Raw genomic sequence first — 55,462 nt, 5'->3', positions numbered from 1 at the left:
CGACGACGCCGCCCCCGCCCCTCTCCCCGAGCACGCCTGGACCGAGGACCCCGACTATGTCCGGGTCTACGACGTCGAGAACGCCGGCGGCTGGGACCACGACTTCTACGCCGAGCTGATCGGCGAGCTGGTCGGGGTGTCGGTCGACGGCGGCGCGTGGTCCGGCGGACCCGCCGAGACCGTCGCCGCCGGCGCCCCGCACGTCGCCGACATCGGCTGCGGCACCGGGGTGTTGGGGCTGCGGCTGGCCGCCGCCGGGATCCGGGTCACCGGCGTGGACCCCTCGCGGGCGATGATCGACGCCGCCGAGGCGCGCACCGCCGGCTCCGGGCTCGACGAGCAGGTGACCTGGCACCACGGCTTCGCCGACCGGCTGCCGACGGCGAGCGCCGACGTCGTGCTCATGGAGGGCCACGTCGCCCAGTACTTCCTGGAGCGCTCCGCCTGGGATGAGGTCCTCGCCCACGCGCATCGGGCGCTGGTCCCCGGCGGCGCGCTGACCTTCGAGTCGCGCAATCCCGACGGACTGGAGCTCGACGTCTGGGATGAGGAGCACACCCGGGAGACCCAGGAGCACCCTGACGGCGGGACCTTCGACTCGTGGATCGAGCTGGTCCGTGTCGTAGGAGAACAGGATGTCGCCGGAGAGCAGGCCGAGTGCGCGGACGACGACGGCCCGCTGGTCACCCATCGCGGCCACATGGTCCTGCCCGACGGCCGGCACGTCACCACGGAGGAGACGCTGCGCTTTCGCCCGCTGGAGGTGCTGCGCGACTCCCTGGAGCAGGCCGGCTTCGTGATCGAGCAGCTCTGGGGCGACTGGGACCGCGAGGAGCTCGACACCGACTCCCCGGAGATCATCGTCCTGGCCCGGAAGCCCTGACCCCGGGCCCACGACCCGCCGCGACCCCGCTCAGCGCACCAGCTGCCGCGCGTACTGCCCGTGCGGGCCGGTCCGGGCGATCGGCTCGCCGTCGAGCGCGAGGATGAAGCCGGTCGCGTCGCGGTCCTCCTCGGGCAGCTGCTCGGCGATCTCCGGCAGGACGCCGATGCCCTCGTTGCTGATCCAGCGCGCCCCGGCCGCGCGCACCTGCTCGACGAAGCGCCGTCGCTCCTCGGGCGACAGGTAGACCAGCACCGCCGAATGCATCACCACCGGGGTGGCACCCTCGGGCACGCGGGCCAGCAGGTCCGGCAGCTCGGCGTTGAGGTCGCCGCCGACCAGCTCGGGCTGCCGGGCGGAGATCAGCTGCGCGCCGGCGTCGATGCGTTCGAGCCGGTGCTCCATGCCCGGCCAGACCAGCATCTCGAGCCAGGCGAGGTCCTCCTCGCGGGTCAGGTCCAGCGGATTGAGGTCGACGCCGCCGCGCCAGACGATCTCCGGCAGCGCCTTCGGCGGGTCCACGCCTTCCAGGCCGCAGTCGATCTCCAGATCCGTGGTCACCGGTCCGCGCGGGAGCAGCTCGACCGGCCCGTCCGGCGTGCCGTAGCGGAACGTCCAGGCGTCCGGGTAGAGGCACAGGCCAGCGGAGGCGCCGACCTCGATCAGCGCGACCGGCCCCTCGATGCGGGACAGCGCCAGATTGGTCACCGCGTTGCGCCCGGGTTCGTTGGTCTGGGTGCGCCGGAGCCGCATGGTCTCGACGACGTCGTGCCAGCGGGCCAGCACCTGGGCCCGGGCGTCGGCCCAGGGCTTCAGCGGCGTGCCGTGCAGCCGGGCGGCGGCGAAGAGCAGATTCGCCTGCCGCTTGTCCCCCGGCAGGGCGAGCAGCCGCTCGAGGATCTCGTCGTCGGCGGCGACGCCGAGGCCCCAGTCCTCGTAGAGCACCGAGACCGGTGCGGCCTCCACCTCGGCGAAGTGGCGGAAATGCTCGCGCAGGCGGTCCAGACCGCCGTCGGCCGGAATGTCTCTCATACCCACACCCTACGGTCGGCGGACCGCGGACGGAACAGGGGCCAGCGACGACCCGCGATAGACTCGGATCCGTGACCGACGCTCAGGACACCCAGGACCGCCAGGACTCTGCCGCCTCGACCCCGCCGCTCCCCGAGCAGGTCTCCGACCTCTTCGACCCGTGGCAGTGGCGCCGCGTGGAGGGCTTCGAGCTGCAGGACGTCACCTACCACCGCCGCGTGGAGCGCGACGCCGACGGCCGCATCCTCCGCGATCTGCCGGCGGTGCGCATCGCCTTCGACCGCCCGGAGGTGCGCAATGCCTTCCGCCCGGGCACCGTCGACGAGCTGCACCGCACGCTGGACCACGCGCGGATGACGCCCGACGTCGGCGCCGTGCTGCTCACCGGCAACGGGCCCTCGCCGAAGGACGGCGGGCACTCCTTCTGCTCCGGCGGCGACCAGCGCATCCGCGGCCGCGACGGCTACCACTACGCCGACGGCGAGACCGCCGAGACGATCGATCCGGCCCGCGCCGGGCGACTGCACATCCTGGAGGTGCAGCGGCTGATCCGCACCATGCCCAAAGTCGTCGTCGCCGTCGTCAACGGCTGGGCGGCCGGCGGCGGACACTCGCTGCACGTCGTCGCGGACCTGACCATCGCCTCGCGGCAGCACGGGAAGTTCAAGCAGACCGATGCGACGGTGGGCTCCTTCGACGCCGGCTACGGTTCGGCGCTGCTGGCCCGCCAGATCGGCCAGAAGAAGGCCCGCGAGATCTTCTTCCTGGCCCGCGAGCACTCCGCCGAGGACATGGTCGCCGCCGGGGCGGTCAACGAGGCCGTCGACCACGAGCGGCTGGAGGAGGTCGCGCTGGAGTACGCCGACGACGTCGCCCGCCAGTCCCCGCAGGCGGTGCGGATGCTGAAGTTCGCGTTCAACGCCGTCGACGACGGCATGGCGGGCCAGCAGGTCTTCGCCGGCGAGGCCACTCGCATGGGATACATGACCGACGAGGCCGTCGAGGGCCGCGACGCCTTTCTGGCCAAGCGCGAGCCGAACTGGGCCGACTTCCCGCACTACTACTGAGTCCGGCCCGCCGAGAGCCTCAGGCCGACGGCCCGCGCCGGATGGTCGCCTCGAGGAAGGCGGCGCAATCCCCCAGAGTCAGCTGTCCCTGCGCGAGGGCGACGATGTAGTCGAAGACGGCATCATTCTCGGCGATGAGCTGCGCGTCGTTCAGCGAGAGGAACACGGTCAGCAGAAAGAACGTGCTGCGCTTGTTCCCGTCCACCGAGGCATGGTTCCGCGCCAGCGACTCGCTCTGTGCCGCAGCGGCCAGCGTCAGCCCGGGATAGGCGCGACGCTCGAAGACCGTGGTGACGGGGCGGGCAAGACCAGACTCGAGCAGCCCTTCGTCCCGGATGTGGAACCCCAGCCGCTCGACGACGGCGGGGCCCCTTCGAGCGCAACACGCTCCATCAGGCGTCGGCGAGGCGCTCGACCACGTCGCCGTAGCGCTCGAAGGTGTCGTCCACAGCTCGGTCGATCTTGCGCTGCGCCTCCCGGCGGCGGAGCAGCTCTTCCGTGGTCTGGATGACCAGAGCCTGCTTGGAGACATGGCTGGACTTCGCCAGCTCGTCGAGCTGACGATCGATGTCCTCCGGAAGCCGCAGCGTCATGGCCACACCACGATGGTATTACCGGCGGTGCCGGTGAGGACGGTCGAGGCCAGCATCCGCATATCGACGCGGAAGAACGATTCAGTTCAGCGCGACGAGGGTATAGATTCGCTCGTGGACACGCTCCGCCGATCAGCAGGAGGCACCCTCGTGAGCACCCCGACTCCCTACGCACCGTCCGGATCCGAGCCGTTCCACCGCCAACTCTCCCCCACCTGCGGACTGCGGGTCTCCCCCATCACCCTGGGCACGCTGACCTTCGGCCGCGGCGAGGAGCTCACCCACATGGGAGACGTCGACGCCGACGGCGCCGCCCGGATGCTGGCCCGCGCCCATGAGGCCGGGGTCAACCTGATCGACACGGCCAATCTCTACGGGAACGGCGTGGCCGAGGAGGTCGTCGGCGACGCCCTGACGAAGCTCGACTGCGCCGAGGACTTCCTGATCACCACCAAGGCCCGCATGGTGATCGGCGACGGCCCCAACGACGGCGGCGCCTCCCGCTGGCACCTGCTGCGCGAAGTCGACCGCTCGCTGTCCCGGCTGGGCCGCGACCACATCGACCTCTTCTACCTGCACCAGTGGGACGGCCAGACCCCGCTGGAGGAGACGCTGGAGACGATGGACACCCTGGTGCGCTCCGGGAAGATCCGCTACTACGGCGTCTCCAACTACATGGGCTGGCAGCTGCAGAAGGCCCTGCGGGTCTGCGAGGCCAACGGCTTCATCAAGCCGGTCTCCCAGCAGATCCTCTATTCCGCCTACACCCGCACCGCCGAGTACGAGCAGATCCCCGCCGCGCTCGACGCCGGCATCTCCACCCAGCCGTGGAGCCCGCTGAACATGGGCCTGCTCACCGGAAAGTGGCGCCGAGGCGGGCAGCCCGAAGGGCCCTCCCGACTGAATGACGGCACCGGCGCGGAGATGCGGGTGCCGGACTGGGGTCGCCTCCACGACGTCGTCGACGCGCTGGAGGAGGTGGCCCGCCGGCACGACGGCGCCACCATCCCGCAGGTGGCCCTGGCCTGGACGCTGACCCGCCCCGGCGTGCACAACGCCGCCGTCGCCGCCCGCAGCCTCGAGCAGCTCGAGGACCTGCTGGGCTATGCCGCGCTGCAGCTGACTGCGGAGGACCTGTCGACCATCGACCGGGTCAGCCGCCCGGAGGTCATCTACCCGCACTGGCATCAGGCGGACATGGCCGCCGAGCGGCTCAGCCCGGCCGACGAGGACATCATCGGCACCATCGGCGAGCAAGTGGCCGAACAGTTCGGCGCCCGCTCCTGAGCAGGGCGACCGTGCGGCGTGAGGCGTCGCCGAGCTCACGCCGCACGGCCTCGCCGGAAGGCCGATGCTAGTCTGAGGGCCATGCCTGAGATCTCCTCGGGGGCAGCACGCACCCGCCGCCCAGTCCGCGAGTCGGGCACCGGACGGGACGTCTGCCGACGGCTCGGCACCGAGCGGTCCGAGACTGCCGCCGCCGACTCCTCCCGCGGCCGATGAGTCTGACCGGCCCCGCAGAGCGCCGGACGGCGCAGGCGCTCGACGCCCTGGACGCCGCCCTGCGCGGCGACGCCGCACCTCTGGAGTTCCGCCCGGCCGACGACGACGGCGCCGCGGACTGGACTCCGCGGCCCGATGTGCTCGACCTGCCGCATCCGGCCGCCCGCGCCGATCCCGGCACAGCCGACGCCGGTGCCTCGACCGAGCCCCCGGCCGTCGTCGTGCGCACATCCGGCTCCACCGGCACGCCGAAGCAGACGCTGCTCTCCGCCGCCGCGCTGCGCGCCTCCGCCGAGGCCACCGCCGAGGCGCTCGGCGGCCACGGCCAGTGGCTGCTCACCCTGCAGCCCAGCTACGTCGCCGGCCTGGCGGTGCTCTCCCGCAGCCTCGTGGCCGGCACGACGCCGGTGCCGCTGCTGACCGGCACCACCGATCCCGAGTGCTTCGCCGCCGCCGCCGAGCAGCTCACCGCCGAGCGGCGCTTCGTCTCCCTGGTGCCCACCCAGCTGTCCCGGCTGCTCGACGCCGGCCACGACCGCGCGACGGCCGCGCTGCGCCGCTTCGACAGGATCCTGCTCGGCGGCGGCGCTTCCTCGGACGAGCTGCTCGAGCGTGCGAACGCGGCCGGGGTCGGCGTGGTGCGCACCTACGGGATGAGCGAGACCTGCGGCGGCTGCGTCTACGACGGCCGCCCGCTGCCCGGCGTCGGCGTCTCCGCCGACGCGGACGGGCGGATCAGCCTCTCCGGCCAGATGGTCGCACTGGGCTACGCCGACGCCGCGCTGAGCGCCGAGCGCTTCGACGTCGACCCGGCCACCGGGCATCGCCGCTTCCGCACCGACGACCTGGGCGCACTGAGCACCTTCGCCCCCGACGCCGCGGGCACTCCCGCCGACCCGGCGCCGTCGGGTGCGACCCCCTCGAGCGTGCCGCGGCTGACGATCACCGGCCGCCTCGACGACGTGATCATCACCGGCGGGGTGAAGGTCTCCGCCGAGCAGGTCCGGGCCGTGCTGCTCGAGCATCCCGAGGTGACCGACGCTTTCGTCGGCGGCGTCGCCGACCGCGACTGGGGTCAGACCGTCCGTGCGGCGGTGGTGCTGGGCGCAGCCTCGCGCACTGACGAGGTCCTCGAGACCCTGCGCGCCGCCGTCCGCGAGCGCCTCGGCCCTGCCGCCGCCCCGAAGAGCCTGCAGGTGCTGACGGCGCTGCCGCTGCTGACCACCGGCAAGCCCGACCGGCGCCGGCTGCTCGATCTCCTGGCCGAGGACCGGCCGTGAGCCGCCCTCGTCCTGCCTCCCCGTCCGCCTCGTACCCTCTGGAGGAGCCCCATGGCCGCCCCGCATGACTGGATCGCCGGAGCCCGCCCGCGCACGCTGCCGATGGCCGTCGCCCCGGTCGTCATCGGCGCGGCCGCGGCCGCCGCGCTGGGAGCCTTCGACCTGCTCATCGCCGTGCTCGCCCTGGTGGTGGCGCTGGCGCTGCAGGTCGGGGTGAACTACGCCAACGACTACTCCGACGGCGTCCGCGGCACCGACGACGAGCGCGTCGGCCCGATGCGGCTGACCGCCACCGGTGCGGCGGCCCCGGGCCGGGTGAAGGCCGCGGCCTTCCTCAGCTTCGGCGTCGCGGCCCTGGCGGGGCTCGTCATCGTGGTGCTCTCCGGGCAGTGGTGGATGCTCGGCCTCGGGGTGGTCTGCGTGCTGGCGGCCTGGTGGTACACCGGCGGGTCGAGGCCCTACGGCTACCTCGGCCTGGGCGAAGTGATGGTCTTCCTGTTCTTCGGCCTGGCCGCGACGCTGGGCACCACCTGGGCGATGGCCCAGCAGCTCAGCTCCGGCGCCGTCGTCGGAGCGGTCAGCCACGGGCTGATCGCCGCGGCGCTGCTGATGGCCAACAACGTCCGCGACATCCCCACCGACCGCGAATCCGGCAAGCGCACGCTGGCGGTACGGCTGGGCGAGCGTCCCGCCCGGGCGAGCTACGTGGTGATGACCGGCATGGCGCTGCTGCTGCCGCTGACGCTGCTGGGGCAGAGCCTGTGGTTCCTGCTGGTGCTGCTGGCCGTGCCGTTCGCCCTCGGCCCGGCGCGGATCATGCTCTCCGCCCGGCACACCGGCGGCGCGCTGATCACCGTGCTGCAGCTGACCGGCCAGATCGGGCTGGTCTTCGCCGCGCTGCACTCGGCGGCGCTGCTGCTCGGCTGAGCCTCCGCAGTCCGCAGCGCGGGCGGCTCCGCGGACGACCGCGGGCCCGGTCAAGGCGCCGGGTCAGCGGGCCCGGTCAGCGGGGCTGGTCCGGCGCGTCCGAGCCCGGGGCCTCGGGGGTGTCATCGGCGTCGTCCGCGCCGTCAGTGTTGTCGGCGTTGTCGGTGCCGTCGCTGGAGTCGTCCGTGCTGCCCGTGTCGTCCGAGCCGGCAGAACCGGCCGAGCCGCTCCGACCGTTCGTGCCGGCCGGCGAGCCGCCGTCGGCGTCGTCTCGGTCGGCGTCCGGCTTCTTCCGCCGCTCCCGGGCCTCGAGCTCCTGCTCCTTGCGGCGCAGCTCCTCCTCGCGCTGACGCCGGCGGCGCTGGACCTCCAACGTGCGCAGGAAGTTCGGGTCGTCGTCGGGAGCGCCCTTCGGCGCCGTCGGGCCGGCGCCCGCGTCGCCGCGGCGGCGGCCGAAGCCCAGCCACAGGCCGGCGCCGATGACCGGCACGAGCACGATGACCGCGAGCCACGCGGCCTTGCCCATCACCCGCAGGCGATGGCGCGGGGTCTGGATGCACTCGATCAGGCTGTAGATGACCAGACCGAGGCCCACGATCCCGAGCGGAATGATCAGCCTCATACCTGCCACCTTAGTTCATCGGCGCAGGTCGCATCACTCCACGTCGGACCGCACGGCGGCCGCCCGATGCGCCGGACGGCGGGCCGGCGACCTACAATCGAGGGGTGGCGCTCCTCAAATACTCCCTGATCCGTCTGGCGACCTTCTGCGTGGTCTTCGCCGCGTGCATGTTCCTGCAGCTCGATCGCTTCACGCTGCCCTTCGCGGTCCTGGTGGGACTGCTGGTCTCCTGGGCGGTGGCCTATCTCTTCTTCAACCGCCTGCGACTGGCCGCCGGCGAGCAGTTGGCCGCGATCGTCTCCGGCCGCCGCAGGACCGGGGCCCGGCAGCAGGCAGACGCCGATGCCGAGGACGCGCTGGCCGAGCAGTACCACACGGCCGACGTCCGGCCGCAGAATACGCGGCAGTCCGAACAGGACCGTCGGGCCCCGGAGGACCAGGGCGACCGGAACACGGTCGGACCGGACCGCGGCGCGGAGGACGACCGCCCGCGCGGGTGAGTGACGCGGGGCCGGCACCGGCCCCGCAGCTCACCTGCCCGTCGCCTCGGAGTCAGCTCCAGTGCGCGTATCCGGAGAGGTCCGTGGGCAGGGCGGCCATGAAGTCGGTCCGCTCCCCCTCGCTGACCGTCTCGGCGATCGAGGACAGCACCGCATGCGCGGCGTCGCGGGCCTGATCGGCGGTCTGGTCGAGCCGGCCCCGGAGACGGTCGATGAACTCGTCCTCGCCGAACCGCCCGGCATCCTCCCCGGGATCGGTCAGCAACTCGGCGAATCCGCTCGGCAGCTGGGCCGCCAGGCGGGCGGCCTCTCCGCCCAGATCACGGCTCCCCAGCACGGTCAGCACCTCGGTGGTGACCCGCCGGGCCTCTTCCTCGGAGGGGTACCCGCCACGCCGGCGCACCAGGTCGGTCACGTCGTCGGTGTTCATGGGTGGTGCTCCTTCCCTGCGTCGGGTCGTCGGACGGCTCAGCGCTCCGTGCCGCCCGGCGCGTCCTGGCCCTCGGGCTCCTGGGGCACGGCCTCGACCACGTCGTCCATGCTCTCGAATCGCTGATCGGGCAGCGCGCGCAGGGCCTGCAACGACTTGGCGTCGACGTCGCGCTCCTCGGCATAGCCGACGAGGTCGTCCTTGGACGCCGGGAAGTCGACTCCCTGCAGCGCCTTCTGTGCTCTGAGATCGTCACGCGCAGTCATGCGGGTCTCCTCTCATCCGGGATCCCCGACGCTAGTCGCCCGGCGAGCTCCTGACCAGCCTCCGCGCTCGCAGGCAGCGGCGCCCCTCATTCCGGCGCGCCCGCGCATCTCACTCCGGCAGGCCCGCGTAGGAGTGCAGGCCGGCGAAGAGCGTGTTGACCACGGTGAAGTTGAAGATCACGCAGGCGAAGCCGATGATCGACAGCCAGGCCGAGCGCGAGCCGGTCCATCCGCGCGTCGCGCGGGCGTGCAGGTATCCGGCATAGACGACCCAGACCACGAAGGTCCAGACCTCCTTGGTGTCCCAGCCCCAGTAGCGGCCCCAGGCCTCCTCCGCCCAGATCGCGCCGAAGATCAGCGTCAGCGTCCAGGTCACGAAGCCGATGGTGTTGATCCGGTAGGCCCGGTTCTCCAGCGCCATCGCCGAGGGCACCATGCGCATGAACTGCCAGCCGCCGGTGTCGGACAGCATCCCGGCGGCGCGCTTGGCCTCGCGGCGGTGCTGGATCAGCTGCAGCACGCTCATCGCGAAGGTCAGCGTGAACAGCCCCATGGAGAACACCGCCACGGAGACGTGGATGACGATCCACGGGCTCTGCAGCGAGGGCTGCAGATGGCCCAGCGGCGTCGGGAAGCCGATGGTCGCGGCAGTCATCATCACCACGACCAGGCCGACGGCGAAGGTCCCCAGGAATCGCAGATCCTTGCGCAGCAGCGAGACCAGGTAGACCGCCGCGACGACGAGCGCGCCGGTGGTGAGGAACTCGTACATGTTGCCCCAGGGCACGCGGCCGGCCGCCGTCGCCCGGGCGCCGACGGCGAATCCGTGGGCCAGCGCGGCGAGGATGGTCAGCGCCACCGCCACGTTCGCCAGCGGACGCGCGATGCCGGTGTAGGTCATCTCGTCGTCGACGAGATCCTCGGCGGAGGCTTCGACGGCGCCCGGCGCCTCGCCGGATCCCTCGGCGTCGAAGCCCCCGGCGCCGGCGCTCCCGGCCGCCGAGGACCCCGCGCCGGCGGACGCCGTCGCCCGGACCTGTGCGGAGCGCTCGGCCCGCTCGGCCTCCTGCTCGGCGGCGAGGTCGGCCTCCAGGCGCCGGATCGTCACCGAGCTGCGCGCGATGTCCAGGGCGAACATCAGGAAGGCGCCGGTGTAGATCAGCGCGGCGATGAGCATGAACAGGTCGCTGTACTGCGCCAGCTCCTGATCGATCGAACCGGTGAAGGTGGGCATGGCGAACCTCGTCACTTCTCTCGTCCGGACGCGCCGCGGCCGCGTCGGCCGGGCCCGTCCTGCTCGTCGGTCGGCGTCTCATGGTGCGCCTGCTCGGGCGCGCGCACCGGCCACTGCTTCTCGAACCGGGACCGCAGCGCGATGGTCTCCTCGCGCAGGCGGAAGTCCTCTCCGCGGGCCAGCAGCCCGTAGGTCACCAGCGTGCGGCCGGCCTCGTTCGTCGTCGCCGTCACCCACGCGCGACGCCGGCGCAGGAACAGCGAGAGGATCAGCCCGGCCAGCGCGGCCAGCGCGAAGATCAGCACGCCGGTCTTGCCCGGGTTGTAGTGGATGTCGATGCCGATGTAGTTGGTCACTCCGTCGAAGCTGATCGAGCCCAGTCCATCGGGCAGCTCGGCGGTCTCGCCCACGCCGAGCGAGAGCCCGCCGGACTCGGAGGTCCGGGAGTTCAGCTCGGTCAGCCCCTCGGTGTCGAGCACGTAGACGTTCTGCGGCTCGCCGGAGTCCAGCCCCAGATCGCCGGCGTAGGAGTTCAGCTGCAGCTGCGGGTTCTGCAGCGCCGGATCCACGGAGACCGCCGCGCCGGAGTCACCCTCCTGGGCGGTGGGCAGCAGCAGTCCGACGAAGCTCAGCTGCTCCGGCCGGGCGTCGGGGGCCTTGATCACCACGGTCGAGGTGTAGACCGAGTCCTGCGCCCGGGCGACCACCGGCCCGGAGTAGGCGACGTCGCCGGCGCCGTCACGGACGGTGACCTCCGGGGCGTAGCCGTTGCCGACCAGGAAGACCCGCGCGCCGCCGAAGGTCAGCGGGTGGTTGACCTTCAGCTCGTGCTCCTCCGGCTCGGCCCCGGGCTCCTCGCGGACGGTGACGTCGGCGGTGAAGTCCAGGGGCTGACCGTAGTGGCTGGGGTTCTCCCGGTCGAAGATCCGCTCGAAGCTGTCCAGCGTGACCGAGAACGGCTCCATCTGCGACTCGTCGAAGGCGGTGCCCGGCACGAAGTTGTCGTAGGAGACCAGCGAATTGACGAAGCTCTCGTCCTCGGTGACGATCTTCTGCCCGCTGTAGCTGAACATCGACCCGGCGGCCACGCAGATCAGCACCCCCACCAGCGAGACGTGGAAGAGCAGGTTGCCGATCTCGCGCAGATACCCCTTCTCGGCGCCCACCGAGGCGGGCACCTCGCGGCCGCGGGCGTCGGTGCTCGCCTCGCGGACGTCGACGCGGTAGCGCCGCCCCTTGAGGACCCGCGCCGCCTCCCGGACCGCCTGCTCGGGGGCCGGGCCGTCGTCGTCGAGCTCCACGGCGCCGTGCTGGGGCAGCCGCTCCAGCCGGCGCGGCGTCCGCGGCGGCGGGGAGCTCATCTGCTCCAGGTGCTTCTTCGCCCGCGGGATGATGCAGCCCACCAGCGAGGTGAACAGCAGCAGGTAGATCGCCGAGAACCAGAAGGAGGAGTAGACGTCGAAGACCTGCAGCGAGTCCAGGATCGGCCCGGCGGTCGGGTGGTCGTCGAGCCAGCGCTCGACGGCGGCCTGCCCCTGCACGCGCTGCGGGAACAGCGAGCCGGGCACTGCGGCGACGGCGAGCAGGAGCAGCAGCATCAGCGCGGTGCGCATGCTGGTCAGCTGGGTCCAGGCCCAGCGCAGCATGCCGACCGGGCCCAGCGCGGGCACGGCGACGTCGCCGCGGCGCCGACCGGAGGACGCGCCGGAGCCGCCGTCGGCGGTGGACTCGGCCTCGGTCAGCGCGTCCTCGCGCGCATTGTCACGGTGGGCGGACGGCTGGGTCATCAGATGGGCAACCTCACCTCGTTGGCGAACCAGTCCTGCAGAGCATAGACCCACAGGTTCCACACGCCGGTCAGCATGAGCACGCCGATGAGGATCAGCATGCCGCCGCCGGCGCGGGCGACGACGACGCGGTGCCGTCGGAAGAAGTCCACTGCCCGCATGCCGCGGGTCAGCCCCATGCTGATGAGGATGAACGGGATGCCCAGGCCCAGGCAGTAGACGAAGACGAGCAGCGCCCCGCGGGCGGGGTCGCCGCTGACGGGGGTGGACATCGCCAGCACCGCCGCCAGAGTGGGGCCGATGCACGGCGCCCACCCCAGGCCGAAGGTCGCGCCCAGCAGCGGGGCGCCGAGCAGTCCGTCGGGCGGGCGGCGCGCGATGCGTCGTTCGCGCTGCAGCGGGGTGAAGACTCCCATGAAGACCAGGCCCATGAGCACCACCACGGCGCCGAGGGCCTGGGTCAGCCAGCCGCCCTCGACCCGCAGCCACACCGTGGCCTGCGAGAACAGGAAGCCGACGAGCAGGAAGATCACGGAGAAGCCGAGCACGAAGAGCACGGCGCCGAGCACCAGCCGGGCGCGCCGGCGGTCCTGCAGCTGCACTCCGGAGAGGCCGGTGACGTAGCCGAGCCAGCCGGGCACCAGCGGCAGCACGCAGGGCGAGAGGAAGGAGACCAGGCCGGCGAGCAGAGCCACCGGCAGCGACAGCAGCAGCGAGCCGTCGGTGACGATCTCGGCGAAGGGGTTGCCGCTCATGCCTCCGCGCGCTCCTCGAGCGCAGTGGAGATCAGCTCGTCGAGGATGCTCGGCTCGGCGGCGCCGAGGATGCGGGCGGCCACGCGGCCCTCGACGTCCAGGACCAGCGTGGTCGGCACCGCCGACGGCGGCACGTAGTCGGTCATCGTGAGCATGACCTGGCCGTCGCGGTCCTCGAAGGAGGGGTACTCGATGCCGAAGTTGCGCTCGAAGGCCGCCGCGGTGCTCTCTGAGTCACGGGTGTTGACTCCATAGAACTGCACTCCCTGGTCGGAGTACTTCCCGTGCAGCTCCGCCAGGTCCGGGGCCTCGGCGCGGCAGGGGGCGCAGGCGGCGTACCAGAAGTTCAGCACGACGACATCGCCGCGCCAGTCGGCAGGGCCGGTGGTCTCGCCGGAGAAGGTCTCCGATTCGAAGGTGACCGGCTCGCCGCGGTCGGCTGGGGCGAACTCCTGCACCGAGCCGTCGCCGGCGACGTAATTCTTCCCGTCGTCGCCGGCCTGCTGGGCGAGGTCGTCGTTCTCCGCCCCGCAGGCGCTCAGCGCGAGCAGCCCGGTCAGCAGTCCGGCACCGCCGAGCACGGCACGACGACCCACCGTCCGTCGCTCGACGCCGCCCGGCGGGGCGGGCTCGTTCGGCGAATCCTGGGAAGGTGTCATGGAGCGGTCCTCGGGAGAGCGGGGCTGCCGTGCGTCGGACGCCGGCAGACGGTCGTGCGGGTCGGCGTCGCCGACGTCGAGCGGGCCGCGGGACGGCTCCGCCGGCACAATTCTACAGCGCGTAGTAGGACCCGACGGCCCATGGCGACTCCGTGTGACCGGGCCCGGGTCCGACGCGCCGTCGTCCGACGCCGTCGGGGACCGTACCAGCGGAAGCTCGGTGCGGCCTGACCAGCTGGTCTCCGCCCGCTCACTGCCCGCTCACCGGCCGGCCGCCGGCCGCCGCGCGGCGTCGGCCTCGGAGGTCAGTCTCAGGCGCCGGGCAGCGCCGTCGCGTCCTTGAGCAGCTCGCGATTGGGCTCCTCATAGCTGACCGCCTCGACGCCGTCGGGGCCGACGTGCAGCGAGGTGATCGAGGTCAGCGAGCATTCGCGGCTGCGCGGATCGTGCCACAGCCGACGGTCCTCGGCCCACAGCCGGGTGACCCAGATGGGCAGCTGGTGGGAGACGACGACGACCTCCGCGCCGTCGCCGTGCTCGGCGACCGCCTGATCGGAGAGGTCCTTCACCGCGGCGAGCACGCGGGAGACCTGCTGGGTGTAGGGCTCGCCCCAGGAGGGCCGCAGCGGATTGACCAGCAGCGGCCAGCGCCGCGGACTGCGCAGATGCCGCCGCACGTTCGACAGCCCCTCGAAGGCGTTCTCCGCCTCCAGCACGCGGTCCTCGCCGACGATCTCGAGGTCCAGCCGCTCGGCAATCGGCGCGGCGGTCTGCTGGGCGCGCAGCAGCGGCGAGGCGGCGAGCAGGTGCACCGGCCGCCCGGCGTCGGCGCGGCGGCCGAAGTGCTCGGCGACGCCGTCGGCCATGCGGCGACCCAGCTCGGAGAGCCCGTAGCCGGGCAGCCGCCCGTAGAGGACCTTCTCGGGGTTCTCGACCTCGCCGTGGCGGACCATGTGGACGGTGGCCGACGCCGGCCGCGAGGCGGCGCTCGGGTCGGGGGTGCTCGATGATGCCATGGGGACCAGTCTGGCAGAAGGCGTCTGTCTGCGCGGATCGCCGGGCGATAGGCTGAATGCCGAGATCAGAGACTGTCCCCACCGGCACGAGGAGGACCGGAGCCATGACCAGCTCTCCGGACGAGCACGACCAGCAGACCTACGGGCAGCCGACGTCCGGACCCCCGGCGTATGGGCAGTCGGCGTCCGGGGAGCCGGCCTACGGACAGCGGTACGACCGCCCCTCCGGAGAAGCCCAGCCGCAGCCGGGCCAGCAGCAGCCGGGATCGGCTCAGCAAGGGTGGGCGCAGCCGGGCTGGAACCAGCAGAGTCAGGACCAGCAGGGTCAGTACCAGCAGGCGCAGCCGCCCCATCACACGCAGCACTGGGCGCAGGCTCCGGCTCAGGGACAGCCGACGACCGCCCAGCAGCCGTCCGACCAGCGAGGGCCGGCACGCGGCTCCCGGCCGATCACGCTGGTGCTCAGCATGATCCTGCAGCTGGTGGCCGGCACGCTGCTGCTGATCGGCGGAGTCGTCGTCGCGATGAACCTCTTCTCCGCGGACCCGGCGACCGTCATGGGCGGGATGGGGTATCCCTACACCGGGATGGGCTACCAGGATCGCGCCGACCTGGTGATGACCTTCGGCGTGCTCGCCCTCATCGGCGCCGTCGTCTTCGCCGCCCCGTACTACGCGCTGGCCTTCTTCAGCACGATGGGGTCGCAGGTCGGGCGCATCCTCGCCACGATCTATCTGGCTCTCAGCCTCACCTCGCTGGTCTTCACCCCATGGAACCTGCTGCTGGTGGTCGCGCCCAGCATCGCCGCGCTGGTGCTGCTGTGGGTGCCGCAGAGCACCGAGCACGTGCGCCGTGTCCGGGCCGCGAAGGCACCTGCCGCGGCGACCGGGACCTACCCCGTGCAGGCCTATCCGCAGCAGGCGTGGCAGCAGCCCGCCGCGCCGCAGGCCTGGCAGCAGGGGTACGGCCAGCAGTCCTACGGCCAGCCGGGGTACGGCCAGCAGAGCTATGGGCACCAGGGGTACACATCCCAGGGCTACGGCCAACAGCCCTACGGCCAGCAGATCGCCCAGCCGCAGCACGGATCACCGGACTCCGCTTCGCAGAACCCCGACTCGGCCGGGCGGGCACCGTCGTCCGAGCAGGACCCGCAGGACCCCTCGGACGACGCCCCGCGCTGAGCGCACGAAGGTCACAGCCGGAGCAGCCGACGAGCAGGGGCCGCACCGTGGGTCCACGGTGCGGCCCCTGCTCGTCGCGACGGACTCTCGCTCGGTCGGCCCGGCGCGCCTCAGGAGGTCGTCAGGGAGACATCCCCGGGATCGTGGAGAGCATGTCCTCCTCGTAGTCGCTCACGCACTGGTCGCTGGACCGCTGGGTCAGCGCCTCGGCGCGGCATTCGTCGTAGGTCGCCGTCGCCTCCCAGAAGATCGCCTGTGCGGCGCCGGTGAGCCCGAACAGCCCGCAGCAGAGGATCCCGACGACGGCGCTGACGCGGATCATCGGCGGCAGGCGACGCCGGATCGCCGCCACCAGCAGCACGATCCCGCCGACGACGCCGGCGAGCCCGGCGATCGGCGTGATCAGCCGCCACGGCAGCGGCACCTGGAGCCCGATGTAGGCCAGCACCAGCGCCAGCACCAGCCAGCCGGTGGACCGTGACCAACGACGCAGGATCTCCGGGTCCGTCTCGACGGGACGACTCTCCTGGGACCCCGGCCCGGAGCCGTTCGGCGGTGCAGTGCTCATGGCACACCAGCCTACGCGTCGCGCCGTCGTCGGCTCACCTTGACCAGACCCGACCGTGGGTCGAGGCGCGGGGGTCGGGGCCGGACCAGTAGGCTGGCCTCCATGCGCATCGTGGTCCTGGTCTCCGGCTCGGGGACGAATCTGCAGTCGCTGATCGACGCCGTCGACGCCGGCGAGCTGCCCGTGGAGATCTCCGCCGTCGGCTCCGACGTGCCCGACTGCGGCGGCCTCGCCCGCGCCGAGAAGGCAGGGCTGATGACCTTCTCCGTCCCGCTGGCCCGCGGCGACGACCGCGAGGCCTGGAACGCCGCGCTGCGCGACGCCGTCGTCGCCCATGCCCCGGACCTGGTGGTGACCGTCGGGTTCATGCGCATCCTGGGCCCGACGTTCCTCGACGGAGTCGACGCGCCGATCATCAACACCCATCCGGCGCTGCTGCCATCCTTCCCCGGCGCCCATGCCGTCCGCGACGCTCTGGCCCACGGCGTGCGCGTCACCGGCTGCACCGTGCACCTGGTCGACGCCGGCGTAGACACCGGTCCGATCATCGCCCAGGAGCCGATGCACATCCTCGACGGCGACGACGAGCAGGCCCTGCATGAGCGGATCAAGCGCCTCGAGCGGCGTCTGCTGATCGACACCCTGGCCGCACTGGCCGCCGGCCGGAGGCTGCCGACCAGCTGACCGCCCCTCCGGCGCCCGGTCCGGCCGCCCCCGTCCCCTGATCCCGCACCCGCCCGTCCCGGAGATCGATGACCCCATGACGATCTACATCGACCCTCCTGCCTGGCCCGCCCACGGGACGCTGTTCTCCCATCTGATCTCGGACGTCTCCCTCGACGAGCTGCACGCCGCCGCCGAGCGCGCCGGGATCAGCGCCCGTGCCTTCGACCGCGACCACTACGATGTGCCCGCGCATCGGCACGACGAGCTCGTCGCCGGCGGCGCCGTGCCGGTCCCCGGCTCGCAGCTGGTGCGCATCCTCGCGCACAGCGGGCTGCGCGTGCGCAGCATCGAACGCCCGGAGAAGGTCCGCGGCCGACTCGCTCTGGCCTGGGACCGCCTGCTGCCCGCGGCGCCGGAGCTCGGCGAGGAGCTGCTCGAGCGCTGGGCCGAGCCGCATCGGCACTACCACTCCCCCACCCACCTGGCCTCAGTCCTGGCCGCCGTCGCACGCCTGGAGCGGGCGGGCGAGCTCGCCGGCCCGGTGGATGACGCCGCCCGAACGGTGCGGCTGGCCGCCTGGTTCCACGACGCCGTCTACGCGGGCGCGGGCGTCGCCGGGGACGACGAGGAGGCCTCCGCCGTCCTGGCCGAGGAACGCCTGGCGCCGCTGCTGGACGCCGCCGAGGTCGCCGAAGTCGCCCGGCTGGTGCGGCTGACCGCGTCGCACGACCCGGGAGACGGCGACGTCGCCGGGGCGGTGCTCGTCGACGCCGATCTTGAGGTGCTCGGCCGTGCGCCGACGGCCTACGCCCGCTACGCCGAGCAGGTGCGTCGCGATTTCTCCCGCGTGCCCGACGACGCCTTCCGGCGCGGGCGGGCGGCGGTGCTGCGCCGACTGCTGGACCAGCCCCGGCTCTACCGCACGACGAGCGGGCGCGAGGTCTGGGAGGACGCGGCCCGGCGGAACCTGCGCGAGGAGCTGCGCCGGCTGGGGGGGGGGTGAGCTGCAGGGCTGAACTGCAGGGCTGAGCAGGACGAACGAGCCGGGGCTGAGGGGCCCGCGCCGGGACGCCGTGCGACAGGGCCCGGTTCCTGGCCTCGGCCTCAGCGCAGCCCGTTCCACCCCGTCCAGTGGGGCGGGGCACGACGGCGACCGCGGTGCGTCCGCCCGGCGGACCAGATCGCCCCGTCCAGCTGGACGGGCCCACCGCAAGGCCCCGTCATGTTGCGTTCTCCTCGTCCAGTTCGACGAGGCCCGACGAACTCGACGAGGCGAGCCGGCGCTCACCGCCGGGGCGAGTCCTCAACGAGCGCCGTCGCTGCCGAAGCTCTCCTCGTCACCGCCGCCGTCCGGGCGCTTCTTCGCGCGCCGGGCCTGCGTCGTCGCGCGCTTCGCCTCCCGCCGGGCGACCTGCTTCTCGATCTTCCGCCGGTCGCGCTCCTCGTGCTTCTCCCGCCGCGCTTCGCGCCGTCGGCGGACCCGCTGACGACCGGTCGCCGCGTCGGGGGCGAGCCGGTGCAGCATCGGCGAGATCAGATAGCCCAGCAGCGTGCCGGCCGCGACCCAGGCGGCCACCAGCCCGGCGGCGAGCAGCGACGGCGGTCCGATCTCGGTCATCCGCCCGACGCCCAGCGACAGGCGGGAGAGCCACAGCGGCCCGAGCAGGATCAGTCCGGCGGTCAGTCCGGTCAGCAGCGCCAGCACCAGCGAGGACAGCATCAGCGAGGCCGGACGCCAGTCGATCCGCAGCGCGAACCAGTCGTCCAGATGGTTCTCGCCCTCGCGCATCAGCCACCAGCCGGCGACGATCCCGGCGAGGACCACCAGCGCCGGGGCGAGCATCGACGGCACGGAGGAGCCGGCGGGCAGCGCACCGAGCAGGGGCACCGCCGGCAGGCTGGAGACGTCGACGGCGTGCGGGGCCACCTGGGTGCCGGCGCCGACGGAGAAGCCCGCTCCGGCGACGTAGGACAGCGTCCACAGCACCAGGTTCGGCAGCAGGCCCAGATGCACCAGCGTCAGCCCGACGACGCCCAGAACCCCGGGATCGAGCTCCTGGTAGATATTGGCCACGTCCATCCAGTGCCGGGCGATCTGGACGGCCAGCAGCAGCGCCGAGAGCCCGACGGCCGCGACCACCGCCAGCGTGCCGGCGCGCACCATGGCCCACAGGTAGGAGCCGGCCCAGCGCAGCTTCTGCGAGAACGCCGCCACCCGGGACTCCAGGTCGACGCCGATCAGCCGGGTCCAGGACTGTGACTCGGAGTAGCCGCCGGCCAGCGAGCCGACGCCCATCACCAGGGCGGCGAAGGCCGCCGCGAGGCCGGGCTGCACGCCGAAGGCGGCGTCGTCGGCCAGCACCGCGACACCGGCGCCACCGGCGGCGTAGCCGACGACCAGGGTGATCATCCCCTGCCAGAGCTGGCGGGTCCACGCGCCGCGGGCCACCCGCGCTCCGGCCCGCCAGGCCAGCGCCAGGGGCACTGCGGTCAGGCCCATGGGCAGCAGGTGGAACCATCCGCCGTCGGGAGCGTCCAGGCCGCCGCCGAACGCGCCGGGTTCGAGGCTCAGCACCACCGGGGTGCCGTGGAGCACCAGCCAGATGCGGGCGGAGAGCGTGGCCAGCGATTCGACGTCGACGGCGGAGAGCCCGCCGGCCAGCCCGATGGCCAGCACCGGCACGGCCACCATCAGGGCGCCGGCGAGCAGGACCTGGACAGCCTCGATCAGGCCGAGCAGCCACAGCGGCGGCGGAGGGAGGCGGAGGGTGCGCGTGCGCCGGCCGGCGTCGCCGGCGGAGGTCGGGTCCACGTGGGTGCGGGTCATCGTCCTCCATCGTGCCAGGCCCCGGTTCCGCCTGCGCGCGGACAGACCGGCGTTCACCGAACTCCCAGGATGGTGGAGCGCCGGCTCGGGCCCGACGATCCTCCCGCCCGGCCTCAGGCGAGCATCAGCTGCACGCCGGTGACCAGCGCGAGGACCGAGCCCAGCGAGGCCAGCAGCACCACGAAGCGGCGCACCGACTGCTCGTGCACCCGGCGCTGGATGCGCTCGCCGACCAGGATGCCGACGACGATCGCGACGGCCGCGCCGATCCAGCCCCAGAGCGGCATGTCGGGCAGCTGACCGTCGTCCAGCGAGAGCTTGATCAGGAAGGAGCACAGCGAGAGCAGGATCCACACCGGCTGCAGCGTGGCGACCATCTCGCGCACCTGCCAGCGGGCGAGCACTGCATAGATGGTCACCGCCGGACCGCCCACTCCGCCGAGGACGGTGCCGACGCCGGAGCCGACGCCGGTGACGGCCTGGGCGGTGCGCCCCTCGCCGTCGACGCGGGTGGCCACGCGGCTGAGCACCACCGAGCTGGCCAGCCCGAGCAGCACCAGCGCGGCGACGAGGACGTAGAGCGGGCCGGCCGGGGATTTCACCGAGACCCAGGCCGAGGGAGCCATGACCAGCACGGCGGGCACGCTGATCCAGAGGACCTTGTCCCAGCGGATGGAACGCCAGACGCGCGGGAGCACCAGGACGGGGGCGAGGATGCTGATGAAGTTCACCAGCATCACACCTTCATGGGCGCCGAGCAGGACGACCATGAACGGAGCCATGATCATCCCGAAGCCCATCCCGGCGATCCGCTGCACTGTGGCCGCCAGCAGGACGAACCCCACGATGCCGGCCGTCAGTGCGATGTCCAATGCTCCGCCTCCTGTGCTGGTGATCCGTCGCGCGTCCCATGTGACGCGCGTCATGTGCGTCGTCGCGGTGATCCCCGACGCCGACACACTGGACGACTCTACGCGGAGGGCGCCGAGCTTCGCACTGTTCGGCCGAGGTTCACCGAACTCTCACGCGGAGGTCCGCCGCCGGTGACATGCCCGCGCCATGCTGGGGGTCGTGAAGGTCGTCGTGGTCGCTGAATCATTCCTCCCGCACATGAACGGCGTGACGAATTCCGTGCTTCATGTGCTCGCCCACCTGCGCCGCCGGGGCGATGACGCGGTGGTCATCGCCCCGGGCAGCTCGATGCTGGTGCCGCCGACCTCCGACGCGGTCGAGCGCAGCGAGGAGCAGGTCGAGGGCTTCCCGGTGGTCCGGGTACCCTCGTTGCCCTTCCCCGACTACCCCACTGTGCGCGTGGCGGCGGGCTTCGTGCTGCGGATCCGCCAGCTGCTGGACCGGATCGGGCCCGACGTCGTCCACGTCGCCTCGCCCTTCGTGCTCGGCTGGCGCGCGATCCAGGCCGCCCGCGACCTCGGCCTGCCGACCGTCTCGGTCTACCAGACCGAAGTGCCCACCTACGCGTCGCGCTATCGGCTGCCCTGGGCCGAGGATCTGCTCTGGCAGCACGTCGACCGCATGCACCGGGCCTCGACGCTGACGCTGGTGCCCTCCTCGTTCTGCAAGGCTCAGCTGCGCGACCGCGGGATCCGCCGGCTGAAGACCTGGCGCCGCGGCGTCGACGGCGAGCGCTTCTCCCCGGCCCGCCGCGACGAGTCCCTGCGGGCCGAGATCGCCCCGCACGGCGAGCGGCTGGTCGGCTTCGTCGGCCGCCTCGCCGCGGAGAAGCAGATCGAGGATCTGGAGGCGATCGACGCGCTGGACGGGGCGCGGCTGGTGATCATCGGCTCCGGTCCGCAGGAGGAGGAGCTGCGCCGGCGACTGCCGAACGCGCACTTCGCCGGCTTCCAGAGCGGCGACGACCTCGGCCGCCATGTGGCCAGCCTGGACGTCTTCGTCCACCCGGGCGCCTCGGAGACCTTCTGCCAGACCATCCAGGAGGCCATGGCCGCGGCCGTGCCGGTGGTCGCCGTCGGACGCGGCGGTCCGCTGGACCTGGTCGACGGCGGCCGCACCGGATGGCTGTACCGCCCCGGAGACTTGGACGGGATGCGCTCGGCGGTCGAGCACCTGGTCGGCGACGCCGCCGCTCGGGCCCGCTTCGGCGCCGCGGCCCACGAGACGGTGGTCGAGCGCACCTGGGAGGCGGTCTGCAACCAGCTGATCGGCCACTATGCCCGAGCCGTCGACGCCAACGAGAAGCTGCAGCGGCTGCATGCGAAGTCGTTCCTCCACCAGCAGAGCCGGCTGACCGGGCTGTTCGCCGACTTCGGCGACTGGGAGTCCTTCGGCGACCAGTTCCTGCCCCGCCGCTGAGCGCCGCCGGCAGCTGCGGAGCCGGAGCTAGCCGAGCAGCCCGTGGCGCTCCAGCTTGGCGACGATGTCCTTGCCGTCGGGCCCGTAGATCCACGGGATGCGGCGGCCGCCGACCCGCTGGACGCCGGCGAGCTCGCCCGGCCGCCCGGCGTCGTCGCCGGAGCCGCCGGGCCCTCGCGCTGCGTCCTCGCGCTCGTCGACGCCGCCCAGCAGCGATTCGGCGTCCGGGTCGCTGGCGCGGCCGCCGGCCAGCATCGCCTCGGAGTAGGTCAGCTGCCGGATGATCACCGCGCGGACGTTCTGCGGGTGGCGACGGGCGAAGTCGGCGTAGATGGACGGGTCGTGCTGGCCGTCGTCGCCGATCAGCAGCCAGGACATCTCCGGGAAGTCCACCGCCAGGCGTTCGAGCTCGGCGACCTTGTGCTCGGCCCCGGAGCGGAACCAGCGCTCGTCGGTGGGGCCCCAGTCGGTCAGCAGCAGCGGTCCGCGCGGATACAGGTTGCGGGTCAGGAACCGGGTCAGCGCCTGGGCGACGTTCCACGCGCCGGTGGAGAGGTAGAGCACCGGCGCCTGCGGGAAGCGGCCCATCAGCCGCTCCATCATCACTGCGATGCCCGGCGTCGGGGTGCGGGCGTGCTCGTCGAGGACGAAGGAGTTCCAGGCGGCCAGCAGCGGGCGCGGCAGGCGGGTGACCACCACCGTGTCGTCGACGTCGCAGACCACCCCGGTGCGCGCGGCGTCGGCGATGATGCGAACGTCCGCGGCGGCCGGCTGCGCGCCGTCGGCCTGCAGGGTGACCCGTCGCCAGCCGGGCTCGAGGTCGACGGCGATGACCGTGTCGACGATCCCGCCGCGGTCGGCGACGACGTCGAAGGTCCGCCCGCCGGCGGTGATGGTGACCTCGGCGAAGGGCACCGGCGCGGAGATGAAGTTGCGCCAGCCGCGGAAGCCGTCGGCGATCAGCTTGGTGACGCGGCGGCCGTTGACGAAATGCGAGTCCGGGGCCATGACGACGCGCGAGAAGACCCGGACCCAGTGCTGGGTGCCGTAGCCGACCATGGAGAGCACGGTGACGTTCTGCCGCCGGCGCCGGGCGAGATCCAGCCGGAGCTGATGCCAGCGGTCCTCGGCCTTCATCGCCCGGTTGCGCGCGGCGTCCGCGTAGTGGCGGCCTGCCGCCGCCGCATCCTGTGCCACCTCAGTCACGGGACCATCCTGCCACGGGGACGGCCTCGACGGGCCGCCCGGATTCCACGCCCCGCATCTCGTAGGCTGGTCTCGTGACGTCACGCGCCGACTCCGCCGACCGCCCCTCCCCCGTCGCCCCCTCTCCCGCCGAGCTGCGTCGGATCGCCGTCGACGCCGCCGTCGACGCCGGCGCTCCGCTGGTCGAGGCCTTCCGCCGCGCGATGGACGTGGACACCAAGACCAGCGCCCATGACCTGGTCACCCACCACGACACCGCCACCGAACGCCGGCTCGTCGAGGTGCTGCACGGCGCAGTCCCCGACTCGCAGTTCACCGGCGAGGAGGGCGGATCCCACGGCTCCGGCGCCGTGGAGTGGATCATCGACCCGATCGACGGCACCTCGAACTTCGCCCACGGCTTCGCGATGTTCTCCCTCTCGATCGCCGCGGCCGTCGACGGCGAGGTGGTCGCCGGGGTGGTCCACGACCCGGTCGGCCGGCTGACCTTCTCCGCCGACGACTCCGGCGCCTGGCTGCAGGACGGCGACGGCGAGCGCATGCTGGGCGCCACCGGCGAGGACGATGCCCGACGCGGGCCGCGGGCGGAGGAGACGCTGAACCTGGTCACGAGCTACCCCTCGGCCGAGGCCGTCGAGTCCGCGGGGGCGGCCGCGCTGGAGACCTTCGGGACGCTGGTGACCACGTACTCGGCCGTCCGCCGGCTGATCTCCGGGGCCCTGGAGCTCTGCCACGCCGCGGCGGGCTGGGCCGACGTCGTCCTCGGCGCGGACACCAGCCCCTGGGACGTGGCCGCCGGGATGCTGATCCTGCGGCGGGCCGGCGGCCGATACCTCGTCGACGGCGGCGCACCCGGGACGCCGGACCACCTCGCCCCGCACTATCTGGGGCTGGCCCCGGGCGTGGAGGCGCCGACGGCGCGCGCGGTGCTGGGAGAGATCACCGCCCGGCGGACCGCGGGAACCACACGACGAAGCTAGTGAGCAACGATCGTGCGGACTCCATGGTCATGGAGAGCCGTGGCCATCTTCTCCGGCGGATCCGCATCCGTGACGACGATGTCAATCCGGTCCAGCCCGCAGAGGTACACGAGCTCTGACGACCCCATCTTGTCATGCGTCACCACGAGCACTCGTTGGTCCGCGGCGTCCATGAGAGCCAACTTCGTCGACAGCTCGAGGTTTCGTTCGATGTAGATGCCGTGCTCATTCATGGCCGCCGTTCCGATGATCGCGACCTCTGCACGCAGTCGCCGGAGGTTGGACTCGGCCAGTTCACCGATGAACGCCTGGCTGTCCTGCAAGAGCTCACCACCGAGGCTGATCGTCGTGGCCGCAGGTAGCCGCAGCGCTAGCTGGAAGACGGGGGCTGAGTGCGTGATGATCGTGCCTTCGAATGTCTTCGGGAGGGCATAGGCCACTTCGAAGGCCGTCGTTCCGGCATCGATCACCACGCGCTGGCGGTTGTCGAGCAGTTCCAGGCATGCGGCTGCAATGCGCTTCTTCGCAGCGAAGTTATGACGTGCTCGTTCGGCGAACCCACCAGTATGAATCGTGCCGTGCGGGAGCATCAGGCCGCCATGCACGATGCTGGCTGCACCGACACGCTCGAGCGTCCTGGCATCCCGTCGAATCGTCATGTCCGAGACCCCGAAGATCTCTGCGAGTTGGGAGGTCGAGACGAACCCACGCTCGTTGAGACGCTGGACGATTTCACGCTGACGTGGAGCGAGATCCCCGGTGTTATCCACGGTGGTACCCCTCCTCATTATCTACCTCCCTAATTTACGTCAGCCGTCACACCCTACGAGCCGGCAAGATCGACGAGCCCCTGGAGCATGACGATCATTGCGCCGAGGAAGGCGAGGCCGATGACGACTCGGCGAGCGAGTACGGCTGACACCCGCCTACCGAGAACCTCTCCCGCGATGATCCCAGCGACGAGGCCGACCGCCGTCCCGGCCCACTGGGGAGCGTCGAGAGTCGGTAAGGAGAATTTGGCGAGCATGGACCCTGCCCCCAAGACGCAGAAATAGAGCTGCACACTGGCGGCGAATTGGTGCTGCGGCCATCTGCTTGCTACAGCATAGGCCGTGATGGCTGGCCCTCCGACTCCGGCGGTGACGTTCATGAACCCAGACGCCAGTCCGCCCGCCAGCGCTCCGCCCCTCCCACTCGCGAAGGTCCGTCTCCGGATGAGGAACGACCCTGCCAGAGCAATGATGATGAGTACACCGACTACGACGGAGAGCTCGGCCGGCGGCACGTTGACGGCCACCCACGCACCGGGGATCGTCGCAACAAGTGCAGGGAGCAGCAGCCAGAAGACACGCTTGTACTCGACGCGGCGGAATACCCGGAAGAAGACCAGCAGGGCAGTTAGCATACCGAACAGGTTGACCACGAGGATCCCGTTGAAGGGGCCCAAGAGCGCCACCAAGAACGGTGCGGCGACGAGGGCGAAACCGACGCCCGTGGTGCGTTGCAATGCCGAGCCGAGGAGGACGGCCCCGACCAGCCCCGCCAGCGCAAGCAGCTCCTCCACATTCATGGTGCCAGTTCCCCGCCCTCAGAGACGCCACGCAAGGTACTTCGGCTCCGTGAACTCCTCCAGCCCGACGCGACCGCCCTCGCGTCCGATGCCCGACTGCTTGACGCCTCCCATCGGCGCGAACGCTACCGACGGCACAGGATCATTGACCCCCACGATCCCGGCGTCGAGCCGATCCGCCACTCGCCACGCGGTCGACACCTCGCCGGTGAAGATATAGGCCGCGAGACCCATCTCCGTGGCATTTGCGCGCGCAATTGCTTCGTCCTCGGCGGTGAAACGGAACACCCCAGCCACCGGCCCGAACACTTCCTGCGTTGCCAGCAGGGAATCGTCGGGGACATCGGTGAACAGCATTGGTCGCAGGAACGAACCGGTCTGAGGCACCTCACGCGGCTTGGTCGCCTCGTAGGCGCCGCGTTCCACGGCATCATCGGCCATCGCCTGGACTCCTGAGACGGCCTCGGCGTCGATCAGGGGTCCCAGATCCGCCACGGGCTCCGTCGAACCATCGCCGAGCCGCAGGGCATCGAGCTGCCTCGCAAGCTTGGCGACGAACTCATCATGAATACTCTCCTCGACCAGGAACCGGTTGGCCCCGATGCAGGACTGCCCGGAGTTCCTCGTCTTCGCGACGACGGCGGCGTCGACGGCATGATCCACGTCCGCATCTCCGAACACGATGAAGGGAGCGTCCCCTCCGAGCTCCAGGAGGGGCCTCACGACGCGCGGAGCCGCCTGAGCCATGATGTCGCTTCCGACCGCAGTCGAGCCGGTGAAGGTCACCACCCTCACCGCTCGGTGATTGAGGAGCTCTCGGGTGACCTGTCGCCCTGGACCATGCACGATATTGACCACCCCGGAAGGAAGGCCGGCCTCATCAAGCGCCCGGATCAGCTCCGTTGCGGCAAGCGGCGCCTTCTCGGACACTCTGGCGACGACAGTGCATCCCGCGGCGAGTGCGGGTGCGATCTTCCGGGCCTGCAGAGATACCGGGAAGTTCCACGATGTCAGGCTCGCGACCACTCCAGATGGGGAGCGGGTGGTCATATGCCGCCTGCCATCACCCTCGGGACTGTGGACCGAGCCGAGCGGACGTCTGGCCTCCTCCGCGAACCAGCGAAGATACTCTCCCGAGAGCTTGATCTCGCCGGCCGCCTCCGGGAGACGCTTTCCCGCTTCCGATGCGAGCAGTTGGGCGGTCTCCGCGGAACGCTGGTCGAGAATCTCCGCCGCCCGCAGCAGCAGATCGGCGCGCTCACGACCGCTTCGTGCAGCCCATCCGCGAAAGGCGCGCTCCGCCGCGTCCGCAGCCTCTCGCGCCTCGCTCTCACCTCCCCACCCGACCGTTCCCACGACGCTTCCCGTCGCGGGATTCCTCACCTCTCGGCGCTGGTCAAGTGCTCTCCACTCACCATCGATGAGCGTCGTCGGAAGTATCCTGTTCATGTCACTCCTTGTCCTCATCAGTCCTGCCTGCCCCACGGGCCCGAACGCGCGCCGGAGCCCCGCGGCGGTCAGAACACGTGTCGCGCCGGGAGACTCCTCGTGTCCACCGGGTCGCCATGGAAATCCACCAGGTCGCGGGGACGGGCCCCCCGCACGGTGTTGCGCCCTCCGAACACCCTCAGATGCCAGGGCTGGTACAGCACGTCATCGGTGTTCGATGCTCCGTCCGGCATCTCGAGTGCGGGTATCGAGGTGCCAGAACGCACGAGCACCGGCATCGCATCGAGAGGCAGGTGCACCGTATGGTGCTGCCCCCCGGCGAAATGCTCTCCAGTGAACATGTCGAGCCACTCGCCGTCCGGGACGTAGAAGGTACGCGAGACCGGCTCGGCAGAATCGTCGAAGACCGGGACGATGAGAAGTTCCTGCCCGAGCATGAAGGTGTCGTCGACGACGCGTGCCACCGGGTCCTGGGGGAACGCCACGTACAACGGACGCATCATCGGCAGGCCTTCGCGCACGGACATGTGAGCCTGCTGCCAGAGGTACGGAAGCATCTCGTAACGCCGCCGGATCCACTCACGCGTCACATGAAGAGCTTGCTCGCCGAATTCCCATGGCTCACGAGGTCTCAAGCCATGTGCTCGCATGAGGGGGGAGAATGCTCCGAACTGCGTCCATCGCACGTAGAGCCCAGGGGTGAGCTCCGGCCCGAAGAACCCCCCGATGTCGTGGCTCCAGAATCCCGGCGCTGAAAGCGCATAGGAGAGGCCCCCGCGCAGCGTCGCTCGCATTCCGGCCGTCGTCGATTCGGCGTCTCCACCCCACTGCCCGGGGTACCGATGGGAACCAGCCCACCCGGACCGCCCCCAGACCAGCGGATCCCGATCGGTCAGCTCCGCGATGGCCTCGCTGGTAGCCGCGTTGTACCAGAGCGGATAGAGATTGTGGAGGTGTGTGGACGGGATATCCGCAGCCACGACTCCCTCTCGGGGGAATCCCTCGCCGAAATCTGTCTTGAAGACTGCCACTCCGTCATCGAGGAACGCCCGATGCTGATCCTTCCACCATCGACGAGCATCCGGGTTGCTGAAGTCGATGAGCCCCCTGGAACGCCCGTCGGGCGTCGGAGTCCCTTCCAGTGCGGCCGGCTCGTCCGCGGAGCTCCGGACGAGATAGCCGCGGGACTCGAGCTCCGGATACACGGGCGAGGCAGGATCCACATAGGGCAATTCCCAGAGGGAGAGCCGTCGGCCGGACTGAAAGAGATCCATGATGAACTCATGCCGACTCCCGAAGCGCTCCTCGTTCCATATGAAGTCCGTGTTGAGACGGTCGACGACGAGCCAATCCGGGTCCAGGTGCAGTACATCGCAGGGAATCCCCCGAGCTGTCAGCCCCTCGGAGACGTCGACCATCTCGCGCCGCGAGTGATAGCGGCACCGCCCCATCCAATATCCGAACGCCCATACAGGCGGCACCACGGACGGCCCCGTCAACGTCGTGTAGTCAGCGAGCCGCTGTGCCGGATCGTCGCTGATGAACAGGAAGAGGTCGATCGCTTCGTCTTCGACACCGAGCCCGAGCACACTGGGCTGGCGGTGTCCGACATCAGCGGTGACGGCGGCTCCAGTGTTGATGAACGCCCCGTATCCGGCCGATGAATGCCAGACCGGCACCGGCTTGTAACAAAGCCCTGTACCCGTTCCCAAGGCATCGTCCGTCCGAAGCTCGAGATGCTGCCCGTTCTTCTCGACCCGACCGAACATCTCACCGAAACCGAGGATACTCTCATCGCCGGCGAGCTCCATGTTCAACGACAACCCTCGCTGCCCGTGGAGGATCGGCGGCGCGACCGGAAAACCGGCCACCTGACGCAGCCGGTCCGATGTCCTGGCCACCGTTCGCCCCTCCGTGTTCTTGACCACCAGGGCAAACGGATATTTGGTGACGGTCAGGCTGAACGACTCACCGGATACCTCGACGATGTCATCGGCCTCATGCACCTGGTAGGACTCGTACGATTCGTCCGTGACGATGCCGAGCCACCCGGCTTTCTCTTCGAAGACGCGGCTTCCTCGGGGAGCCGCGACCAGCCTCACGGTGCGGGGTCCGTGGACCGAGATCTTGAGCCGCCATTCCTCAGGATCCAGGGGAGGCACAGTGATGTCCTCCGGGAGATTCGGCATGGTCGTCTCGACACCCTGGTCCTCGAAGGGCTCACCCGTGAGCCATCCAGGCATCGCTCCCAGTGTGGTCGCCGAGACAGCCTGGACATCAACCCAGACTGCTTCGGCGGTCGCCGTGACCCGCTCGACATGGCGAAGCATTTTGGCCTCCGCCTCTCTGCGATGTGTACTCATCAGCTCACCCCTTCACGGCTCCGCCGGTGATTCCGGCGACGAAGAATCTCTGGAGGAACACATAGGCCACGACGACGGGGATCGATGTCAGCACCACTCCGGCGAAGAGGAGCGGATAGTTCGTCATGTACTCACCCTGGAAACGAAGCAGCGCCAGGGGGAGAGTCATCTTCTCCTCCGACGAGATGAAGAGCAGCGGATACAGCAGATCGTTCCAATGCATCACGAATAGGAACGTCGCGGTCGCGGCGATCGACGGCGCCGAAAGGGGAAGGGCGATCTGGTAGTAGTTCCGCCAGGGACCTGCCCCGTCCACCTCGGCAGCCTCGAAGAGCTCCGCCGGGAGGGTACGCATGAACCCGCCCATGATGAACACGGATACCGGGAGCGTCACCACAATATTGATGATGATCAGCCCTAATTGGGTGTCGAGCAACCCCAGACTCCCGAACAACACATACTGAGGAATCATGTTGGCCTGGACGGGGACCGACATTCCGATCACGATGAACCCGAAGAGCAGCCAGCCCCGCCAGCCTGGAATCCGGGAGAGGCCATAGGCCGCCATCGACCCCAGGAACAAGGTCAGGAACACGGACGTGGTCGTGATCATGGCACTGTTGGCGAACGCCCCGATGAGGCTCCCTCCGCTGAAAGCCTCCGCATAGTTCGCCAGACTGGGCGACGCGGGTGGGGCGAAGGGGCTCTTGAAGATCTCCGAGGTCGTCTTGAAGCTGCCAAACAGGACGACCAGGAGCGGGATGACGATGAGGACCGCGTAGATGCTTCGGATACCGAAGCCCAGCACCTTTCCCGTCATGACTCTCCCCTCTGCACCAGGCGCAGGAACCGCCTGAGCGCGAATGTGATGGCAACGATGGCTGCGATGAACAGCACTGATTCTGTCGCCGCGTATCCCATCTCAGAGTTAGCGAAGGACGAATAGATGCGCGTCGACAGGATGTCGAGGGAGGAACTGGGCGGATTTCCCGAGATGCTCAGGACCAGATCGAACGCTTTGAACGACTGGATCGTCGTGTATGCGACAACGATCGACATCGCAGGAGCGATCAGCGGCCATGTGATCGACCAGAATTGCTGCCATCTGCTGGCCCCGTCGACCTCCGCGGATTCGTACAGCTCGGCCGGGATTGCCTGGAGCCCGGCGACGAAGATCACGACCATCATCCCGGCGTGGAACCAGATCTGCGTGATGGACAGCCAATAGATCGCCTGGTCATCATTTCCGAGGAACGATGACTGGGCTTCAGACAGGCCGAGCCGGCCGAGCAGGCCGTTGATCACGCCGAAGTTCGGATCGTAGACGAACTTCCAGATGAACCCCACTGAGACCGATGACAAGATGGTCGGGAAGAAGTAGAGCGCCCGGAGGAAGATCGTCGTCTTCGTATTTCTCACGAGCAGGACCGACAGGATCAGTGCCAACACGGTCTGACCGACGACCACCACCATCATGAACTTCATGTTGTTCACGAAGGCGTTCGTGAACAGAGCATCGCCTGTGACAGCTCGCGCGAAGTTGTCGAGACCGACAAGATCATAGTTCGCGCTGTAGCCGTCCCAGTTCGTGATCGAATACTGCACGGTCTGCAGCGTCGGAATCACGAAGAAGACGACATACAGGACGAATGCCGGCAGCGGAAAAACGAAGTATGCCCACGGTGTACGCCGAGACGATCTCCGGCGCCTGTCCTTCATCACCTTCCGCGCGCGTGGGGCTCCGAGGACAGGCGACGCCCCCTCGGACTCGCCCGCTTCAGGAGTCGATTCGCTGATCAACGATGTGCTGGGCATCTTCAGCTGCCTTCTCTGGTTCGGTGCCGGTGAGGGCCTGCAAGCACGAGTCCTCCACTGCGGCACGCATGTCGAGGTCTGTGAACTGGTATCGCGGGGCGAGGAGAATGTCTTTCTCGAGCCACGAGGACACACGGTCGAGATCAGGATTCTCATATTCGACGCCCTTCACCGGCGAGAACTGCGCCGTTCCGTCGGCATAGGCGCCGGCAACCTCGGGCCGGCTCAGATACTCCAGCCAAGCGATCCCGGCGCCTTGCACCTCAGAGGCCGAATTGATGCCCAGGATGAAGGTCGCGTTGTAGGCGGCGAGGTATACGGCCTGTCCAGGATCACTCGTGATGGGCGGAGCGATGTCGATGGGGAATTCCGCCCCGAGCGACCGCACGGAGGCCATGTGATAGCTGCCCGTGGCCAGGATCGCGGCCTCGCCCGTCGCAAACATCTGCTGTGCGGGCTCCGCAGCCGTGCCGGAGGCATTCGGCTGCACGTAATCACCCAGCTCGCCATACTTCCTCAGCATCTCGAGGAACCAGTCATCGGTGAGTTTGTATTCGCCAGACTCGATCTTCGCGCACATGTCCTCTGTCGGGCCGAGATTCATGATCATGGGGTTGATGAGCTGCCCGGCATTGCCGGCATCCGCCCCGGGCATGGCGATCGGTGTAACCCCCTGGGACTGGATCTTGTCGAGCATGTCCAGGTAGGAGTCCCAGTCCCCGGCAGGTTCGGGATACCCTGCTTTCTCTAGGATGTCGAGGTTCGCGATCGGGTCGTTGAACACGATCTGGTATGGGTACCCGTACTGGACGCCGTCAGCGCTCCCCGCCGTGATCAGCTCGGCCTTGTACCGGGAGGTCAAGTCCGTAGGCTCAAGATCCACGAAGAAGCCCGACTCCACGAAGCTCTCGAACTGCGCTCCACGGAAGGCTGGCGCGACGTCTCCGACGGACCCGTTACGCATCCTTCTGAGCGCCTGCGCTTCGTAGTCGTCCGAGGGAGAGATGTCCTGGGCTACGGAAATCTCGGATTCGACCTTCGTGAAGTCAGCGATCAACTCCTTGAAGATCTTCCGGTCCTCTCCTCGCCAATGGGCGAAGGAGACCTCTCCCGTGGCCACATCGTCAGTCGTGAACCCTCCGGCACCAGAACTGGTGCTCCCGGGGCCCGCGCAGGCAGACATCAGCCCTGCCGCTCCGAAGGCCCCGGCCACGCCGAGAAACCCCCGCCTGTCCATACTCGTAGCTCTGGCATTCCTATACATCACGCACTCCCTTAATCGGGTCGCTCGTGCCCAGCCCGACCTCAAGTCGCGCCGGCACCCGCCTCTTCTGCGGACTACCTGGAGCCGACCGTCGCATCCACGACATCGACGAGACGTTCCAGTCGCCACGTAGCGTTCTCCTGCAGGTCATGCTCAATGTCGGCGGCCTGCAGAGACGCCGCCCACACGGCTCGCCCGGCGAGGAAGCCCGAGGCACCCTCCTCGCAGGCGATACGAACCGCCGGCGGGAAGGTCTCCTGGTCGACCCCGGAGGAGAGCACGACCCATTCGCCATCGATGCTCCTGTTCATCTCTGCGTATGCTGAGCGCAGCTCCTCCTCCGAGGCGACTCCGCGATAAGGGACTTCACCCTTGTAGAGGTCGGCTCCGAGAGACCCGAGTTCCTCCGCCGCTGCCAGCACTCCCTCATTCCAATCCCAGTCGCGCCCGTCGAGAGGCGCTCGTGAGACCGGCTCGACGATGCTTGCGACTCCGGCTGCCCCACAGATCGCGAGGAACTCGTGGACCATCTCGATGCGTGCGGACGGGGGCTGGTCCGGCCGGTAGAGGACGAGGAGCTTGAGAGCCACCACTCCCCTCTCCCGCAGAGATCCCGGGGCGATCTGGTGATCGATCGTGACTTCGCCGACGAGTTCGCCATGGGCCGGTTCGAAATGGTCGGCCGACGCGATCAACCCGCACGAGTCCGCCACGGCCCCCTGCTCGATCGCTGCGTCGAGAGCGAATTGACGATCGATCAGCACCGCAGAGGCGAATGGGGTGAGCGCGCGTGTGGCCGTCAGCTTGAACTCCTGCAGATCAGCGTCTGACACGGGGCCTGCCCGATGCTCTCCGAGCATGTTTCGCAGCGCCTCGCGCTGGTCGACGGCAAGCATCGCAAATCCGCCCGATTCTCGTCGCAGCGGTGCAAGTCTGAAGTTCACGGCTTCATTCGTGGAAGTAGTCATACTGGCCTCTCAATAGATGTACTGCTCGTCGAGGTGTCGAATCACCTCATGGTGGTCCGGGATCCGGCTTCTTCCATCGAGCCCTCGACATGACAAGGTGGCGACTGTCGTCGCGTAGGCGGCCACGGCGGCGATGCCCGCCCCGATCGCACCGTGGGAGGCGTGGGTGTATGCAGCGAGGAGAGCCCCGTGAAAGACGTCTCCGGCGCCGAGCGTGCTTCGAATCTCGACGGGCGGGGATTTCACGTGAACGACGTCCGTCTCTCGGTCCGCTGCGTATGCCCCTTCCCCGCCCGCGGTAACCACGACGCGTTCAGCACCTTCATCCAGTGCTGCCCGGATCAGCTGATCGATGCCCAGCTGATCTCCGTATCGCTCCCGAAGCTGAATCAAGGTGGGCGCATACAGTCCCACACCGCGAAGCACTAGCCCTGGGATGGGATTGCCGTCATCGACGGACAGGGCCGGGCGGGACGTCTCCCCGCCCATTGCGCGACTCCGAAGATGTTCCCCGACTTCGCGCCACCCGTGCTGATCGACGTGCACCCAGTCCGCTCCCTCCAGAAGCTCCCTTCCCCTCGGGTTGCGCTCCAGATCTAGCTCAGGGCCTTTCTGATTGATGATCGCCCGCTGTCGTTCCGGGCCGCTGACGATCACGATGCTGCGCGACGTCGGCGCTCCGTCGACGACATGGAGGCCGGAGACGTCGACGCCTTCGTCGGCCAGGCGCTCCCGGACCGTCACCCCGGCGGCGTCGTCGCCGACCGAGGCGACGATCGCCGCCGACATGCCGAGTCTCGCCGCGGCCACAGCGGCCGTCGCGGCCGGCCCTCCACCGCCGAACGACAAGTCCTGGGCCAGCACCCGTTCATCCGGCCCCGGGTACTGGTCGACAGCGGCCAAGGCATCCTCCGTCGCGACACCGGCGAACACGAGACGAGGGGGCTCAACTTCGGCCATTGTCGTCCCTCCCATCCAGCAGTCCTGCGGCCAGAGCAGGAGCCATAGCGGGAGCCAGTGGCAGCCGCGGCACTACGAGGCAGTGCATGAGGTGGTAGATGTCAGGTTTGCCGTCCCACACTTCACTCGTGACGTTGTTGTCCGGATCCAGCTCCTGGTGCCAGGACCCTCCGTCGAAGTCCATGAGGTAGGTGCGGGCATAGTCCCAGAACCGCTGGTACCACGCGTCGTAGCGGGACTCCCCGGTCACCTGGTGGAGAGCGGCGGCACCGCCCATCGCTTCGACCACGACCCACCGAATGCGCTCACGTACGACAGGCTTCCCGTTCCAGTCCACGGTGTAGACGAATCCGGGCTTCCCATCCGGCTCCCAGGCATCCCTGATCGCGGCGTCGAAGACGCCCCGGGCATCCGTCACCAGCCATTCCGGCGCCTCCTCTCCCCGTGCCAGCAGGCTGGCCCGAAGCGACAGCAGAAGTCGACTCCACTCCGTCCAGTGCCCCGGGGTACCCCCATAGGCCCGGAATCGATGGACGGGGTTGTCCCGGTTGTAGTCGAAGAGCGGCTGCCAGCTCTCGTCGAAGTGCTCCACCACGCGGTACTCGTTCTTCCGCGCGACGTCATGGATGACGCGCTGGGAGATCGCCAAGGCCCGGTCAAGCCATTTTTGATCGCCGGTGACGTCGGCGGTGACCAGGAAGGCCTCGACCGCATGCATGTTCACATTGCCCCCGCGGTACGCCTCAGTCTCCGAGAAGCTCTCGTCCCACGAGTCGAGACACCCCTGCTCGCCTTCGGACCAGTAGTAGCGCTCAATGATGGCGATCGCCTGACGGAGGAGGTCGTCACCACCGGGACGCCGCGCGGCCGTCGCGCTGGCCGCGGCAAGCAGCACGAAGAAGTGTGCATAGCCGGGCTTGCTGCGGTCATGGGGCCCGCCCTCGGTGACCGAGGCATACCAGCCTCCGTGTTGCGCGTCCCAGAAGACGCGCTGCAATGCCTCGATGCCGTGGTCGGCCAGAGCGCCCGCCCCGGGACGGCCCAGGAGCGAGGCCAGAGAATACACATGCACCATGCGACTCGTGATCCAGAGCTGAGTCGGCACGTCCGTCCGAACCTCCCCACTGTTGCTCAACCAGCCGAAACCGGTCGGAACGTGGGCATTGCGCCCGAACTCGAAGATTCGGTCCGCTTCAGCCTCCAACCAGCGTGCATGTGCGGGAGATGTCAGCCAGGTCATAGAACCGCCTTTCACGACGCCCATTGGTCTTGAAGTGTGATATTAGACACGTCATGTTCGAATGTCAACCCTTTCAACCTTCGGGGTCGGCCTATAGAGCACGCATCCACCGGGCGTTATGACACAAATCATCCGTACTTCACTGTCATTGCAGCGATCAACGAGAATCATGAGAAGCAGCTCGCCGCGAGACTGCATGTTGACTCTCCAACAATTACGGAGAGCAGGGACGGCCAGAATCCCCCAGGCAGGCCGGAAGGCAGCACTCGATCGATGCTCGCCGCTGATATGAGAAGGACTGTGTTCCACGAGCTTTAGGGATACCGAAAGTTCGTCACAGTGCCGGAGCGGGCCTCGCCGCCGGCGCCATCGGGGGAACAATCGAGACGTGACCACCGACGACGCCTCCGCGCCACAGCCCGCCTCGTCCAACAGCGCCGCAGATGCCTCCGCCGATACCGCCGCGCCGCAGCAGCCCGCCGCCGATCCGACGCCGCGCCAGATCCGCCGCTGGCGGAAGTACCTGTCCGACGAGATCGCCGAGGGGAAGCTCTACACCGACCTCGCGTCCCGCAAGTCCGGCGAGGAGCGGCAGATCCTGCTCGGGCTGGCCCGTGCCGAGGAGCGCCACCAATCCCACTGGCGCGAGCTGCTCGGCGAGCACGCTGAGCGGCTGCCGTCGCCGTCGGCGCACCGGGTGCTGCTGAGCTGGATGGCGCGGATCTTCGGCTCGGTGTTCATCCTGGCGCTGGCCCAGCGCGCGGAGAGCGACTCCCCCTACGCCGGCGACGCCGACGCCACCGCCGGCATGGCCGCCGACGAGGCCGTCCATGAGGAGGTCGTCCGCGCGCTGGCCACCCGCGGGCGGGAGAAGCTCTCCGGCGGCTTCCGCGCGGCGGTCTTCGGAGCCAACGACGGGCTGGTCTCCAATCTCGCGCTGATCATGGGCATGGGCGGCACCGGAGTCTCGTCGTCGGTGGTGCTGCTGACCGGCGTCGCTGGGCTGCTGGCCGGGGCGCTGTCGATGGCCGCCGGCGAGTTCGTCTCAGTGCGCAGCCAGCGGGAGCTGCTGGCCGCCACCCGCCCGACCCAGGCCACGTTGCGCGCGGCCCCGGATCTGGACATGGACCAGAACGAGCTGGTGCTGGTCTACCGGGCCCGCGGGATGAGCCGCGAGGACGCCGAGCACCGGGCCATGGAGCGGCTCGGGCTCTTCGACTGCGACTGCGACCCGTCGCTGTCCCACCACCCGCACGAGGACCCCGAGCAGGACGAGCACGACGTCGTCGGCAGCGCCTGGACCGCGGCGCTGTCCAGCTTCGGCTGCTTCGCCGCCGGAGCGCTGATCCCGGTGCTGCCCTACCTGCTCGGGCTGACCGGCGCGGCCGCCGTCGTCGTCTCGCTGACGCTGGTGGGCCTGGCGCTGCTCTGCACCGGCGCACTGGTCGGACTGCTCTCCGGCGCCTCGCCGCTGTCCCGCGGGCTGCGGCAGCTGCTCATCGGCTTCGGCGCGGCGGGGGTGACCTACCTTCTCGGCACGCTGCTCGGCGTGAACGTGGCCTGACGGCAGTTCTCTGCACGCCACGACGCCGTGGCGACCGAGCACGTCCTGCCCATAGGCTGTGCGCGTGGATCAGAGCAGTCGCGACCGGCGGCACGCCGCGCAGGCACGCGAGGAGCAGTGGGAGCGGCGGCTGGCGATCCCGGTCCTGGTCGCCGCCCTCGCCTCGGTCCCCGCGGTCTTCCTCACGCTGCTCGACCAGCCGTACGCGACCGCCGGAACGGTGATCAACTGGATCGCCGGCGGAGTGCTCATCGCCGAGACCGTGGTGCTCTTCGCCGTCTCCGGCGACAAGATCGACTGGATTCGTCGCCACAAGTGGCTGGTGGCGCTGACCGTCGCAGTGGTCATCGCCGTGGTCTTCACCGTCGGCCCCGTCCAGCTGCTGCGGCTGCTGCGGGTCGTCGGGGCGCTGCGGATCATCCGTGCCGGGCGCATCATCAAGGCCGGCCGCATCCTGCAGGAGCGCATGGGGCTGACCGGCCGGTGGTCCCGCGTGCCCGCCGTACTGGCCTCGGTGCTCGTGGCGGCCTTCGTCGCCGTCGTGCTCTCCGATCCGACCTCACAGACGCGCGCGATCATCGAGGGACTCATCGGCCGGACCGGCGGCACCACGGCCGCGATCATCGCCGGGATCGTCCTGGCCGGTGCCACCTTCGTGGTGATGCGCCGGCGCCTCGACGACCAGGATGCCGAGAACGACGCCGACGCGGACGACGAAGCGGACGACGCCGAGCAGGAGGATGCCTGACCCCTGCCGGACGCGGACGAGCCCGCCGCCGACGCGGAGTCGGCGACGGGCTCGTCGATGAGCGGCCGGAGAGGAATCCGGCCGCCCGAGCTCAGGGCCTCAGACTCAGCCGATGACCTCGCGCAGCAGATTCGCGGTCTCGGACGGGGTCTTGCCGACCTTCACGCCCGCGGCCTCGAGGGCCTCCTTCTTCGCGGAGGCGGTGCCGGAAGAGCCGGAGACGATGGCGCCGGCGTGGCCCATCGTCTTGCCCTCCGGGGCGGTGAAGCCGGCAACGTAGCCGACGACCGGCTTGGAGACGTTGGCCTTGATGTACTCGGCCGCGCGCTCCTCGGCGTCGCCGCCGATCTCGCCGATCATCACGATCGCCGTCGTCTCCGGGTCGTTCTCGAAGGCCTCCAGCGCGTCGATGTGCGTGGTGCCGATGACCGGGTCGCCGCCGATCCCGATGGAGGTGGAGAACCCGATGTCCCGCAGCTCGTACATCATCTGGTAGGTCAGCGTGCCGGACTTCGAGACCAGGCCGATCGGGCCGGCGTCGGTGATCGAGGCCGGGGTGATGCCGGCCAGCGCCTCGCCGGGGGTGATGATGCCCGGGCAGTTCGGCCCGATGATCCGGGTGACCGGATTGCCGTCGGCGTCGGTCTTGGTCAGCGTCAGGTTGTAGAACTCCGCGGCGTCCTGCACCGGGATGCCCTCAGTGATGACCACCAGCAGACCGATGCCGGCCTCGATGGCCTCCTCCGCCGCGGCCTTGGCGAACTTCGGCGGCACGAAGGCCACCGAGACGTCCGCGCCGGTCTCGGCCATGGCCTCGGAGACCGAGCCGAAGACGGGCAGCTCGACGTCGGCGCCGTCCTTGTCCTGGTGGGCCACAGTGGTCCCGGCCTTGCGGGCGTTGACGCCGCCGACGATGTTCGTCCCGGCCTTGAGCATCAGACGGGTGTGCTTGGAGCCCTCGCCGCCGGTGATGCCCTGGACGATGACCTTGGAGTCCTTGTTCAGGTAGATAGACATTCTCGAGTCCCAGTCCTTACTTGTTCGCCAGCTCGGCGGCCTTGTCGGCGCCTGCGTCCATGGTGTCGGCGTTGGTGACCAGCGGGTGGGCCGCCTCGGCGAGGATGCGCCGGCCCTCCTCGACGTTGTTGCCGTCGAGGCGCACGACCAGCGGCTTGGTCGCCGCGTCGCCCAGGATCTCCAGCGCCTTCACGATGCCGGTGGCCACCTGGTCGCAGGAGGTGATGCCGCCGAAGACGTTGACGAAGACCGACTCGACCTGGTCGTCGCCCAGGATGACGTCGAGGCCGTTGGCCATGACCTCCGCCGAGGCGCCGCCGCCGATGTCCAGGAAGTTCGCCGGCTTCACGCCGCCGTGGTCCTCGCCGGCGTAGGCGACGACGTCGAGGGTGGACATGACCAGGCCGGCGCCGTTGCCGATGATGCCGACCTGACCGTCGAGCTTGACGTAGTTGAGGTCGTTGGCCTTCGCCTTGGCCTCCAGCGGGTCCTCGGCCTGCTCGTCGACGAGCTCGGCGTGCCCGGGCTGGCGGAAGTCGGCGTTGTCATCGGTGGAGACCTTGCCGTCGAGGGCGATGATCTTCCCCTCGCCGGTCTTCACCAGCGGGTTGACCTCCACCAGGGTGGCGTCCTCCTTCTGGAAGGTGGTCCACAGCTGCTGGAACACCTCGGCTAGGGCGGGGACCTCGTCGGCGTCGAAGCCGGCCTGCTCGGCGATCTCGGAGGCCTTGGCGGCGTCGATCCCATCGTTGGGGTCGATGCTCACCCGAGCCAGCTTCTCCGGCGACTCCACGGCGAGCTGCTCGATCTCGACGCCGCCCTCCTTGGAGCACATGGCCAGGTAGTCGCGGTTCGCACGGTCCAGAAGGATCGAGAAGTAGTACTCCTCGGCGATCTCGGCGCCGGCGGCGATCAGCAGACGGTGGACGGTGTGACCCTTGATGTCCATGCCGAGGATGGCCTGCGCGTGCTCGTAGGCCTCGTCGGGGCTCTTGGCGAGCTTCACGCCGCCGGCCTTGCCGCGGCCTCCGACCTTCACCTGCGCCTTCACGACGACGATGCCGCCGCCGATCTTCTCGGCCGCCGCCTTCGCCTCTTCCGGGGTGTGCGCCACGATGCCGGGCAGCACGGGAACCCCGTGTGCCTCGAACAGATCGCGCGCCTGGTACTCATACAGGTCCACGGGTGGTGTCCTTCTGCGTCGAAGTCGTTTCTGACATCCTCAGCGCGGCCGAGACGACGAGACGCCCCGGGAGGCTGAGCGGCACACGCCGCCCCGCAGAGCCGTGGAAGGGTCCGGGCGCAGCGTCGAGCCGGGGAAGGCGGCACGGCCGATCAGTCGGCTCAGTCCGCCTTCTCCAGGGGAGCATATCGCAGGAGGAGGCGCTTCTCGGATCCTGCGAAGCTGACCTTGGCCACGCTCTTGTCGCCGGATCCCTCGACGGCGAGGACCTCGCCGACGCCGAACTTCCGGTGCGAGACCCGGTCACCGGGCTTCACGTCGGGCACTGCGCGGTCCGGATCGACCTGACGGCGCGGGCCGGAGGAGCCGGCTCCGGGCAGCGCAGATGACGTCTTGGTGCTGTCCGGCGCTCCATAGGCGGCCTGTCCCCCGCCCCCGGGACGGCCCCCGCGGGCGGAGCCGCCGAAGCCTCCGGAGAGCGAGCCGAAGCCGGGAGAGGCGTGCAGCGGCGAGGCGCCGGAGCCGCCGACGCCGCCGACCTGCAGCAGGTCCTCGGGGATCTCTCCGAGGAACTGGCTCGGCGGGTTGTACTGCTGCTGCCCCCACAGATGCCGCGACTCCGCGCGGGAGAGGTAGAGCCGCTGACGCGCCCGGGTGAGCCCGACGTAGGCCAGTCGACGCTCCTCGGCGAGCTGCTCGGGATCCGTCATCGTCCGGGCATGCGGGAAGATCCCGTGCTCCATGCCGGTGAGGAAGACCACAGGAAACTCCAGGCCCTTCGCGGTGTGCAGCGTCATCAACGTCACCTGGCCCTGCTCGGCGGCCAGCTGCTCGGACTCGGCGTCGCCGGCCGAGGGGATCTGATCGGCGTCGGCCACCAGCGAGACCTGCTCGAGGAAGCCGCCCAGCGTGGCCGCCGGCGCGGTCTCCGAGGCGGTCTCCGCGGTCTCTGCGGCTTCGCCGTCGACGTCGCCGGCCGCGCCCGGCTGCGGGGCCGGGCCCTGACCGGCCTCGTACTCCTTGACCATGGCCACCAGCTCGCCGAGGTTGTCCGCCCGGGACTCGTCCTGAAGATCCTTCGACTGGCGCAGCGCCTCCATCATGCCGGTCTGCTCGAGCACCGCCTCCAGCACCACGGAGGGCTTCTCCCCCTCGGCCAGCGCGGCGAGGTCGTCCATCATCCGCACGAAGGAGGTCACCGCCTTCACCGAGCGGGTCGCCATGCCCGGCGCCTCGTCGGCCCGGCGCAGCGCCTCGAGGAAGGTGGTCCGATCGCGCTGGGCGAGCGCGGCGACCGCCCCCTCGGCGCGATCGCCGATGCCGCGCTTGGGCTCGTTGAGGATGCGCCGCAGGTTGACGTCGTCGTCGGGGTTGTTGAGCACGTGGAGATAGGCCAGCGCATCCTTGATCTCCTTGCGGTCGTAGAACCGCGTGCCGCCGACGACCCGGTACGGGATGCCGCGGCCGACCAGCCGCTCCTCCAGCGAGCGCGACTGGGCGTTGGTGCGGTAGAAGACGGCGACGTCGGACGGGCGGACGCCCTCGCGGTCGCCGAGCTCGTCGATGGTCCGGGCGATCCAGTCGGCCTCGTCGGACTCCGAGCCGGCCGCGTGCAGTCGGATGATCTCGCCGGAGCCCTCCTCGGTCCAGAGCTTCTTCTCGGTGCGCCCCGGGTTCTGCGAGATCACCGCGTTGGCGGCGTCGAGGATGGTCTGCGTCGAGCGGTAGTTCTGCTCGAGCTTGATCGTGGTGGCGTCCGGGTAGTCGCGCTCGAACTCGACGATGTTGCGGATGTCGGCGCCGCGGAAGGCGTAGATGGACTGGTCGGAGTCGCCGACGACGGTCACCTCCGCCCCCGGGGTCTGCAGCCCGGCGTCGGGGTCCGGCGCGCCGGTGAGCTGGCGGACCAGCCGGTACTGGGCGTGGTTGGTGTCCTGGTATTCGTCGACCAGCACATGGCGGAAGCGGCGCCGGTAGGTGTCCAGGATGGCCGGGAACGCGTCGAACATGTGGACGGTCTCGGCCAGCAGGTCGTCGAAGTCGTAGGCGTTGGCCGCCCGCAGCCGCTCGGTGTACTCGCGGTAGACGGTGGCCACCGCCTCGGAGAAGGGCTCGTTGGCCGCCGTGCTGGTGAACTCGTCGGCGTCGACGAGCTCATTCTTCAGCGAGGAGATCTTGTTCTTGATCGCCCGCGGGGCGAAGCGCTTCGGATCCAGGTCGTGCAGCTTGGCGATCGTGGTGATCAGCCGCAGCGAGTCGGCGGCGTCGTAGATCGTGAAGGTCGACTTCCGCCCCAGATGGGGCGCCTCGCTGCGCAGGATGCGCACGCAGGAGGAGTGGAAGGTGGAGACCCACATGCGCTCGGCCGCGGGGCCCACCAGCTGCGCGATCCGGTCCTTCATCTCTCGGGCGGCCTTGTTGGTGAAGGTGATCGCCAGGATCTGGTGCGGCCGGGCCGCACCCGACTGCAGCAGGTGGGCGATGCGCCGGGTCAGCACGCTGGTCTTGCCCGAGCCGGCGCCGGCGACGATCAGCAGCGGCGAGCCGGTGTGCAGCACCGCCTCGCGCTGCGGCGGGTTCAGCCCGGCCACGGCGTCGACGGCCTCGCCCGACGGCGCGGCGGCGGGAGCGTGGTGCGACCCGGACGCGGCGTCGACGGCGGTCTCGCACGCGGCGGCGTCGTCGGTCTCGGACGCGGCGTCCGGAGCCGGTTCGGAGGCGCGAGGCCGGGCGGTGCGGGCGTTCTCGGCAGGGTCCGACGGCGGGGTGAAGAGAAACTCCATGATCGTCCCAGTCTACGGTCCGGCGCCGACGCACGCCGCCCGCGGCGAAGGCCGTGCAGGGCCCGCGGCGGGCGGCCGGCGGCGCACTCTGGAAGAATCGACGACGACGGGGCCGACGACGGCCCGGCTCGACGACGGACCGATCACACGGGGTGAGGAAGCAGCATGTCCACACGGCGGAAGAAGCCCCGCGGCGCACCGCAGTCGGCCGATGCCGACAGGTCGAGGACGTCGGCCGCGGCCGCGGCCTCATCCGGCGTCGGCTCCGCCACGCAGCGCGCGGCCGCACAGTCCCAGCCGATGCTGCTCGTCGGCGCGCTGGTCGTCACCGCGGTCCTGCTCTTCGGGTATCTGCACCTGCTCGTGCTGCCGCAGATGACCCAGCTCTCCGGCGGCTTCGCGATGCCCGACGCACGGGTCCTGGGCTACGACCTCGAGGACGTCGAGCGGCTCCAGCAGGTGATGGACGCCGACGCCCGCGGGCAGCTGAGCTTCGTGCACAAGACTGCCGGCACGCTGTTCCCGCTGGCAGTGCTGCTCGCCTCCTGGGCGACCGCAGGCCTGGCCATGCGGCACAGGGCGCGCTGGCTGGTGCTGGCCGGCGCGGCAGCCTTCGCCGTGGTCGACATCGTCGACAACGTGCTCATCGACCGGCTGCTGGCCGCCGAGGACCCGTCGACGGCGGCGGTGACCACCGCCTCGACGCTGACCGTGGTCGGCTGGGTGCTGCTGATCCTCGTCGGGCTGTGCGTGCTGACCTCAGTGCTGACCCGGCTGTTCCGTCGCACTGTCGTCGAGCCGACGAGCCGCTGACGCGGCGCACGCGGGACCAGACGGTAGGATGGTTCCGGTCCAGCCCCCGTAGCTCAGGGGATAGAGCACCGCTCTCCTAAAGCGGGTGTCGCAGGTTCGAATCCTGCCGGGGGCACCAGACACGGCACCGAGCGGCGTCGTCGCAGTCGCGATCGATCGGCCAGCAGCCGGCCGGCCGGTCACCCCGGCGACCCTCACCGACCCGCCCCGCGCTCCCAGGGTTCGACGTCGCCGGGCACCACGCGGAACAGCGGGTGAGCCTCCGGGGAAGCGGCGACGAGCCACGCCTCGAGCGCCGCGAGCACCTCGGGCGAGCGTCGGGCGAGCTTGGACCGCAGGTGCTCGGTCTCGACGGCGAGCTGCCCCGTCGTCACCGCGAGGGGTTCGACGACGGCGCCGGGTTCCGGCGACCGCTCGATCCGGCCGGCGTCGAACCGGTAGCCGCGCGTCGTCGCCTCCTCGTGCAGACCACAGAGGTACGCCCCGACGGCGGCGACCGGGTCCGGATGGGCGCGGAACCGTTCGAGCTGGGGGTGCCGGGTGTAGCCGCGCGTGCGGCCCAGCAGCACGGCCTGGGCCAGCAGAGTCTCCCGCCAGCAGGCGATGAGTCCCTGACGGTCCAGGAGCGAGGGATGCAGCGACCAGAGGCGCATGCCTAGGGCGTCACTCCGGCCGCGGCCGGGCTGAACCCGCGCCGGACGTTCTCGCAGCACCCCGGCCGGCAGACGTCGTACCAGGGGCCCAGGTCGGTCAGCTGCGGACGCCGCTGCGGCTCCACCGCCTGCATGCGCTCCTCGAGCAGGTCGACGAGACCGGCCACGAAGGCTTCGTGCGCCCCCGGAGTCGGCGTTCGCACCGCATGCAGCCCGGCCTCGCCGGCGGCGGCCATCGCCTCCTCGTCCAGGTCCCAGAGCACCTCCATGTGGTCGCTGAGAAAGCCCAGCGGGACTACCGCGACGGCCTTCACGCCCTCGGCGGGCAGCTCGGCGATGCGGTCGCAGACATCGGGCTCCAACCACGGCTGCGTGGGCGGGCCGGAGCGGGACTGGTAGACCAGCTCCCAGCCGGTCTGCGCACCAGCATGCCCCTCGGCGCGCAGCTGCTCGATGATCTGACCGCCGACGGCCCGATGCTGGGCCGCATAGGCGCCACCCTCGCCCAGCCCCAGCTCCTGCGGACCGGACCGCTCGGCGTCGGCGGTCGGGATCGAGTGGGTGGCGAAGAGCACGCGGATCTCCTCGGGGGCCAGGCCCTCCTCCGCGAATCCGCGCAGCGCGTCCGCCACGCCCTCGGCGAAGGGCCGGACGAATCCGGGGACGTCGAAGAACTGGCGCACCTTGTCGATCTGCACCATTCCGGCGAGTCCGGTGTCCAGCACCGCCCGGGCGAAGTCCTCGCGGTACTGACGGCAACTGGAGTAGGAGCTGTAGGCGCTGGTCGCCACGGCCAGCAGGCGGGTGTGCCCGGCCTCGACCGCCTCCTTCACCGTGTCCTCGAGGTAGGGCGTCCAGTTCCGGTTGCCCCAGTAGACGGGATGCTGCAGTCCGCGGCGCCGCATCTCGGCCTCGATCGCCGCCCGCAGCTGCCGGTTGTGCTCATTGATCGGACTCACGCCGCCGAAGTGGCGATAGTGGACCGCGACCTCCTCCAGGCGCTCGTCCGGGATGCCGCGCCCGCGGGTGACGTTGCGCAGGAACGGCAGCACGTCCTCCTGCCCCTCCGGCCCGCCGAATCCGGCGAGCAGGATCGCATCGTACTCCTGCGGGGAGGAGACGTGCGGCGCGCCGGCGGCCGAGGCCTCCGTGGCGAAGGGGACCGCGTCGCCGTCGGGCGCCAGCGGACCGGAGTCGTCGACTGTCATGGGAAGCGTCCTCTCTCACGGGCGGGTGCTCCGGCGAGGGGTAGCGTGGAGGCCGACGCCGCGGCGTCGCCCCCCTCCCCGCCATTCATCTAGCCAGGCTAGCATTACTCTCAGCTAGCTAAACCAGAGGACTCTGATCTCGATGCCTGACCGTTCCGCCCCGGACCGCGACGAGCCCCGCATGGTGGACCCCCGCGTGATGGATCCGGAGGGGGCGCTCGCCCCGCATGCCGGCATCGCCGCGGAGGAGATGGACCAGATCGTCGGGGTGCTGGAGTCGCTGCGCCGCTGGCATCTGGCCGAGCGCCGGATGAACGAGGCTTCACAGGCGGCGATGCGCCTCGGGGAGACGGACATGCGCGCGCTGCGCTTCATCATCGCCGCCCAGCGCGACGAGCGGCTCGCCACGCCCGGCGGGCTCGCCCGACACCTGGACATCTCGACGGCCTCGGTGACCAAGCTGCTCGACCGCCTCGCCGCGCAGGACCACATCCGGCGCCTCCCCCATCCCGAGGATCGCCGCAGCACGGCGATCGAAGTCGTCGAGGAGACCCGGCGCGCGGCCCGCCGAGCCGTCGGCGGCCCGCATGCCGACCGATTCCGCGCCGTCGCCGAGCTCACCCCGGAGGAGCGCGACGTCGTCCGCTCCTTCCTCGACCGGCTGGCCTCGACCGAGCCGCCCGACGGGACATGAGACGCCGGGGACGCGATCTCTGGCGGCCACTCGACAGCGACCCTACGATGGGCTCTCGCACTGCCGTCGCACCACTGGAGGGGACCCTGATGACGACCCGCGCCGGCGCCCTGGTGCCTGTGCTCGCCGCGGCGGCACTGGCTCTGACCGCCTGCGGCACCGAGGTGCCCGCCGACGAGCTCTCCGAGCAGGTGACGAGCTCGCTCGCCGAGCAGGTCGGCCAGGAGCCCGACGCGGTCGACTGCCCCGATCCGCTCCCCGCCGAGGAGGGATCCGAAGTGCGCTGCACGCTGACCGACGGCGGCACTTCCTACGGGGTCACGGTGACCTCGGGCGGAGAGCAGGACGGCGAGGTCACCTTCGAGGCCCTCATCGACGAGCAGCCCCACGAGTGATCGGCCCCGCATGAGCCGGTGATCCCCCGCACACTGCGGAATCAGCGCCGCCGTCGCCCCGTTGGCCCTTCTCGTGAGCCCAGGCAGGCGCCTGGCAGACCCTCGCGAAAGGACCTTCGGATGACGCACTCCGTCGACGAGCAGACCGCAGCGCAGAAGCTCTTCTCCCCCGCCCGCCTGGGCGCCGTCGAGCTGGACAACCGTCTGGTGATGGCACCGCTGACCCGCATCCGCGCCGACGAGGACGGCGTGCCCACGGAGGCGATGGTCCGCTACTACGCCCAGCGCGCCTCGCTGGGGATGATCGTCACCGAGGGCACCTTCCCGATCGGCGAGGGACGCACCTGGGTCGGCCAGCCCGGCATCGAGACGACCGAGCAGATGGCCGGCTGGCGGAGGGTGGCCGACGCCGTCCACGCCGCCGGCGGCACGATCGTCATGCAGATCATGCACGGCGGCCGCATCGGCCACCGCCTGGTCTCCACCACCGGCCGGGTCACCGCTCCCTCGGCGCTCGCGGCACCGGGCCAGATCCGCACGCCCGAGGGCAAGGACGAGCACCCGGTTCCCCATGCGCTGACCACGGAGGAAGTCGCCGAGACCGTCGGACAGTTCGCCGCCGCCGCCCGCCGCGCGATCGCCGCCGGCATGGATGGAGTGCAGGTCCACGGCGCCAACGGCTATCTGCTGCACGAGTTCACCGCGCCCTCCACCAACACCCGCACCGACCAGTACGGCGGCTCCCCGGAGAACCGGGCGCGGCTGTCGGTCGAGGTCGCCGCGGCCGTGGCCGAGGCGATCGGCGCCGACCGCACCGGCATCCGGCTCTCCCCGCAGCACAACATCCAGGGCGCGCTGGAGGAGGACGCCGACGACGCGCTGACCACCTACCGCGCGCTGGCCGAGGGGCTGGCCCCGCTGGGCCTGGCCCACGTCGACGTGCTGCACGCCGAGCCGGCCGGCGAGCTGGTCCAGACCATCCGGCGGGCCTCCGGCGCCCCGCTGATCGCCAACACCGGCTTCAGCGTGCAGACCACCCGCGAGGAAGCCGTCTCGCTGGTCGCCGACGACGTCGCCGAGGCGGTCGGCGTCGGGCGATCGGCGATCGCCAACCCGGATCTGGCCCGCCGGTGGGAGCTCGACGCCGCGGAGAATGCCCCGGTGCCGGAGACGTTCTACGTCGGCGGCGAGCGCGGCTACACCGATTACCCGACGCTCGAGGCGACGGCGGAGGCCGCGCAGAACTGAGCGTCCAGCGCCGTTCCGGGTCGCACATCCGGAGGCGGCGCGGCCTCAGCCCTCCAGATGGGCCAGCAGCGCGTCGCGGTCGAACTCCCCGCTCCGCCGGCCGCCATAGGTCTCGGCGAAGCGCGCGTCGTCGACGTACATGTGCGCCAGGCAGCGTACGTACTCGGCCCGAGTCGCCGGATCACCGGACTCCTCGGCGTGCCGGGCATGCCGCCGAGCCAGTCGATCTGCTCGGCGGCGAGGGCCCGGCCGCGCGCCCCGCGCGGGTCCTCCCCGGCGTCGGCGACCCCCTTCCAGCGGGCGACCAGGTCGTCGGCGCGCCGACGGAACTCGGCCTGTTCGGCGAAGGACGTGGACTCCCACCAGGCGGCGCTGCACCGTCAGGCATCCTCGCCCCAGCGCTCGATCACTTCGTCCTCGTGCTCTGCCTCGAAGCCGTCCATCATCTTCTCCATCGACGGTTCGGCGCCGTGCCGGCGCGAGTCGAGCGTGTGCCGGACGGCGCGGATGCGGACTTCGAGCCGGTCGTGCTCGGCGGTGAGCCGCTGGACCAGCCGCGTCAGATGCTCGGCCTCGGCGCCCGGCTCGTCCAGCAGCTCGCCGATCTCGGCCAGCGAGAACCCTCGCCCGCGCAGCACCAGGATCTGCTGCAGGCGGGCGACGGCGTCGACGTCGAAGTGCCGGCGGCGTCTGTGCTGAGGCCCATGGCCGACACGCTATGGACTGACGCCGCGTCAACGGCAAGGACCGCGGCCGTCGCCGTCACCTATCCCCCGGAGACGCGAACATTACAGATGTAATGTTCGGTGCTACGATGGCTTCGCCGGGCCGCGAGCGACCCGGAAGGACGGTCAGCATCTCCGCCGCCGATCTGCCCCAGGCGGCCCCTCTGACGAACTGATCCCGCTGCGCCCCGCCGTCCCGCGCAGCGATGCGGAAGGTCCAGGGACGATGTCCTCGCATCCCCACCAGAACCTCGACGCGCCGTCGCGGGCGCCCCGAGCCGGAGTCCGCCAGTGGCTGGGACTGGCCACCCTCGTGCTGCCGGTGCTGCTGATCTCCATCGACATGACGGTGCTCAGCTTCGCCGTGCCGCACCTCAGCGAGGCGCTGGCCCCGAGCGGGGAGCAGCTGCTGTGGATCGTCGACATCTACGGCTTCATGCTCGCCGGCCTGCTGGTCACCATGGGATCCCTGGGCGACCGCATCGGACGACGGCGGCTGCTGCTGATCGGCGCGGCGGCCTTCGGCGTCGCCTCGGCCGCCGCGGCGCTCAGCCCCAGCCCGGAGGTGCTGATCGCCGCCCGCGCGGCGCTCGGACTGGCCGGCGCGACGCTGATGCCCTCGACGCTCTCGCTGATCCGCCATCTCTTCCCCGACGCGCGGCAGCGCACTGTCGCCATCGCCGTCTGGGGCTCGGCGTTCTCCGCCGGCGCGGCCCTGGGGCCGATCGTCGGGGCGGTGCTGCTCGAGCACTTCTACTGGGGCTCGGTCTTCCTGATCAACGTCCCGGTCGTCGTGCTCCTGCTGGTGACCATGCCGCTGCTGGTCGGCGAGTCGCGCACGCCGACGCCGGGCCGGCTGGATCCGCTGAGCGTGCTGCTCTCGCTGGTCGGCATGATCACTGCGGTCTTCGGCCTGAAGAAGCTGGCCGAGGGCGAGGTCGGCGCCCTGCCGATCGCCGCACTGGTGGTCGGCGTCGGGCTGGTCACGCTCTTCGTCCGGCGGCAGAAGCGGCTGACCGACCCGCTGATCGACCTCGAGCTCTTCGCCGTGCCGCGGTTCCGCGCCGGGGTGATGGGCAACTTCCTGCTGGTCTTCGCGATGGTCGGCTCGCTGTTCTTCCTCTCCCAGCTGCTGCAGCTGGGCTACGGGATGCGGCCGCTGCACGCCTCGCTCGTGCTGGTGCCCGGGCTGATCATCTCCGTGGTCGCCAGCTTCATCGTCATCCCGATCGCGCGGCGCACCTCGCTGCGGACCGCCATCGTCGGCGGCATGCTGATCAACGCCGCCGGCTTCCTCGTGCTCGCGACGGTCCCGACCGCCGACGGCGCCGTCGTCGCGCTCTGCGCCTTCACCCTGCTGGGTCTGGGCTCCGGGCTGGCCGAGACGATGACCAACGATGCCATCCTGACCGCCGCCCCTCCGGATCGGGCGGGCGCGGCTTCGGCGATCTCCGAGACCGCCTATGAGCTCGGCGGGGCGCTGGGCGTCGCCGTGCTGGGCAGCGTGCTCTCGGCCGGCTACACCGCGCACCTGGACCACGACGCCGCGCTCGACGGCTCAGTGCCGGAGGCCGCGACGCAGACGCTGGGCGGGGCGGTCTCGGCGGCCGAGCAGATGGGCGGCACGGCCGGCGACGCCCTGCTGGCTGCGGCCCGAGCGGCCTTCGTCGACGGTGTGCATCTGACCAGCGCGATCGCCGCAGTGTTCGTGCTCGCCGCCGCACTGCTGGTGGGCGCCCAGCTGCGCCGCCGCTGATCCCTCCCCGTCCTGCGCCGGCTGTCGCAGGCCCGTGGCCCCCGGACCCGCGCACCCCGCCCCGCACACACAGAACCGGCCCCCGACGATCGCACGGGGCGATCGTCGGGGGCCGGCCTGCTGCGGTTCAGCTCACCGTCGCGCACGCATCACGCGGCACGGGCGGGAGTCGCCGCTGGGATTCAGAGGGGGTTGACGTCCTCCGCCTGCAGGCCCTTCGGGCCGCGGGCGGTCTCGAACTCCACCTTCTGGTTCTCCTCGAGGGTACGGAACCCGGAGCTCTGGATCGCGCTGAAGTGCACGAAGACGTCGTCCGAGCTGTCGTCGGGTGCGATGAACCCGTAGCCCTTCTCAGCGTTGAACCATTTCACGGTGCCAGTGGCCATTGTGTTTCCTTACTCTACTTTCGATGCACCGATCTCACGATGCTTGTCCCGCGCCCACCCTGGCCGGGCCGGGCGCGGCGTTCATGAAGGCCGCTGGACTGTGGGGAACGACGTCGACTGTGCGTCTGATCAGCGTACGCGCAGTGTGCGCGCGACGTCGCGAAAAGTCTTGAGTGGTCAATCATCGGCACATCCCCCGCCGCAGCAGGTGATGTGCTGCTTCCAGCCTACGCCATCACGCCGGCTGAGTCGACGGGATATCCGCCTCGGCCTGCGCAGATTGCTCCGATTCCCCATGATGCGGCTCGAAGCGGACCATCATCGACTTGAATCCGGGGGTGTTCGACTCCCGGGCGACCGATTCCCGGTGGACCAGCTCGTTGGCCTCCGGGTAGTAGGCCGCCGCACAGCCGCGCGCCGTCGGATATCCCACCAGCCGGTAGCGTTCGCCGCGCAGCTCGCGACCGCGGAAGACGGAGACGACGTCGACCAGGTCCCGGTCGGAGTAGCCCAGTGCGGCCAGGTCGTCGGGATGGATCAGGATCACCCGGCGCGCGTCGGAGATGCCGCGATAGCGGTCGTCGAGGCCGTAGATGGTGGTGTTGTACTGGTCGTGCGAGCGCATCGTCTGCAGCACCAAATGCCCCTCGGGCGCGGCCAGGTACTCGAGGCCGGAGACGGTGAACGCCGCGCGGCCGTCCGACGTGTCGAAGGAGCGGCTGTCGCGCGGGGCGTTGGGCAGCACGAAGCCGTACTTCTGCCGGATCCGGCGGTTGAAGTCCTCGGTGCCGGGGATCACTCGCGAGGCGTGGTCGCGGATGACGTCATAGTCCTCGCCCATCGCCTGCCAGTCGACGATGTGGTCCTCGCCGAGCATCGCCTGCGCCATCCGGGAGATGATCACCGGCTCGGCCAGCAGGTGGTCGGAGACCGGCTCCAGCCGCCCCTGGGTGGAGCTGATGACCGACATCGAGTTCTCCACCGAGAGGAACTGCCGGCCGCCGGGGTGCTTGTCATCACGGTCGGAGCGGCCCAGCGTCGGCAGGATCAGCGCCGTGCCGCCGTGGACCACATGCGAACGGTTCGGCTTGGTCGAGACCTGCACCGTCAGCCCGGTCCGGCGCATGCCGGTCTCCATCATCCGGGTGTCGGAGTTCGCCCGGGCCAGGTTGCCGCCCATGGAGACGAAGACGTCGACCTCGCCGTCGGCCATCGCCTGCATCGCCTCCGTGGAGTCGTACCCCACCTCCCGCGGCGTCTCGAGGCCGAACTCCGCGTCGAGACGCCGGTGGAAGCTCTCCGGCATCTGCTCCCAGACGCCGAAGGTGCGGTCGCCCTGGACGTTGGAGTGGCCGCGGACGGGGCAGGCGCCGGCGCCGGGCTTGCCCACGTTGCCCTGCAGCAGCAGCATGTTGACGATCTCGCGGATGGTGTCCACCGAGTGGGGCTGCTGGGTGAGTCCCAGCGCCCAGCAGACCACTGTGGCCTTCGACTCGAGGAGCATCTGCCCGACCCGTTCGATCTCCGCGCGTGTCAGCCCGGTGGCGGCCTCGATCTCGTCCCAGTCGATCTCGGCGTGGGCGGCCCGGTACTCGGCGAAGCCGCTGGTCTTCTCCTCCAGGAACTGGTGGTCGAGCACTGTGCCGGGGTTCTCCTCCTCGGCGGCCAGCAGCAGGTGCCCCAGCGCCTTGAAGAGCGCCTGGTCGCCGCCGACCTTGATCTGCAGATGCTCGTCGGAGACCCGGTCGCCGTCGCCGATCAGCCCGCTGGGAGTCTGCGGATCCTTGAAGTTCATCAGCCCGGCCTCGGGCAGCGGATTCACGGCCACGACCTTGCCGCCGTTCTTCCGCGCCTCGGTCAGCGAACCGAGCATGCGCGGGTGGTTGGAGCCGGGGTTCTGCCCGACGACCAGCACCAGCTCGGACTGCTCGACGTCCTCCAGGGTGACGGTGCCCTTGCCCACGCCCAGCGTCGGCGTCAGCGCCGCGCCGGAGGACTCGTGGCACATGTTCGAGCAGTCCGGCAGGTTGTTCGTCCCCAGCGACCGGGCCATCAGCTGATACATGAAGGCCGTCTCGTTGGCGGTGCGGCCGGAGGTGTAGAAGACGCAACGGTCCGGCGTCGTCGCCCGGACGTGCTCGCCGATCGTGGCGAAGGCCTCGTCCCAGCTGATCGGTCGGTAGTGGGTGTCGCCCTCGCGCAGGACCATCGGGTGGGTGATGCGGCCGGCCTGCCCGAGCCAGTAGTCGGTGGCCTCCTCCAGCTCGGCGATCGAGTGGTCGGCCCACCACTCGGGAGTCGCCACCCGCTGGGTGTTCTCCTCGGCGAGCGCCTTGGCGCCGTTCTCGCAGAACTCCACATGCTTGCGCGCGCCCTTGATCGACTCCGGCCAGGCACAGCCGGGACAGTCGATGCCGTCGGGCTGGTTCACCCGGTAGAGGGAGCGCACAGTACGGCTCACCCCGCCCTGCGTCAGACCGCGAGCCATGGAGACGCCGACGGCGGTCAGCCCGGCCGCCGAGGTCTTCGGCTTCGTGACGCTCAGCGCGTCCTCGTCGATCTCCTCGACCTCGGCGCGACGGCCGCGGACGCCGTCGCCGGTCTCCTCGAGCTCGTCGGAGGTCGCTTCACCGTGACGTCCGTGGATCAATCCCATGCCTCCATTGTCCCAGAGGATCCCGTCCGGTGACATACCTCACCGGAGATTCGCGGCGCCGGATCCAGGTCAGCCGTCGACGGCCTCCGCCGCGGCCTCCGCCGCCCCGTCCTCCGAGTCGCTGTCGGTCTGTTCCTCCGCGAGCTCCATGATCCGCTCGGGATGGGTATAGACGTTGGCCCCGGAGCCGCGCGAGAAGCCGACCAGCGTCAGACCGGCGCGCTCGGCGAGGTCCACCGCCGTCGACGACGGCGCCCCGACGGCGGAGAGCAGCTCCATGCCGGCGAGCGCGGCCTTCTGCACCAGCTCGAAGGAGGCCCGCCCGGAGACCTGCAGGGCGGTGCCGGTCAGCGGCAGGCGGTGGTCCATCAGCGCCCAGCCGACGACCTTGTCCACGGCGTTGTGCCGGCCGACGTCCTCGCGCAGGCAGAGCAGCTCGCCGTCGCCGGTGAAGATTCCGGCGGCGTGGACTCCCCCGGTGCGGTCGAAGATGGGCTGCGCCGCGCGCAGCGTGTCCGGCAGATCCATCAGCGTCTGCGCGCCGATGCGCAGCGCCGGGCCCGCGGCCGGCCGCTCGGGCAGCGTCTTCTCCACTGCATCGATGGAGGTGGTCCCGCAGATGCCGCAGGCCGAGGTGGTCACCACCTCGCGTCGGCGGCCGACCGGCACACGCTCCAGCCCCGGGGCCAGCGCGGCGTCGATGACGTTGTAGGTCTGCAGCCCGTCCTCGTCGGTGCCGACGCAGTAGCGCAGCCCGCGCAGCTCCTCGGCCGCGCCGATGATCCCCTCGGAGACCAGGAAGCCGGCGCAGAGCTCGAAGTCATGGCCGGGGGTGCGCATGGTGACGACGAAGGACTCGCCGGCCAGGCGCAGCTCCATGGGCTCCTCGACGGCGACGACGTCGGCGCGGGTGCGCACCGCGCCGTCGCGGCTGAGTCGGGTCACGCGGTGGCGCTGGGTCAGGCGTCCCATGCGACCTCCCCTCGGTCGGCGGTCCAGGGCAGCAGATGCAGTCTCGCAGGCGACCCGGCGGCGACGCCTCCCGCGGGGACCTCGGCCAGCGCGTCGGCGGCGGCGAGCCCGCGCAGCATCGCCGATCCGTCGCGTCCGGCGGGCACGACGCCGGCACGGTCGAGGATCACCGGCAGCAGTCGGGTACCGCGCCGGGCGCCGGGCAGCTCCTCGGCCGCACGCCCGCTCCCCAGGCGGCGGTCCTCGGGGCGCTCGTGGCCGGCGAGGCCGTCGAGCACCACCCCGCCCAGACTCAGCAGCGCGGCGAAGCCGGCCAGCGGGTTCCCAGGCATCCCGACCACGAGGCTGTCGCCGAGCCGGGCGAGGAGGGTCGGATGGCCGGGCCGCATGGCGATCCCGTCGACGAGCAGCTCGGCGCCGAGCTGCTCCAGGGCCGGGTGCAGCGCGTCGGCGGCGGAGCCGGCCGTGCCGCCGGTGGTCAGGATCAGCCGCGGGGCCGCGCGCTCCGCATCCGTCGCCTCCCCCGGCCCGTCGTCACCATGCGCCGCGGCGGCCAGCTCCTCGACCAGCGGCTCGACGGCGTCGCCGACCCGCCGCACCGCCGCAGTGCGGCCGCCCATGGCCTCCACGGCCGCGGGCACCGAGACCTCGAAGGCGTCGCGGACCTGGCCGGGAGCCGGCAGCCCGACGGTGATGACCTCCTCGCCGGTGCAGATCAG

The 55,462-nt window shown here is 70.4% G+C and carries 54 protein-coding genes, 1 tRNA gene and 1 pseudogene (2 of these 56 running past the window's edge); 20 read left to right on the top strand and 36 right to left on the bottom strand.

Translation table 11 applies throughout. The features are described from left to right. Positions 1 to 883 carry the 3' portion of a class I SAM-dependent methyltransferase gene (locus GCL72_RS00550; protein WP_153142757.1) on the top strand. Its footprint begins 44 nt before the window's first position, so 883 of the gene's 927 nt are visible here — the last part of the coding sequence; the start codon falls outside the window, past its left edge; the stop codon is at positions 881 to 883. A 30-nt stretch (positions 884 to 913) separates the two neighbouring features. Here the strand turns inward: GCL72_RS00550 and GCL72_RS00545 are convergent, their stop codons facing one another. Further along, the gene (locus tag GCL72_RS00545; RefSeq protein WP_153142756.1) at positions 914 to 1,915 is read right to left on the bottom strand and encodes a DUF2332 domain-containing protein; all 1,002 of its coding nucleotides are present in this window, start codon (positions 1,913 to 1,915) and stop codon (positions 914 to 916) included. Positions 1,916 to 1,986: 71 nt separating this feature from the next. Between GCL72_RS00545 and GCL72_RS00540 the strand changes: the two genes are divergently transcribed. After that, entirely contained in the window at positions 1,987 to 2,982 is a 996-nt protein-coding gene (locus tag GCL72_RS00540) for a 1,4-dihydroxy-2-naphthoyl-CoA synthase (protein ID WP_153142755.1), read from the top strand. A 19-nt stretch (positions 2,983 to 3,001) separates the two neighbouring features. Here GCL72_RS00540 and GCL72_RS09945 read toward each other — a convergent pair whose 3' ends face one another. Together GCL72_RS09945 and GCL72_RS00530 are read right to left on the bottom strand one after the other, a co-directional pair. Next, a complete protein-coding gene (locus tag GCL72_RS09945) occupies positions 3,002 to 3,319 on the bottom strand; it encodes a type II toxin-antitoxin system death-on-curing family toxin (protein WP_343030134.1) in 318 nt (105 codons plus the stop codon). 55 nt (positions 3,320 to 3,374) lie between these two features. After that, positions 3,375 to 3,581: a hypothetical protein gene (locus GCL72_RS00530; protein WP_153142753.1), complete on the bottom strand. Its 207-nt coding sequence runs from the start codon at positions 3,579 to 3,581 to the stop codon at positions 3,375 to 3,377. Positions 3,582 to 3,725: 144 nt separating this feature from the next. Here GCL72_RS00530 and GCL72_RS00525 point away from each other — a divergent pair, with 144 nt between their 5' ends. The 4 genes from GCL72_RS00525 to GCL72_RS00515 all read left to right on the top strand — a co-directional run bounded on the left by GCL72_RS00525 (position 3,726) and on the right by GCL72_RS00515 (position 7,285). After that, positions 3,726 to 4,862, top strand: a complete 1,137-nt coding sequence (locus GCL72_RS00525) for an aldo/keto reductase (protein WP_153142752.1) — start codon at positions 3,726 to 3,728, stop codon at positions 4,860 to 4,862. Between the two features lie 81 nt (positions 4,863 to 4,943). Beyond that, on the top strand, positions 4,944 to 5,078 hold the full coding sequence (locus GCL72_RS09910; protein ID WP_281347417.1) for a hypothetical protein: 135 nt from the start codon (positions 4,944 to 4,946) through the stop codon (positions 5,076 to 5,078). Then, a complete protein-coding gene (locus tag GCL72_RS00520) occupies positions 5,075 to 6,358 on the top strand; it encodes an AMP-binding protein (protein WP_153142751.1) in 1,284 nt (427 codons plus the stop codon). The genes GCL72_RS09910 and GCL72_RS00520 overlap by 4 nt, the downstream gene beginning before the upstream one ends. A gap of 51 nt (positions 6,359 to 6,409) precedes the next feature. Further along, a complete protein-coding gene (locus GCL72_RS00515; protein ID WP_153142750.1) occupies positions 6,410 to 7,285 on the top strand; it encodes a 1,4-dihydroxy-2-naphthoate polyprenyltransferase in 876 nt (291 codons plus the stop codon). Positions 7,286 to 7,361: 76 nt separating this feature from the next. Here the strand turns inward: GCL72_RS00515 and GCL72_RS00510 are convergent, their stop codons facing one another. Next, the gene (locus GCL72_RS00510) at positions 7,362 to 7,907 is read right to left on the bottom strand and encodes a PLD nuclease N-terminal domain-containing protein (RefSeq protein WP_153142749.1); all 546 of its coding nucleotides are present in this window, start codon (positions 7,905 to 7,907) and stop codon (positions 7,362 to 7,364) included. A 104-nt stretch (positions 7,908 to 8,011) separates the two neighbouring features. Between GCL72_RS00510 and GCL72_RS00505 the strand changes: the two genes are divergently transcribed. After that, on the top strand, positions 8,012 to 8,407 hold the full coding sequence (locus GCL72_RS00505) for a DUF4229 domain-containing protein (RefSeq protein WP_170289513.1): 396 nt from the start codon (positions 8,012 to 8,014) through the stop codon (positions 8,405 to 8,407). Between the two features lie 52 nt (positions 8,408 to 8,459). On the opposite strand, the gene GCL72_RS00500 is transcribed toward GCL72_RS00505, so the two are convergent. From GCL72_RS00500 to GCL72_RS00470, 7 genes are all read right to left on the bottom strand, one after another. Next, positions 8,460 to 8,837: a DUF2267 domain-containing protein gene (locus tag GCL72_RS00500; protein WP_153142747.1), complete on the bottom strand. Its 378-nt coding sequence runs from the start codon at positions 8,835 to 8,837 to the stop codon at positions 8,460 to 8,462. 38 nt (positions 8,838 to 8,875) lie between these two features. After that, entirely contained in the window at positions 8,876 to 9,103 is a 228-nt protein-coding gene (locus GCL72_RS00495) for a DUF2795 domain-containing protein (RefSeq protein ID WP_153142746.1), read from the bottom strand. Between the two features lie 109 nt (positions 9,104 to 9,212). Next, a complete protein-coding gene (gene ccsB / locus GCL72_RS00490) occupies positions 9,213 to 10,337 on the bottom strand; it encodes a c-type cytochrome biogenesis protein CcsB (RefSeq protein ID WP_153142745.1) in 1,125 nt (374 codons plus the stop codon). An 11-nt stretch (positions 10,338 to 10,348) separates the two neighbouring features. After that, entirely contained in the window at positions 10,349 to 12,124 is a 1,776-nt protein-coding gene (gene resB / locus GCL72_RS00485; protein WP_153142744.1) for a cytochrome c biogenesis protein ResB, read from the bottom strand. After that, entirely contained in the window at positions 12,124 to 12,879 is a 756-nt protein-coding gene (locus tag GCL72_RS00480) for a cytochrome c biogenesis CcdA family protein (protein WP_153142743.1), read from the bottom strand. Before GCL72_RS00480 ends, resB begins: the two co-directional genes overlap by 1 nt. Next, complete coding sequence (locus GCL72_RS00475; protein ID WP_425486753.1) at positions 12,876 to 13,538, bottom strand: TlpA family protein disulfide reductase; 663 nt, start codon at positions 13,536 to 13,538, stop codon at positions 12,876 to 12,878. The genes GCL72_RS00480 and GCL72_RS00475 overlap by 4 nt, the downstream gene beginning before the upstream one ends. A gap of 311 nt (positions 13,539 to 13,849) precedes the next feature. Continuing rightward, positions 13,850 to 14,554, bottom strand: coding sequence for a histidine phosphatase family protein (locus tag GCL72_RS00470; RefSeq protein ID WP_153142742.1), 705 nt, complete (start codon positions 14,552 to 14,554; stop codon positions 13,850 to 13,852). A 104-nt stretch (positions 14,555 to 14,658) separates the two neighbouring features. On the opposite strand from GCL72_RS00470, the gene GCL72_RS00465 reads away from it, so the two are divergent. After that, positions 14,659 to 15,735, top strand: coding sequence for a hypothetical protein (locus tag GCL72_RS00465; RefSeq protein ID WP_153142741.1), 1,077 nt, complete (start codon positions 14,659 to 14,661; stop codon positions 15,733 to 15,735). Between the two features lie 121 nt (positions 15,736 to 15,856). Here GCL72_RS00465 and GCL72_RS00460 read toward each other — a convergent pair whose 3' ends face one another. Next, complete coding sequence (locus GCL72_RS00460; RefSeq protein WP_153142740.1) at positions 15,857 to 16,303, bottom strand: hypothetical protein; 447 nt, start codon at positions 16,301 to 16,303, stop codon at positions 15,857 to 15,859. A gap of 102 nt (positions 16,304 to 16,405) precedes the next feature. Between GCL72_RS00460 and purN the strand changes: the two genes are divergently transcribed. Next, entirely contained in the window at positions 16,406 to 16,987 is a 582-nt protein-coding gene (purN, locus tag GCL72_RS00455; protein ID WP_153142739.1) for a phosphoribosylglycinamide formyltransferase, read from the top strand. Positions 16,988 to 17,063: 76 nt separating this feature from the next. After that, a complete protein-coding gene (locus GCL72_RS00450) occupies positions 17,064 to 17,972 on the top strand; it encodes a DUF4031 domain-containing protein (RefSeq protein ID WP_153142738.1) in 909 nt (302 codons plus the stop codon). Between the two features lie 300 nt (positions 17,973 to 18,272). On the opposite strand, the gene GCL72_RS00445 is transcribed toward GCL72_RS00450, so the two are convergent. Next, positions 18,273 to 19,796, bottom strand: a complete 1,524-nt coding sequence (locus GCL72_RS00445) for a cell division protein PerM (RefSeq protein WP_153142737.1) — start codon at positions 19,794 to 19,796, stop codon at positions 18,273 to 18,275. A gap of 113 nt (positions 19,797 to 19,909) precedes the next feature. Next, the gene (locus GCL72_RS00440) at positions 19,910 to 20,668 is read right to left on the bottom strand and encodes a TSUP family transporter (protein ID WP_153142736.1); all 759 of its coding nucleotides are present in this window, start codon (positions 20,666 to 20,668) and stop codon (positions 19,910 to 19,912) included. A 199-nt stretch (positions 20,669 to 20,867) separates the two neighbouring features. On the opposite strand from GCL72_RS00440, the gene GCL72_RS00435 reads away from it, so the two are divergent. After that, positions 20,868 to 22,127, top strand: coding sequence for a glycosyltransferase family 4 protein (locus GCL72_RS00435; protein ID WP_153142858.1), 1,260 nt, complete (start codon positions 20,868 to 20,870; stop codon positions 22,125 to 22,127). Positions 22,128 to 22,154: 27 nt separating this feature from the next. Here GCL72_RS00435 and GCL72_RS00430 read toward each other — a convergent pair whose 3' ends face one another. Next, positions 22,155 to 23,333, bottom strand: coding sequence for an App1 family protein phosphatidate phosphatase (locus GCL72_RS00430; protein ID WP_153142735.1), 1,179 nt, complete (start codon positions 23,331 to 23,333; stop codon positions 22,155 to 22,157). 74 nt (positions 23,334 to 23,407) lie between these two features. On the opposite strand from GCL72_RS00430, the gene GCL72_RS00425 reads away from it, so the two are divergent. Continuing rightward, positions 23,408 to 24,313 carry an inositol monophosphatase family protein gene (locus tag GCL72_RS00425; RefSeq protein ID WP_153142734.1) on the top strand — a complete coding sequence of 302 codons (906 nt, stop codon included), beginning with the start codon at positions 23,408 to 23,410 and terminating at the stop codon, positions 24,311 to 24,313. Here GCL72_RS00425 and GCL72_RS00420 read toward each other — a convergent pair. From GCL72_RS00420 to GCL72_RS00375, 10 genes are all read right to left on the bottom strand, one after another. Continuing rightward, positions 24,310 to 25,083 (bottom strand): DeoR/GlpR family DNA-binding transcription regulator, encoded by a 774-nt coding sequence (locus GCL72_RS00420; RefSeq protein WP_170289512.1) that lies wholly within the window; start codon positions 25,081 to 25,083, stop codon positions 24,310 to 24,312. The genes GCL72_RS00425 and GCL72_RS00420 overlap by 4 nt on opposite strands. A gap of 53 nt (positions 25,084 to 25,136) precedes the next feature. Beyond that, positions 25,137 to 25,883, bottom strand: a complete 747-nt coding sequence (locus tag GCL72_RS00415; RefSeq protein WP_153142732.1) for a sulfite exporter TauE/SafE family protein — start codon at positions 25,881 to 25,883, stop codon at positions 25,137 to 25,139. 18 nt (positions 25,884 to 25,901) lie between these two features. Continuing rightward, positions 25,902 to 27,332, bottom strand: a complete 1,431-nt coding sequence (locus GCL72_RS00410; protein WP_153142731.1) for an NAD-dependent succinate-semialdehyde dehydrogenase — start codon at positions 27,330 to 27,332, stop codon at positions 25,902 to 25,904. Between the two features lie 68 nt (positions 27,333 to 27,400). Next, positions 27,401 to 29,695 (bottom strand): glycoside hydrolase family 31 protein, encoded by a 2,295-nt coding sequence (locus GCL72_RS00405; protein WP_153142730.1) that lies wholly within the window; start codon positions 29,693 to 29,695, stop codon positions 27,401 to 27,403. A gap of 4 nt (positions 29,696 to 29,699) precedes the next feature. Beyond that, a complete protein-coding gene (locus GCL72_RS00400) occupies positions 29,700 to 30,515 on the bottom strand; it encodes a carbohydrate ABC transporter permease (protein ID WP_153142729.1) in 816 nt (271 codons plus the stop codon). Continuing rightward, positions 30,512 to 31,510, bottom strand: a complete 999-nt coding sequence (locus GCL72_RS00395; protein ID WP_246160943.1) for a carbohydrate ABC transporter permease — start codon at positions 31,508 to 31,510, stop codon at positions 30,512 to 30,514. Before GCL72_RS00395 ends, GCL72_RS00400 begins: the two co-directional genes overlap by 4 nt. Further along, positions 31,473 to 32,630, bottom strand: coding sequence for an ABC transporter substrate-binding protein (locus GCL72_RS00390; protein WP_246160942.1), 1,158 nt, complete (start codon positions 32,628 to 32,630; stop codon positions 31,473 to 31,475). The genes GCL72_RS00395 and GCL72_RS00390 overlap by 38 nt, the downstream gene beginning before the upstream one ends. Positions 32,631 to 32,848: 218 nt before the next feature. After that, positions 32,849 to 33,670, bottom strand: coding sequence for an aldolase (locus GCL72_RS00385; RefSeq protein ID WP_246160941.1), 822 nt, complete (start codon positions 33,668 to 33,670; stop codon positions 32,849 to 32,851). Positions 33,671 to 33,751: 81 nt separating this feature from the next. Further along, entirely contained in the window at positions 33,752 to 34,702 is a 951-nt protein-coding gene (locus GCL72_RS00380; protein WP_170289511.1) for a carbohydrate kinase family protein, read from the bottom strand. Continuing rightward, positions 34,689 to 35,942, bottom strand: a complete 1,254-nt coding sequence (locus tag GCL72_RS00375) for an AGE family epimerase/isomerase (RefSeq protein WP_153142726.1) — start codon at positions 35,940 to 35,942, stop codon at positions 34,689 to 34,691. The genes GCL72_RS00380 and GCL72_RS00375 overlap by 14 nt, the downstream gene beginning before the upstream one ends. A 388-nt stretch (positions 35,943 to 36,330) precedes the next feature. Here GCL72_RS00375 and GCL72_RS00370 point away from each other — a divergent pair, with 388 nt between their 5' ends. Together GCL72_RS00370 and GCL72_RS00365 are read left to right on the top strand one after the other, a co-directional pair. After that, positions 36,331 to 37,506, top strand: coding sequence for a VIT1/CCC1 transporter family protein (locus GCL72_RS00370; RefSeq protein WP_425486752.1), 1,176 nt, complete (start codon positions 36,331 to 36,333; stop codon positions 37,504 to 37,506). 64 nt (positions 37,507 to 37,570) lie between these two features. Beyond that, a complete protein-coding gene (locus GCL72_RS00365) occupies positions 37,571 to 38,254 on the top strand; it encodes a hypothetical protein (protein ID WP_211364923.1) in 684 nt (227 codons plus the stop codon). 105 nt (positions 38,255 to 38,359) lie between these two features. Here the strand turns inward: GCL72_RS00365 and sucD are convergent, their stop codons facing one another. The 3 genes from sucD to GCL72_RS00350 all read right to left on the bottom strand — a co-directional run bounded on the left by sucD (position 38,360) and on the right by GCL72_RS00350 (position 43,237). Further along, on the bottom strand, positions 38,360 to 39,271 hold the full coding sequence (gene sucD / locus GCL72_RS00360) for a succinate--CoA ligase subunit alpha (RefSeq protein WP_153142725.1): 912 nt from the start codon (positions 39,269 to 39,271) through the stop codon (positions 38,360 to 38,362). A 16-nt stretch (positions 39,272 to 39,287) separates the two neighbouring features. After that, positions 39,288 to 40,454: an ADP-forming succinate--CoA ligase subunit beta gene (gene sucC, locus GCL72_RS00355; RefSeq protein ID WP_153142724.1), complete on the bottom strand. Its 1,167-nt coding sequence runs from the start codon at positions 40,452 to 40,454 to the stop codon at positions 39,288 to 39,290. Positions 40,455 to 40,615: 161 nt separating this feature from the next. Further along, positions 40,616 to 43,237 (bottom strand): UvrD-helicase domain-containing protein, encoded by a 2,622-nt coding sequence (locus GCL72_RS00350; protein WP_153142723.1) that lies wholly within the window; start codon positions 43,235 to 43,237, stop codon positions 40,616 to 40,618. Positions 43,238 to 43,402: 165 nt separating this feature from the next. On the opposite strand from GCL72_RS00350, the gene GCL72_RS00345 reads away from it, so the two are divergent. After that, positions 43,403 to 44,050, top strand: coding sequence for a hypothetical protein (locus tag GCL72_RS00345; protein ID WP_153142722.1), 648 nt, complete (start codon positions 43,403 to 43,405; stop codon positions 44,048 to 44,050). Positions 44,051 to 44,092: 42 nt separating this feature from the next. Then, positions 44,093 to 44,168 (top strand) — tRNA-Arg (locus GCL72_RS00340). 76 nt (positions 44,169 to 44,244) lie between these two features. On the opposite strand, the gene GCL72_RS00335 is transcribed toward GCL72_RS00340, so the two are convergent. Both GCL72_RS00335 and GCL72_RS00330 read right to left on the bottom strand, forming a co-directional pair. Next, a complete protein-coding gene (locus tag GCL72_RS00335) occupies positions 44,245 to 44,703 on the bottom strand; it encodes a pyrimidine dimer DNA glycosylase/endonuclease V (RefSeq protein WP_153142721.1) in 459 nt (152 codons plus the stop codon). Between the two features lie 2 nt (positions 44,704 to 44,705). Beyond that, positions 44,706 to 45,911, bottom strand: coding sequence for a ferrochelatase (locus GCL72_RS00330; RefSeq protein ID WP_153142720.1), 1,206 nt, complete (start codon positions 45,909 to 45,911; stop codon positions 44,706 to 44,708). Positions 45,912 to 46,053: 142 nt separating this feature from the next. Here GCL72_RS00330 and GCL72_RS00325 point away from each other — a divergent pair, with 142 nt between their 5' ends. From GCL72_RS00325 to GCL72_RS00315, 3 genes are all read left to right on the top strand, one after another. Continuing rightward, a complete protein-coding gene (locus GCL72_RS00325; protein ID WP_246160940.1) occupies positions 46,054 to 46,605 on the top strand; it encodes a MarR family winged helix-turn-helix transcriptional regulator in 552 nt (183 codons plus the stop codon). A gap of 89 nt (positions 46,606 to 46,694) precedes the next feature. Next, positions 46,695 to 47,000, top strand: a complete 306-nt coding sequence (locus GCL72_RS00320) for a DUF4333 domain-containing protein (RefSeq protein ID WP_170289510.1) — start codon at positions 46,695 to 46,697, stop codon at positions 46,998 to 47,000. Positions 47,001 to 47,120: 120 nt separating this feature from the next. Next, positions 47,121 to 48,248: an alkene reductase gene (locus GCL72_RS00315; protein ID WP_153142718.1), complete on the top strand. Its 1,128-nt coding sequence runs from the start codon at positions 47,121 to 47,123 to the stop codon at positions 48,246 to 48,248. A 45-nt stretch (positions 48,249 to 48,293) separates the two neighbouring features. Here the strand turns inward: GCL72_RS00315 and GCL72_RS00310 are convergent, their stop codons facing one another. Next, positions 48,294 to 48,611 carry a TipAS antibiotic-recognition domain-containing protein gene (locus GCL72_RS00310; RefSeq protein WP_246160949.1) on the bottom strand — a complete coding sequence of 106 codons (318 nt, stop codon included), beginning with the start codon at positions 48,609 to 48,611 and terminating at the stop codon, positions 48,294 to 48,296. 17 nt (positions 48,612 to 48,628) lie between these two features. Beyond that, positions 48,629 to 48,928, bottom strand: a pseudogene (locus GCL72_RS00305) (MerR family DNA-binding protein); the annotation flags it as partial. 271 nt (positions 48,929 to 49,199) lie between these two features. Between GCL72_RS00305 and GCL72_RS00300 the strand changes: the two are divergent. Next, a complete protein-coding gene (locus GCL72_RS00300) occupies positions 49,200 to 50,729 on the top strand; it encodes an MFS transporter (protein WP_153142716.1) in 1,530 nt (509 codons plus the stop codon). A gap of 182 nt (positions 50,730 to 50,911) precedes the next feature. On the opposite strand, the gene GCL72_RS00295 is transcribed toward GCL72_RS00300, so the two are convergent. The 4 genes from GCL72_RS00295 to GCL72_RS00280 form a co-directional block, all read right to left on the bottom strand. Further along, positions 50,912 to 51,115 (bottom strand): cold-shock protein, encoded by a 204-nt coding sequence (locus GCL72_RS00295; protein ID WP_153142715.1) that lies wholly within the window; start codon positions 51,113 to 51,115, stop codon positions 50,912 to 50,914. Positions 51,116 to 51,350: 235 nt separating this feature from the next. Further along, positions 51,351 to 53,771: an FdhF/YdeP family oxidoreductase gene (locus GCL72_RS00290; protein ID WP_153142714.1), complete on the bottom strand. Its 2,421-nt coding sequence runs from the start codon at positions 53,769 to 53,771 to the stop codon at positions 51,351 to 51,353. Between the two features lie 69 nt (positions 53,772 to 53,840). Continuing rightward, on the bottom strand, positions 53,841 to 54,743 hold the full coding sequence (gene fdhD, locus GCL72_RS00285; protein WP_153142713.1) for a formate dehydrogenase accessory sulfurtransferase FdhD: 903 nt from the start codon (positions 54,741 to 54,743) through the stop codon (positions 53,841 to 53,843). Beyond that, positions 54,731 to 55,462, bottom strand: partial view of a molybdopterin molybdotransferase MoeA gene (locus GCL72_RS00280; protein ID WP_153142712.1) — the 3' portion only. 558 nt of this gene lie beyond the right edge of the window; 732 of the gene's 1,290 nt are visible here — the last part of the coding sequence; the start codon falls outside the window, past its right edge — the gene reads right to left on this strand; its stop codon occupies positions 54,731 to 54,733. The genes fdhD and GCL72_RS00280 overlap by 13 nt, the downstream gene beginning before the upstream one ends.

It is taken from the genome of Nesterenkonia halophila, assembly GCF_009467795.1.
GTDB classification, from domain to species: Bacteria; Actinomycetota; Actinomycetes; order Actinomycetales; family Micrococcaceae; genus Nesterenkonia; species Nesterenkonia halobia.
Note: the sequence above shows the minus strand (reverse complement) of the source record. Positions and strands in the feature narration are given on the sequence as shown.

What these genes read in the sequence shown, in the direction of transcription:
- GCL72_RS00545 (WP_153142756.1), bottom strand. Translation starts at nt 1,915, where the DNA reads ATGAGAGACATTCCGGCCGACGGCGGTCTGGACCGCCTGCGCGAGCAT.
- GCL72_RS09910 (WP_281347417.1), top strand. Translation starts at nt 4,944, where the DNA reads ATGCCTGAGATCTCCTCGGGGGCAGCACGCACCCGCCGCCCAGTCCGC.
- GCL72_RS00520 (WP_153142751.1), top strand. Translation starts at nt 5,075, where the DNA reads ATGAGTCTGACCGGCCCCGCAGAGCGCCGGACGGCGCAGGCGCTCGAC.
- GCL72_RS00515 (WP_153142750.1), top strand. Translation starts at nt 6,410, where the DNA reads ATGGCCGCCCCGCATGACTGGATCGCCGGAGCCCGCCCGCGCACGCTG.
- GCL72_RS00510 (WP_153142749.1), bottom strand. Translation starts at nt 7,907, where the DNA reads ATGAGGCTGATCATTCCGCTCGGGATCGTGGGCCTCGGTCTGGTCATC.
- GCL72_RS00500 (WP_153142747.1), bottom strand. Translation starts at nt 8,837, where the DNA reads ATGAACACCGACGACGTGACCGACCTGGTGCGCCGGCGTGGCGGGTAC.
- GCL72_RS00495 (WP_153142746.1), bottom strand. Translation starts at nt 9,103, where the DNA reads ATGACTGCGCGTGACGATCTCAGAGCACAGAAGGCGCTGCAGGGAGTC.
- ccsB (WP_153142745.1), bottom strand. Translation starts at nt 10,337, where the DNA reads ATGCCCACCTTCACCGGTTCGATCGATCAGGAGCTGGCGCAGTACAGC.
- resB (WP_153142744.1), bottom strand. Translation starts at nt 12,124, where the DNA reads ATGACCCAGCCGTCCGCCCACCGTGACAATGCGCGCGAGGACGCGCTG.
- GCL72_RS00480 (WP_153142743.1), bottom strand. Translation starts at nt 12,879, where the DNA reads ATGAGCGGCAACCCCTTCGCCGAGATCGTCACCGACGGCTCGCTGCTG.
- GCL72_RS00475 (WP_425486753.1), bottom strand. Translation starts at nt 13,538, where the DNA reads ATGACACCTTCCCAGGATTCGCCGAACGAGCCCGCCCCGCCGGGCGGC.
- GCL72_RS00470 (WP_153142742.1), bottom strand. Translation starts at nt 14,554, where the DNA reads ATGGCATCATCGAGCACCCCCGACCCGAGCGCCGCCTCGCGGCCGGCG.
- GCL72_RS00465 (WP_153142741.1), top strand. Translation starts at nt 14,659, where the DNA reads ATGACCAGCTCTCCGGACGAGCACGACCAGCAGACCTACGGGCAGCCG.
- GCL72_RS00460 (WP_153142740.1), bottom strand. Translation starts at nt 16,303, where the DNA reads ATGAGCACTGCACCGCCGAACGGCTCCGGGCCGGGGTCCCAGGAGAGT.
- purN (WP_153142739.1), top strand. Translation starts at nt 16,406, where the DNA reads ATGCGCATCGTGGTCCTGGTCTCCGGCTCGGGGACGAATCTGCAGTCG.
- GCL72_RS00450 (WP_153142738.1), top strand. Translation starts at nt 17,064, where the DNA reads ATGACGATCTACATCGACCCTCCTGCCTGGCCCGCCCACGGGACGCTG.
- GCL72_RS00445 (WP_153142737.1), bottom strand. Translation starts at nt 19,796, where the DNA reads ATGACCCGCACCCACGTGGACCCGACCTCCGCCGGCGACGCCGGCCGG.
- GCL72_RS00415 (WP_153142732.1), bottom strand. Translation starts at nt 25,883, where the DNA reads ATGAATGTGGAGGAGCTGCTTGCGCTGGCGGGGCTGGTCGGGGCCGTC.
- GCL72_RS00410 (WP_153142731.1), bottom strand. Translation starts at nt 27,332, where the DNA reads ATGAACAGGATACTTCCGACGACGCTCATCGATGGTGAGTGGAGAGCA.
- GCL72_RS00405 (WP_153142730.1), bottom strand. Translation starts at nt 29,695, where the DNA reads ATGAGTACACATCGCAGAGAGGCGGAGGCCAAAATGCTTCGCCATGTC.
- GCL72_RS00400 (WP_153142729.1), bottom strand. Translation starts at nt 30,515, where the DNA reads ATGACGGGAAAGGTGCTGGGCTTCGGTATCCGAAGCATCTACGCGGTC.
- GCL72_RS00395 (WP_246160943.1), bottom strand. Translation starts at nt 31,510, where the DNA reads ATGCCCAGCACATCGTTGATCAGCGAATCGACTCCTGAAGCGGGCGAG.
- GCL72_RS00385 (WP_246160941.1), bottom strand. Translation starts at nt 33,670, where the DNA reads ATGCTTGCCGTCGACCAGCGCGAGGCGCTGCGAAACATGCTCGGAGAG.
- GCL72_RS00380 (WP_170289511.1), bottom strand. Translation starts at nt 34,702, where the DNA reads ATGGCCGAAGTTGAGCCCCCTCGTCTCGTGTTCGCCGGTGTCGCGACG.
- GCL72_RS00375 (WP_153142726.1), bottom strand. Translation starts at nt 35,942, where the DNA reads ATGACCTGGCTGACATCTCCCGCACATGCACGCTGGTTGGAGGCTGAA.
- sucD (WP_153142725.1), bottom strand. Translation starts at nt 39,271, where the DNA reads ATGTCTATCTACCTGAACAAGGACTCCAAGGTCATCGTCCAGGGCATC.
- GCL72_RS00350 (WP_153142723.1), bottom strand. Translation starts at nt 43,237, where the DNA reads ATGGAGTTTCTCTTCACCCCGCCGTCGGACCCTGCCGAGAACGCCCGC.
- GCL72_RS00345 (WP_153142722.1), top strand. Translation starts at nt 43,403, where the DNA reads ATGTCCACACGGCGGAAGAAGCCCCGCGGCGCACCGCAGTCGGCCGAT.
- GCL72_RS00335 (WP_153142721.1), bottom strand. Translation starts at nt 44,703, where the DNA reads ATGCGCCTCTGGTCGCTGCATCCCTCGCTCCTGGACCGTCAGGGACTC.
- GCL72_RS00330 (WP_153142720.1), bottom strand. Translation starts at nt 45,911, where the DNA reads ATGACAGTCGACGACTCCGGTCCGCTGGCGCCCGACGGCGACGCGGTC.
- GCL72_RS00325 (WP_246160940.1), top strand. Translation starts at nt 46,054, where the DNA reads ATGCCTGACCGTTCCGCCCCGGACCGCGACGAGCCCCGCATGGTGGAC.
- GCL72_RS00320 (WP_170289510.1), top strand. Translation starts at nt 46,695, where the DNA reads ATGACGACCCGCGCCGGCGCCCTGGTGCCTGTGCTCGCCGCGGCGGCA.
- GCL72_RS00315 (WP_153142718.1), top strand. Translation starts at nt 47,121, where the DNA reads ATGACGCACTCCGTCGACGAGCAGACCGCAGCGCAGAAGCTCTTCTCC.
- GCL72_RS00300 (WP_153142716.1), top strand. Translation starts at nt 49,200, where the DNA reads ATGTCCTCGCATCCCCACCAGAACCTCGACGCGCCGTCGCGGGCGCCC.
- GCL72_RS00295 (WP_153142715.1), bottom strand. Translation starts at nt 51,115, where the DNA reads ATGGCCACTGGCACCGTGAAATGGTTCAACGCTGAGAAGGGCTACGGG.
- GCL72_RS00290 (WP_153142714.1), bottom strand. Translation starts at nt 53,771, where the DNA reads ATGGGATTGATCCACGGACGTCACGGTGAAGCGACCTCCGACGAGCTC.
- fdhD (WP_153142713.1), bottom strand. Translation starts at nt 54,743, where the DNA reads ATGGGACGCCTGACCCAGCGCCACCGCGTGACCCGACTCAGCCGCGAC.